The following is a 53999-nucleotide window of genomic DNA, read 5'->3' as shown; positions in this document are numbered from 1 at the left end:
CACCGCTACTTCAGGCCTCGTAGGCGGATTCGCCGTGCGAAGTCACATCCAGGCCGGTGCGTTCGGCCTCTTCGGTCACCCGCAGGCCGACCACGACCTTGACCACCAGCAGGATGACCGCGGTCACCACGGCCGACCACACCACGGTGAGACCGACACTGACCACCTGCACCCACACCTGGTGGCCGATATCCAGATCGGCCTTGGTGCCACCCAGCGACTGCGCACTGAACACGCCGGTAAGGATCGCGCCGACGATGCCGCCGACGCCATGCACACCGAACACGTCGGCGGTGTCGTCCACCTTCAGCAGGCGCTTGAGGCCGGTCACGCCCCACACGCAGACCACGCCGGCGACGAAGCCGATGACGATCGCGCCGAGCGGACCGACGGTGCCGCAGGCCGGGGTGATGCCGACCAGGCCGGCCACCGCGCCCGAGGCGGCGCCCAGTGCCGACGGCTTGCCCTTGCTGATCGCTTCCACCAGCGTCCAGCCGAGTACAGCCGCAGCCGTGGCCAGCACGGTGTTGAGGAAGGCCAGTGAAGCTACGGTATCGGCCGCGGCGGCGGAGCCGGCGTTGAAGCCGAACCAACCCACCCACAGCAGCATCGCGCCGATATAGGTGAACGGCACGTTGTGCGGCTTCAGCGCGGTCTGGCCATAGCCCAGGCGCTTGCCGACGAACCATGCGGCCACCAGGCCGGCAACGCCTGCGTTGATGTGGACCACGGTGCCACCGGCGAAATCGATCGCGCCCATCTCACCCAGGTAGCCGCCACCCCAGACGATGTGCGCCATCGGGATGTAGCTGAGGGTGAACCACAGCGCCGAGAACAGCAGCACCGCACGGAACTTGATGCGTTCGGCGAAGGCACCGACGATCAGCGCAGTGGTGATGCCCGCGAAGGTCGACTGGAAGGCGACGAACAGGTAATCCGGCAAGCCCTTGATCGGCGTATTTCCGACCGACTCCGGAGTGAAGCCCTTGAGGAAGGCGAATTCGGTGAACGAGCCGAAGAATGGGTTGCCGGCGCTGAATACCGCGCTGTAGCCGTACGCCACCCACAGCAGCAGCACCAGCGAGAACACCACCAGGATCTGGCTGAGTACCGACAGCACGTTCTTCGAACGCACCAGGCCGCCGTAGAACAGGGCAAGGCCCGGCACCACCATCAGCAGCACCAGCAGGGTGGAAGTGAGCATCCAGGCCACGTCACCGTGGTCGAACGCCGGGGCCGTTGCTTCGGCAGCGGCAGGTGCTGCGGCCACCGGGGCCTGCAACGGTTCAACCGCTACGGTTTCGCTCGGCAGCGGCGACACCTGTGCCTGGGCATGGGCACTGCCCGGCCACGCACCGGCGGCGAACGCGCTGAGCAGCATCAACAGCCACACGACATGGAACCGGGCTTGCCACCCGGCGAGAAGGCGCATCTTCATGGGGGAGTCTCCGGAAGGGGGTTACAGCGCGTCGGCACCGATTTCGCCGGTGCGGATGCGGATGACCTGTTCGACGGCGGTGACGAAGATCTTGCCGTCACCGATCTTGCCGGTGCCTGCCGACGACTGGATCGCTTCGATCACCGCGTCGGCACGCTCGTCGGTGACCACGGTTTCGATCTTGATCTTGGGCAGGAAATCGACGACGTACTCGGCGCCGCGATACAGCTCGGTGTGGCCCTTCTGGCGACCGAAGCCTTTCACTTCGGTCACGGTGATGCCCGACACGCCTGCGTCGGACAGGGCCTCGCGGACCTCGTCGAGCTTGAACGGCCGGATGATGGCGGAGATCAGTTTCATGCGCATGTCCCGATGGTGGATGGGGCCAGCGCGCAGACGCGCGTTGGCATCAGGCAACCCGCGGCCATCAGATGATGGCCGTGGCTGTTGCACCGGACACATACAGGGCCGGGACGGCCGTGCCTCTCTCCTTGCACGACCGACGCGGGAGGGAGGGCGGCCCTGGTCGCGTATCCGGTCTTTCTCTTGCCCCTGGATAAGCGGGCCAAAGGCCCGCGTTCCAATGCAGCGGACCGACAGTCCGCTCTACAACGGCGGGCCTGCGCCCGCCTTGCGGCTCCCCAGCCGCGAGAACGGAAGCGATGGCGGCGGGTGGGAGGGGAAGCCCACCGCCATCGCATCCGGTCAGCTGGCGTAGTACAGCTGGTATTCCAGCGGGTGGGTGGCCGCGCGGAACTTGGTCACTTCCTGCATCTTCAGCGCGATGTAGCCGTCGATGAAGTCATCGCTCATCACGCCACCGGCCTTCAGGAACTCGCGGTCCTTGTCCAGCGCTTCCAGCGCCTGGTCCAGGGAGGAGCAGACCTGCGGGATCAGCTTCTCTTCTTCCGGCGGCAGGTCGTACAGGTCCTTGTCGCTCGGTGCGCCCGGGTCGATCTGGTTCTTGATGCCGTCCAGGCCGGCCATCATCAGCGCGGTGAAGGTCAGGTAGCCGGACTGGATCGGATCCGGGAAGCGCATTTCGATGCGGCGCGCCTTCGGGTTGGAGACCCACGGAATGCGGCACGAGGCCGAACGGTTGCGGGCCGAGTAGGCCAGCATCACCGGCGCTTCGAAGCCCGGCACCAGGCGCTTGTAGCTGTTGGTGCCCGAGTTGGCGAAGGCATTGATGGCCTTGGCGTGCTTGAAGATGCCGCCGATGTACCACAGCGCCAGCTGGCTCAGGCCACCGTAGCCGTCACCGGAGAACAGGTTGGTGCCGCCCTTGGACAGCGACTGGTGCACGTGCATGCCGCTGCCGTTGTCGCCGACGATCGGCTTGGGCATGAAGGTGACGGTCTTGCCATTGCGGTGCGCGACGTTCTTGATGACGTACTTCATGCGCAGCAGTTCGTCGGCCTTCTGCACCAGGGTGCTGAACTTGGTGCCGATCTCGCACTGGCCTGCGGTGGCCACTTCGTGGTGCTGCACTTCCACTTCGATGCCGACCTGTTCCAGGGTCTTGCACATCTCGGCGCGCAGGTCGTGCAGGGTGTCGGTCGGCGGCACGGGGAAGTAGCCACCCTTCACGCCCGGACGGTAGCCGCTGTTGGCGCCGTCGTACTTGGCACCGCTGTTCCAGGCGGCTTCTTCGGAATCGACCTTGAAGAAGGTATTGCCCATTTCATTGGCGAAACGGACCGAGTCGAAGATGAAGAATTCCGGCTCCGGGCCGAAGAACGCGGTTTCGGCGATGCCGGAGGACTTCAGGTAAGCCTCGGCGCGCTTGGCGATGCCGCGCGGGCAACGACCATACGGCTGCATGGTGGCCGGGTCCAGGATGTCGCAGCTGATCACGATGGTCGGATCGGCGTAGAACGGGTCGACGTAGGCGCTGGCAGTATCCGGCAGCAGCACCATGTCCGACTCGTTGATGCCCTTCCAGCCGGCGATCGAGCTGCCGTCGAACATCTTGCCTTCTTCGAACAGCGACGGCTCGATGATGCTGACCGGGAAGGTCACGTGCTGCTCGACACCACGCATGTCGACAAAGCGCAGATCGACGAACTCGATCTGGTTGTCCTTGATCAGCTTCTCAACGTTTTCCACGGACATCGGTACGACCTCGGATGGGGATGAATGCCTGCTGAGGTAGAGCAACGACCGTGCCAACTTTTCGCAGGCTGCAAGTCATTGATTTCAAAAAGGGTGCCCTGGACCGGTGCAAATCGGTGCGCACCAATTGGGTGCATCCAGCACCAGACGCACCCGTTTGGTGCAGCAGGGATCGTCTATCCTCTCGACCTTCTTCCTTCCTGCCGCGCGTGCCCGCACTGTCCATGTCCGACCTGCTCTCCGCCCTGCTGCTGGGCATCCTCGAAGGCTTGACCGAATTCCTGCCGATCTCCAGCACCGGCCACCTGCTCATCGCCCAGCACTGGCTGGGTGCCCGCTCGGACTTCTTCAACATCGTCATCCAGGCCGGCGCGATCGTGGCCGTGGTGCTGGTGTTCCGCCAGCGCCTGCTGCAGCTGGCCACCGGCTTGAACCAGCGCGAGAACCGCGAGTACGTGTTCAAGCTGGGCGCGGCCTTCCTGGTCACCGCCGTCGTCGGCCTGGTGGTGCGCAAGGCCGGCTGGTCGCTGCCGGAGACGGTCAGCCCGGTGGCCTGGGCACTGATCATCGGTGGCGTCTGGATGCTGCTGGTGGAGGCCTATACCGCGCGCCTGCCCGACCGCGACCAGGTGACCTGGACAGTGGCGATCGGTGTGGGCCTGGCGCAGGTGGTGGCCGGCGTGTTCCCCGGCACCTCGCGCTCGGCCTCGGCCATCTTCCTGGCCATGCTGCTGGGCCTGAGCCGCCGCGCCGCCGCCGCCGAGTTCGTGTTCCTGGTCGGCATTCCCACCATGTTCGCCGCCAGCGCCTACACCTTCCTGGAGATGGCCAAGGCCGGGCAGCTGGGCAGCGAGAACTGGGCCGACGTGGGCGTGGCCTTCCTTGCCGCGGCCGTCACCGGCTTCGTCGTAGTGAAGTGGCTGATGGGCTACATCAAGTCGCACAGGTTCACCGCCTTCGCCATTTACCGCATCGCGCTGGGCGCGGCGCTGCTGCTGTGGTTGCCGTCCGGCAGCTGAACAGCGCCGGGGCACGGTAACCCCGATGCCGGCCCCACCCCGTTTCCCCCACGGTTCCCCAAGGAGAATCACCATGAACCGCAAGCTCACCCTGCTCCTCCCGCTGGCCCTGATGGCCGCCTGCAGCCAGACCCCGGCCCCGGCCGGCACCGGCGGCGACGACGTGGCCCCGGCCGCGGCCAAGGCAGCAGACCAGCAGACGCTGGCGCACCTGGACGCGCAGCGCCTGCAGAGCCAGCACTGGCTGCTGCAGCAGGCCACCGCCGCCGACGGCAAGCGCATCGACGCGCTGTTCGCCCGCGAAGACAAGCCGGTCACCCTGGACTTCGCTGATGGCCGCCTGTCGGTCAGCAACGCCTGCAACCACATGGGTGGCGGCTACACACTGGCCGACGGCAAGCTGACGGTCAGTGCGATGGCCTCGACCATGATGGCCTGCACCGACAAGGCGCTGATGGCGCTGGACGAGGCCGTGTCGAGCCGCCTGCAGGGCGAGCTGAAGGCCGAGCAGGATGCCGATGGCAAGCTGACCCTGACCACCGCCAAGGGCGACGTGCTGGTGTTCAACCCGGAACCGACCGCTGAAACCCGCTATGGCGGCGCCGGCGAAACCGTGTTCCTGGAAGTGGCCGCGAAGACCGAGAAGTGCTCGCACCCGCTGATCCCGGACTACCAGTGCCTGCAGGTGCGTGAGGTCAAGTTCGACGACAAGGGCCTGAAGCAGGGTGAGCCGGGCAAGTTCGAGAACTTCTACGGCAACATCGAGGGCTACACCCACGAAGACGGCGTGCGCAACGTGGTGCGCGTGAAGCGCTACGAAGTGAAGAACCCGCCGGCTGATGCGCCGTCGCAGGCGTACGTGCTGGACATGGTGGTCGAGTCGGCCATCGAGAAGAAGTAAGAAAACAGAAGGGCGGCCGCGAGGTCGCCCTTCTTCCATGGGACACCTTGAAGTCGAGCCATGCTCGGCTGGGCAGAAGGCAGTCCAGCATGGCTCGACTCTACATACCCAACCGCCAAGGAGACAGGCATGATTCTTTCCCGCATTTTCGCGCTCCTGCTGGCCACAACGCCTGCCGGCCTCGCGGCAGCCAGTGATGCCAGCGATCTGCAACGCCTACAGGCATACGAGTGGCATCTCACCCACGCAGTCGACAGCAACGGCAAGCGCCTGGATGCACTGTTCATCGCCAGTGATCCGCCCGTCGGTCTGTTGTTCCGCGGCACCAGTGCCAACGTGCTGAACCTGTGCAACGGCATGGGCGGCCCATACACGTTGAAAGACAGCCAGCTCACGTTGGGCAGCATGGAACAGAACCTGAAGGGATGCTTCGGTGCCAAAGGCGAACAGGAAACCGAAGCCAAGCGCAGGATTCTGGGGGCCTCCACACTGATCATGGGTCGCGCGGGGCCGTTGACCCTGCATACCGCACGTGGCGACACGCTGGTGTTCGCGCCGGTGCCACTGAAAAACAGATGAGAAGTGCAGCCGGTAAGGTCGAGCCGGCTCGATCGGGGCTTTATAGAGGCCAGCCATGCTCGACTGGGCGAAAAGCAGGCGAGCATGGCTACAGAAAGCAAAGTCGGGTTTGGCCCGGCCCTGCAGACGCGCTCAACCCAGCGCAGGATTCAATGTGTAGGTGCCGTGCAACGCCGCTTCGGCCAGCACGTGGCCGTGCATGGCGCGATACGCGTCTGCGGCGGTGAAGCGTGCCGGAAGCTCCAACGAGGCCACGTCCAGCGCAAACACGCGGAAGAAGTAGCGGTGCACGCGTTCGTCGTTGAACGGCGGATACGGGCCGTCGTAGCCCAGATAGTCACCGGCCATGTCCGGATTGCCGGCAAACCAGCCGGTGAAGTCGTTCAGGCCCTGGCGGCTGCCGGCCGGGCCCGCCGGTGCGGTCTTGCCCTTCACCACGAAGCCATCGCTGCAGCTGCCAGCGGCGATCTCCTGCACCGAGGCCGGAATGTCGGCCATCACCCAATGCACGAAGTCGCAGCGCGGCTGGTCGCGCGGCACGGTCATGTCGCTGCGGCCGACCATTTCCGGAACGGTCGGCACATCCGGATCCACGCACACCAGCAGGAACGAACGCGTGCCTTCCGGCGCGCCGTTCCAGGCCAGGTGAGGGTTGCGGTCCGGCGCGAAGCCTGCGGCATCGCCAGCGGCGAACTCGCGGTCGATCGGCGCGCCGTTGGTCAGGCTGTGGCTGCTCAGTTGCATCGGCTTCTCCTTACTCTTCCGGGTAACCCAGGCGCACCGCAATCGGGGTGAGCTTGGCAAAGGCGGCGCTCATCACGTCGCGATAGTTGCGCCAGTGGCCCGGCGGGAAGCGCGGTGCGCCCAGCTGTGCGGCCGGCGGCATCTGCCGCTCGAACAGGCGTCCCAGCAGCTCGGCCATCGCATGCGGATCGTTGCCGATCTGGTCGATGCGCAGCAGCACGTGCGGGTACAGATCTTCCTCGTGCAGGGTGGCAACCTGCGCCAGCGCGCGTGCCAGCCATTCGCTGGCTTCAGCCAGCGAGGTCATCGCCAGCGGTGCGGCGGCGCCGTAGGCCACCCAGTCCAGCAGCATGTCGCGCGGATCACGCAGCACCAGCACCAGGCGCCCCTGTGGCAGCTGCGGGCGCAGCGCCCACAGCAGTGCGTTGTCCCACCACAGCAGCCAGTCGATGACGGCATCACCCTGCACGCCGCGCACGGGCAGCTGCTCGCGCCAGCGCTGCACCAGGCGCTCCGGGGTCAGCACGCCGGAGGCGAGGTCCTGCAGCGTGTGGTAGTTCTGGAATGCATCATCCGGCGGATTGCTGGTGTAACGGTCGCTGCGCAGCACCGGGCTGGCGGCGGCCAGGCCGGTCGCAACCCGCTCCACGCCCGAACCCGGCGCGCCCCACAGGAAGATCGGCGCGGAGCTGGCATCAGCGTCGATCTCGCCCTTGTCCGGCCAGCTCGGCGGCGCCTTGGCCTGCGGCGGCAGCGGCAGGCGCTGCGGCGCCTGGTCGGCCTGCAGCGCCATCCACGTCTGCAACGCCTGTTCCGGCTGGCCAGCGCGATCCTGGATTTCACCCAGCCAGGTACGCAGGTCGGCGCGATGGCCGTCCGGCGCCCTGTCGATCAGCGCCTGCACGCGGGCGATCGCGGCGACCGGATCACGCTGCAACAGGCCTTCAACCAGGCGGGTTTCGCCGCTGACGCGGCCCGGTTCGAGGCTGACGATACGCTCGGCGATGGCTTCAGCCTGTTCGTGTTCGCCCACCATGTCATGCAGGCGCAGGCGCGCTTCCAGGGCCGGCAGATGACCTGGCATCGCGTCCATCCAGCGTTCCACGGTCGCGGCGGCGGTCGGGCTGCCCACTTCTTCCACGGCCAGGCGCGCCAGCCACAGGTCGTGCAGCTGCGGGTGCTGCTCCAGGGCGGCGTCCAGGCGCGCGCGCGCCTCGTCTTCGCGGCCCAGGCGCTGCCAGGACATCAGCAGCAGCTGCAGCACCTGGCGGTCGTCGGGGATCGATTCCAGCAACGGCAGCAGGTGGTCCAGCGCCCGCAGCGGCTGGCCACCGCGCAGCGACAGTTCACCGGCCAGGCGGCGCATCGACGGCGTATCCATGCCTTCCTGCTGCAGGGCGATCTGCATCGCTTCGGCAGCCGCCTCCAGGTTGCCCTGGCGCAGCGCCAGCTGCACCACCAGGCCATGCAGCGAGCTGATGGCCGGGTTCAGTTCCAGCACGCGGCGGAACGCCTGCTCGGCGAAGGCCAGCATGTCCTTGCCCAGGTAGGCGAAGCCCAGCGCGTACAGCACGCGGGTGTCGTTGGGCTGCGCCTGGTTGGCCGCCGACAGCAGCGTCAGCGCACGATCCGGATCGTCACGGCGCAGCGCGATCATGCCGTCGATGGTCAGCAGTTCCGGGTGATCCGGCTCAACGCGCGAGGCCAGCGTGGACAGGCGCTGGGCTTCATCGAAGTCGTTGCGGCCGATCGCCAGGTGCGCCTGCATCAGGTAGGCGGAGAAGGAGTTCGGGTCGAGCCCGGTGGTGCGCGCCAGCGCTTCGTCGGCGCCTTCGTACTGGCGCAGGGCCAGCAGCAGGCCAGCATGCTGCAGGTGCAGCTGGGCGTCGTCCGGTGCCAGCTGCAACGCCTGCTGCAGGGCTTCCATGGCATCTTCGGCCTTGCCCTGCTGCTGCAGCGCAAGCGCCAGCCAGCGGTGGGCGCCGGCCTGGCCGGGTTCATCACGGGTCCATGCCTGGGCCAGCTGCACGGCCTGGTCGGCCTGGTTCTGGCGCAACGCTTGGATGATCTGGTCTTGCATGGCGGTCCGGTTCAAGTGCAAACCCGCATTGTAGCGGTCCGCGCACCGGTGCCGGTTCAGCCCGCCAGCACCCGCTGCAGGCGCTGCGCCACCCAGCGCTCGGAGAAGCCGTCACCCCGCCAGTTTTCCAGGAAGCCGCAGTGGCCTCCCCAGCAGGCGGTTTCCAGGTGCGCCTGGCGCGGCAGCTGCCAATCGCTGAAGGTCGCGTACGGGATCACCGGGTCGTCCTGCGCCATCAGGATGTCGGCCGGCACCTGCAGGGTGGACAGGCGGTCACCGGCAATCGAGTAGCCATCGAAATAGGCCTGCAGCGAGCCGAAGGTGGTGTGCCGTTCGACCAGCCAGGCGGTCAGTGCACGGATGTCCAGTTTCAGCACGCGGTCGTCACAGTCGCTCAGCTCGGGGAACAGATCGCGCTTGCGGCGCAGCGAGCCGGCCCACTTGCGGCGGAAGTACCAGTCGTACATCGCCGGGCCGTTCTCGATGTTCTCCATGGTCAACGCCGGATCCAGCACCGGGCACACCGAGGCCACGCGCAGCAGCGGCACGCCGGCGGCCGGTGCACGCAGAGCCAGGCGCAGCACGAAGTTGCCACCCAGTGAATAGCCGGCGGCCACCAGCGGCAGCTGCGGCCAGCGCTGGGCGATGTCGCCTGCGGCGTGCACCACTTCATCGATGAGATTGGAGTGGAAGATGCCGGGATTGAGATGATGGGTGTTGCCGTGGTCGCGGAAGTTCAGCCGCACCACGTCGAAGCCCTGCTCGATCATGCGCGCGGCGGCCATGCGCATGTAACTGGATTCGGCACTGCCTTCCCAGCCATGCAGCAGCAGCGCGACACCCTTCGGCTCGCGGCCTTCGACATGACTGTGCCAGCCCTGCAGGCGCACGCCATCACCGCCATCGAGGATCAGCTCTTCGCTGACTGCACCGGTGGCCGCCAGCAGCAGCAGGCCGCGCTGCAGGCGCATGCGGCTGGAACTGAGCATCGACTGCAGGTGCGGATTGCGCAGCCAGCGCGGCGGCTGATAGTCAGCCGCATGCAGCGTCGGCGTACCGGCGTCCAGGACAGGTGGCGGTATCAGGGCCACCGCACCCTCACTGCGTGCTCATGGCCGCCACGATGCGCGCGCGCGAGGTTTCCGCGATGCGTCGACGGCCTTCCAGGTCCTGGGTACCGATCGGCTCCAGGAAATGCACTTCGGTATGCCGCGCCGGCTCACCCAGCAGGCGCAGGAAATTGGCGGCGAAACTCTCGCCCGGGCCGAACGCGACGATGGTCTGTGCGTCGCCCTTCATCCCGTACACCAGCGCCACCGGCTGCACCGGCACGCCGGTTTCAACCGCGGCCTGGAAGATGCGGGCATGGAACGGCCCCACTTCGTGGCCACCGCGGGTGCGCCCTTCCGGGAACACACCGACCGCCTTGCCGGCACGCAGGCGATCGGCCATCACCTGCATCACCCCACCGAGCGATTCGGTGTTGCCACGCTGATGGAAGATGGTCTGGCCGCGCGCGGCGAGCCAACCCACCAACGGCCAGCTGGCGATCTCGCGCTTGGCAACGAAGCCCATCATGCGCTGGCTGTGCAGGATGGAGATGTCGACCCAGCTGACGTGGTTGGCGACGAACAGAACGGCACCGGGCAAGGGCTGGCCCACCCGTGACAGGCGGAAGCCGAAGATCCACATCAGCCCGCCCTGCCACCAGTTCACCACCTTCGCGCCGAAGGTATCCTCGCCCACGCGCAGCTCGCCCCACGGCGGAAGCATGCCGATCAGGATCAGCGGCAGGAACACGGTGATGTGGACCAACAGCAGCGGTACGCGGTACAGGTAACGGCACACACGCGCCACGCCGCCACGGGGGGCCGGAGTGGGGGAAGTCATCCGCGCACGATACCGGAGCGCCGCGGCAGCTGCCAGCCGATTTAGGCCATAACCGCCATTGACCGGGGCAATCGGCGGGGAACGCTGGGTTCTGCCGCCGTCAACACGCCCGACGGGGGCTCAACCGTGGCCGGCGGCCACCACCGCCAGGGTCAGCCGCGAGATGCACACCAGCCGGCCCTGCCCGTCCTCGATGCGGATTTCCCACAACTGGGTACTGCGGCCCACGTGCAGCGCGCGCGCGGTGCCGGTGACAGTCCCCGAGCGCACCGCACGCACATGGTTGGCGTTGATTTCCAGGCCCACACAGATCTGCTTTGCGGTATCCACGCACAGGTTGCCGGCGCTGCTGCCCAGAGTCTCGGCCAGCACCACCGAGGCACCGCCGTGCAGGATGCCGTAGGGCTGCCGGGTGCGCTCGTCCACCGGCATGGTGGCCTGCAGCCAGTCTTCGCCCGCGGCGCTGAAGACGATGCCCAGCGACTCGATCGCCGTGTTGCGGCTGAGCGCATTGAGCTGCTCGATGGAAACAGCTTCGCGGAACACCTGGGTCATGCGGGCACCTTCAGAGAATGGGAACGAGGCCGGCACCGAATGCGGTCAGCATGCGCACCAGCAGCCACTTCGGGCCGACGTTGACTTCGGGGAAGTCGCCGACGGCAACGTAGCAGCGATGGAAATCCGGGTCCTGCCGTGGCAGCGGCTGCGGGCAGTCCGGGCCGGGCTTGAACTCGTAGTCGGTGGCATAGCGCCACGGCCAGAAGTCGAGAATCGGCAGCGCTTCGGAGGCCTTGCCGACACTGTAGTTCAGGCCCGACAGCACCGGCGGCTTGGCCCGCGGCGCCACCGTCCACGCGTTCTGCGGATGGGTATCGCGCAGGATGCTTTCGGCCAGCTGCTCGGCGAAGACCGGATCGTCGATGATCACCGCGCCTTCGGTGTTGTAGTTCTCGCTGCGCGGATCGAAGTTGTGGGTGCCGACCACGCCGATGCGGCGGTCGACCACCAGCGACTTGGCGTGCAGGCCCATGCGGGCACCCTTGCGGGTGACCGGCAGCGGCTTGTTGACCGCCTTGCTGCCCAGGAACGACGGACGCGTCTCGGTACGCAGCAGGCGCGTTTCCACTTCGCTGCCAGCGGCACGACGGCGTTCGCGGGCGTTCTGGTAGGCGCTGCCGGTACGCGGATGGTTCACCGGTACCTGCCTGCGGGTCGCGGCCAGATCCCCATCGCTGCCACCGCCGGCATTGCTGCCAGCGGCGCTGCCGCCAATCAGCGGATTGCGCCCGCCGTTGTCGTCGCCCGCGGGCGCGGCGATCGGATCAGGCAGCAGGTTGCGGTAGTCGACCGGTGCATCCAGCGGGAACGGCTTGTATTCGAAGATGTTGAAGCCCAGTTCGCGCATGTTGCGCCGCTTGTACTTGTACGACAGCGCATACACGATCGGGTTGTCGGTGGCCGCCAGGCTGTTGCTCGACACCACCACGCGCGGTGGCTGCGGGCGCTTGCGCAGCTCGCGGAACAGCTTCTGCGCCGGCTTGGACAGCACCAGGTACGGGGTCTGCAGGATCACTTCCTTCTGCGCACCGGCAATGAGTGCATCCAGCTGTGGCTCGGTCACGTGCTGGCCGGCCAGCGGGGCATCGGCTTTCTCGCGGCGGTGCTTGCGCGGCAGGTCGGCGACGTAGCGCACCGAGGCCACCGGCAGCGCGGTATCCACGAAGGAACGGGTGACGAAGTCCATGTCATTGGCTTCGGCGCTGACCCGCTGCACCCGCTCGGGGCGGCGGAAGGTGGCCGGTGGCAGCACCGGCACGCCCTCGCGCAGCAGGGTGCGGCCCACGTCATTCAGGCGCTCGGCCGGCACGCTGCGGTGGGCGCGCCAGAACGCATCGAAGTTGGCCGCCATCGCGCGCGCTTCCGGGCCGGCGATCATGACGTCGCGGTCGCGGAAGTTGTACTCGCGGTCCCAGTCGTAATAGTCGTCCTGGTAGTTGCGGCCGCCGACCACGCCGATCGCATCGTCGATCACCAGCAGCTTGTTGTGCATGCGCTGGTTGAACCGGCGGAAGCAGCACAGCACGCTGCCGGCGTAGTCGAAGTAGTTCAGCCGGGCCTTGCCGAAGGTCGGGTTGTAGACCCGCAGCTGGAAGTTCTGGTGGGCACCGGACAACGCGCCGAGGATCTGCAGGTCGGAAATCGCCGAGAGCTGGTCGATCAGCACCCGCACCTTCACCCCGCGCCGCGACGCGGCCAGCAGTTCGTCGATGACCAGCCGCGCGCTGTCGTCCTTGTCGAAGATGTAGGTCTGCAGGTCGATGCTGCGGGTGGCACTGCGCAGCAGGTTCAGGCGCGCCACCAGGGCGCCCTCCCCCTCGTCCAGCAGGGTGGCGTAGTGGCGCGGCTGCTCCGGGGTGGATTCGGTGAACGCCCGGCCGGCCAGCGCACGCAGCGGCGAGTCCTGCGCGCAGCGGTCGGCGCGCTGGCAGTCGACCTGGGTCGATCGCGCCTGCACGGCGATCGCTTCGGCACGGTCGCGCTCGGCAGTGGACAGCGATGCACAACCGCTGCCCAGCAACACGGTTGCCAGCGCCAGTACACGCAGCAGGAGGTTCACGGTTTCGGCGCCTCGCTCAGGCGCGCTCGCAATACGAAGGTCACTCGGTCACTCAAGGCAAGCTGCCAGCTGTCCATTCCATACCGGCCTCGCTGCACGGTACCGCGGCTGACGACGTCGCAATCATAGCCGGGTCGGGCGCACTCCGCCTTCTCGACCTTCAGTGTCTCGGGGTGGCTGATCCCGCGCAGGGTCAGCCGCCCGTTGATGTCGCCCCCGTCTTCCACGGTCTCCGGCCAGTACGGCAGCGAGTCGAACTCGACCACCGGGTGGCGGCCCGCGTCGAAGAACTCCTCGCCGCGCATCCAGCCGGTGTAGCGCGCCTTGCCGGGGATTTCGACCGAGCGCGTGAACATCTTCAGGTGCACCTGGTGGCGGCCATCGGAGAGGACCTCGATGCGACCTTCGAAGTGCGGGAACAGGCCTTCGATGCGCTGCCCGAAGCGGGTGCGCACCTCGAAACCGATCTGCGAGCGTTGGGTATCCAGGCGCAGGACCCGGTGCGCCTCGGCGACCACCGGCGGCAGGGGCGTTGGCGGTGGCGCGGCAGCCCAGGCCGCGCCGGAAACCAGCAGCACGGGCAGCAGAAAGCGGCTGCGCCGCGCCAGGCTCATTGGATCACGGCCACCAGAACGCGTTCAGGCTGGCCACGCCCGGCTCGATCGAGGCCTCGCGCGGGAACCCGAGCACGGCAATGCCAGCCGGCGGCATGCCGCGGTAGTCGCTGCTGGTGCCTTCCGTCATCAACGCCACCAGGCGCTCCAGGCCGGGGTTATGGCCGACGATCAGCACCCGGTCGAGGTCACGGCGGTCGTCCACCAGCGCCGCAAGGGTGCCGGGGGTGGCCTCGTAGATACGGTCTTCCAGGCGCTTCTCGACGTAGCCGATGGTGCCGAGCACGGCTTCCAGGGTTTCCCGGGTGCGCCGCGCCGGTGAGCACAGCACGCAGTCCGGCAGCAGGTTTTTCTCCTTCAGCCACTTGCCGGCGGCTTCGGCTTCGGCGAGCCCCACCGGCGACAACGGCCGGTCGAGGTCGGCCTGGCCGGGGGTCGCCGGTTCGGCATGGGCATGGCGCAGCAGGATCAATTCACGCATCGCGGGTTTCCATGAAGAAGAGGATGCAGCAGAAAGAGTGATGCAGGCATCAAAGCTTGAGCCAGGACAGCAGCGGCTCCCAGTCGGCCTGGTGCTCGCGCACCTGGGCCGAGCGGTAGTCGAACAGGCTGCGGCCAAGGCCGGTCATGACCACGTAGCTCTGGCTGTCGCGCAGCTGCGCGACCACCGGGTACGGCCATTCACCCAGCATCTGCAGCGCCTGCTGCGAGGTCTGGGTCCATGGCTTGGTACGGTTGAGCACCAGCCCCACCGGCAGCTTGCGGCTGTGCACGCGCGGGTTCTGGGCCAGGCTGTTGAGGAAGCCGACGATCGCTTCGATGTCCAGCGCCGAGGGCAGCACCGGTACCACCACCGCGTCGGCAGCGTCGAGGAAATGGGGAATATCGTCAGCCAGGGCACCGGCCGGCGCGTCGATGATGACGGTGTCGGTGCCATCGGGCAGCTTCTGCGCCCACTGCTTCTTCCGATACACATCGATCGGCAGCACCGCACTTTCCAGCCCGGCACGGCGTTGTGCCCAGCGGGTGCTGGAGCCCTGCGGGTCGGCATCGGCAATCACCGTGGCCTTGCCCTGCAATGCCGCGTACGCGGCCAGGTGGGTGGCGACGGTGGTCTTGCCCACCCCGCCCTTGGAACCGGCCACCAGGATCGTCTTCATGCCAGCCTCGCTTCCGGGTACGTGCCCCGAGCGTACACCGGCGATGGTGACGGGAGGTAGCGTCGTGCTGAACCAGCGGCCATCGCCTTTGCTATCGTGGCGCCCCCGAAGGATCGAACCGGCATGAGCGAACTGCAGGATCTGAGCGCGTTGATCCGCGCCAACACCCCACTGATCGTCATCGAGACCCAGGACGAGGGTCGCATCGTCGAGCTGTTCCGGCAGACGCTGATGCACGTATGGCGGGCGCTGCACCGCTGGTCGATCACCGAGGGCCTGCGCCGGATCGACCTGGACAGCGAAGACCCGCCGGTCGGGCCGCCCGACGCCAGCGCGGCCCTGCAGATGATCCGCCAGGCGGAGCAGCGCGGGGTCTACCTGCTGCTCGATTTCCATCCCTACCTGGGCTATGCCAGTCACCAGCGCGCCCTGCGCGACCTGATCCAGCGCCGCCACAGCGAGCCGCATGTGCTGGTACTGATTGGTGCCAAGGTGGAGCTGCCGGCCGAGCTGGAAGCACTGGCGGTGCGCTTCAACCCGCGCCTGCCCGATGCCAACGCCCTGTTGAAGATGCTGCGCGAAGAGGCCGACGCCTATGCGCGTGAGCATGGCGGCCGCCGGGTTGAAGTCGACAGCGAGGCGGTGAAGAAGATCCTGAAGAACCTGCAGGGCCTGAGCCTGGTCGATGCCCGGCGCATCGCCCGCCAGCTGATCTACGCCGATGGCGCGCTGCGCGACGACGACCTGCCACAGCTGGCACGGCTGAAGTTCGAGCTGCTCAACCGCAGCGGCCACCTGTTCTTCGAGCACGACAGCGCGCGCTTCGGCGATGTGGCCGGTGCCAACCGGCTCAAGCGCTGGATCAACCAGCGCCGCGTGGCCTTCATTGCCGGTTCGGCCCCGGCCGGGCTGGACCCGCCGCGCGGCATGCTGCTGCTGGGCGTACAGGGCTGCGGCAAGTCGATGCTGGCCAAGGCCACCGCCGCCGGCTTCGGCGTACCACTGCTGCGCCTGGACGTGGGCGCGCTGTACAACAAGTACCACGGCGAGACCGAGGCCAACCTGCGCCAGGCGCTGGCCTCGGCCGAGCAGCTGGCGCCCTGCGTGCTGTGGATGGACGAGATCGAGAAGGGCCTGGCCAGCGGTGGCGAGGACGGCGGCGTGTCACGCCGCGTGCTCGGTTACCTGCTGACCTGGATGGCCGAGCGCAAGGCGCCGGTGTTCATCGTCGCCACTGCCAACCAGGTGCACGAGCTGCCTGCCGAACTGCTGCGCAAGGGCCGCTTCGACGAGATCTTCTTCGTCGACCTGCCCTCGCCTGACGTGCGCGTGGAACTGCTGCGGCTGCACCTGGGCCGGCGCCAGCTCAACGCCGACGACTTCGCACTGCCCGCGCTGGCGGCGGCCGCCAATGGGTTCTCCGGCGCCGAGATCGAGCAGGCGATCGTCGCCGGCCTGTATGCGGCGCATGCCGAGGGCCGGCCGCTGGACACCGAGCTGCTGATGAACGAGATCCGTGCGACGCGGCCGCTGTCGGTGCTGATGGCCGAGCAGGTGGAGGCATTGCGGGCGTGGGCGTCGGGGCGGACAGTTTCCGCGGACGATTGAGTTTCCAGCGAACGGCGCAGCCCCTCGTGGTTGTTCGCTGAAGGCGAATGCCGGGTGGGGCCGGGCGGGCAGGCCGCGCAGGGGACGCTGCAAGTACGTCCATGTAAGCTCGATCGCCGCATCCATGCGGCTCACGCCCCTGCGCAGCCTGCCCGCCCGGCCTCTGACAGTTTCCGTTGGCGATCAGCCACGTAGAAGAAAGAAGAAGAGCAAAAGCAAAAGCGCTTGGCCGGCCGCTCTTTGTAGAGCCGAGCCCACGCTCGGCTGCTCTTCGATCAGATATCGAATAGTCGATTCCGATACAGATTCATCCACGCATGACGTGGATCTACCGTGTCGACCAAGGTCGACACCTACCCACAGCTGCGAAAATCTGTCGAAGGCGGGGCACTGTGGGTTTGCGGGGTGTGAGCCGCATGGATGCGGCGACCAAGCCCCCATGGATGGGTTTACGGCGTCCCCGCAAACCCACAGTGCCCCGCCATCCCACCGGAAGACCGCTGTTGCTGTTGCTGTTGCTGTTGCTGTTGCTTTGGCTTTGGCTGTTGCCTCTGCGGGTGCCGGGTGCAACCCGGCCGAACCCCTCCCTCAGGGCCAGGCAGGCGGCGCGGCAACCCACGCCTGCTGCACCTCGGCCAGCGACGCACGCTCGTCCTCCCGCCACTGCGGCAGCAGCTGCCCATAGTTGGCCGTGGTATTCCACTGCGTCGGCTCGGTGCGTACCGCAGCCGCATACCACTGCACCGCTTCCTGTTTCTTCCCCATCCGCCACAGCGCCAGCGCATAGGTCGGCGGTACCCAGCTGGGCTTGCTGCGCGCATTGCCGGCCGAAGCCAGCCACTGTTCCAGCGCTGCCTCCGGCTTGCCCTGGCGCAGCAGGTCCCAGCCGTAGTTCCAGCGCACGCTGCGGCCACTGCTGCTCTGCGCCGGGGCCTCTTTCAGAGCTTCGCCGTACAGCTGCTCGGCCAGTTCACCGCGACCCTGCGCCCCGGCCACCGATGCCAGCTGTACCGTCGCCTCGACCGCGCGGCGGCCGCGTTCACGCAGCTTGACCAGCTGGGCCACCAGGTCATCGCCCTCGCCGTGCACCGCCACCATCGGCGTGGCCGCCGGGTCGTTGTCGAAGTAGAACTCCTGTGGTGCCGGCACGACCGGCGCGGCCCACGCAGTGACCACTCCCGAGGCCAGCAGCATGCTGGCCAGGATCTTTCCTGGAACTGACATCCCTTCTCCCCAGGCCGCAACTGCAGCCTCCCTCTCTCTTCCCGATCCTAACCCCAGCACCGCCACGGGCGCGAGTGCCGGGGCCTGCGCGGCCCCGCTGCTACAATTCGCGCCTTTCCCGCCGCGTGCCTGCACGCGGCCGGTGCCAGCCGATCCTACCGGGCCAGCCATGACCAGTACCGCGCAACTCACTTCGCCCTCTTCCGCCGACCTGATCGACCGTGACTACACGCTCGACCACAAGTACACCCGCAACAAGGGGCGGATCTACCTGAGTGGCGTGCAGGCGCTGGTACGGCTGCCCTTGATGCAGCGCCTGCGCGACGCCGCCGAAGGCATCGACAGTGCCGGCTTCGTCAGCGGCTACCGCGGCAGCCCCCTGGGTGGCTTCGATCTGGAGCTGTGGCGCGCGCGCAAGCATCTTGAGGCCGCCAAGGTGAAGTTCACCCCCGGCCTGAACGAGGACCTGGGCGCCACCATGGTGTGGGGCACGCAGCAGACCAACCTGTTCCCCGGCGCCAACGTGCAGGGCGTGTTCGGCATGTGGTACGGCAAGGGCCCGGGCGTGGACCGCTGCGGCGACGTGTTCAAGCATGCCAATGCTGCGGGTACCTCGCGCTACGGCGGCGTGCTGGCGCTGGCCGCCGATGACCATGCCTGCCGCAGCTCGACCCTGCCGCACGGCAGCGAAGACGAATTCGTCAGCGCGATGATGCCGGTGCTGAACCCGGCCGGCGTGCAGGACATCCTGGACATGGGCCTGCTGGGCTGGGCGATGAGCCGCTATACCGGGCGCTGGGTCGGCTTCAAGACGATCGCCGAGACCGTGGAATCGTCGGCGTCGGTGGAGGTCGATCCGCTGGCACGCCGCATCGTGCTGCCGGAAGACTTCGAGATGCCCTCGGGCGGCCTCAACATCCGCTGGCCGGACCCGCCGCTGGACCAGGAAATGCGCCTGCACCGCTATGCGGTGAAGGCCGCGCAGGCCTTCGCCCGCGCCAACGCCGTCGACAAGGTGGTGATGGACGCGCCGCGTGCGCGGCTGGGCATCGTCACCACCGGCAAGAGCTACCTGGACGTGCTGCAGGCGCTGGAATACCTGGGCCTGGATGAAGCCGCATGCGCTGACATCGGCATCCGCGTGTACAAGGTCGGCATGACCTGGCCGCTGGAGCCGGAAGGCATCGCCCGCTTCGCGCAGGGCCTGGAAGACATCATCGTGGTGGAGGAGAAGCGTGCCTTCATCGAGCGCCAGATGAAGGAACAGTTCTTCAACTGGCCGGCCAGCTGGGGCCAGCGCCCGTCCATCGTTGGCAAGTACGACGAGAGCGGCGAATGGATCCTGCCGTCCACCGGTGAACTTACGCCGGCCACCATCGCCGGCGTGATCGGCCGCCGCATCCAGAAGTTCTTCAACAACGAATCGATCGAGCAGCGCCTGCAGTGGATGCAGGAGAAGGAAGCCGAGCTTGCGCTGCCGCGCGCCAGCTTCCCGCGCGTACCGCATTACTGCTCGGGCTGCCCGCACAACACCTCCACCCAGGTGCCGGAAGGCTCGCGGGCGCTGGCCGGCATCGGTTGCCATTACATGGTGACCTGGATGGACCGCAGCACCGATACCTTCACCCACATGGGTGGCGAAGGCGTGACCTGGGCCGGGCAGGCTCCGTTCACCGACACCCCGCATGTGTTCCAGAACCTGGGCGACGGTACCTACTTCCACAGCGGTTCGCTGGCGATCCGCCAGGCGGTCGCCGCCGGCGTCAACATCACCTACAAGATCCTCTACAACGATGCGGTGGCGATGACCGGCGGCCAGCCGGTGGACGGCCCGCTGAGCGTGCCGGACATCGCAAAGCAGATGCGCGCCGAAGGCATCCACACCATCGTGGTGCTCTCGGACAACATCGGCAAGTGGACCGGCCAGCGCGAGCACTTCCCCAGCGATGTCGAGTTCCACGACCGCAGCGAACTGGACGAAGTGCAGAAGCGCCTGCGTGAAGTGAAGGGTGTTTCGATCCTGATCTACGAACAGACCTGCGCCACCGAGAAGCGCCGCCGCCGCAAGCGCGGCAAGCTGGAAGACCCGCAGAAGCGCGTGCTGATCAACTCGCTGGTCTGCGAAGGCTGCGGCGACTGCGGCAAGAAGAGCTTCTGCGTGTCGGTACTGCCGAAGGAAACCGAGTTCGGACGCAAGCGCGAGATCGACCAGTCCAACTGCAACAAGGACTATTCCTGCGTGAACGGGTTCTGCCCGAGCTTCGTCACCGTGCACGGCGGCCAGCCGCGCAAGGGCAGCAAGCGTGATGCCTCCACCCTGCTGGACAACCTGCCGGCGCCGACCATCCGCAGCACCCTGGAACAGCCCTGGAACATCCTGATCACCGGCGTGGGCGGTACCGGCGTGGTGACTATCGGCGCGCTGCTGGGCATGGCCGGCCACCTGGAAGGCAAGGGCGCGACCGTGCTCGACCAGACCGGCCTGGCGCAGAAGGGTGGCGCGGTGACCACGCACATCCGCATCGCCCGCCGACCGGACGACATCCACGCCGTGCGCATCGCCGCCGGTGAAGCCGACCTGGTGCTGGGCTGCGACATGGTGGTGGTCAACGACTACTGGGCGCTGTCGAAGGTGCGTGCCGGCCGTTCGCAGGTGGTGCTGAACACCTACGAAGCGATGCCGGGCACCTTCACCACCCGCCCGGACATGCAGTTCCCCGCCGCCGACATCGTGGCCGGTGTGCGCGTGGCGCTGGGGGGCGAGGAACCGCTGCTGCTCGATGCCACCCAATTGGCCACCGCGCTGCTGGGCGACGCCATCGCCGCCAATCTGTTCATCCTCGGCTACGCGTGGCAGCAGGGCCTGGTACCGTTGTCGTTCGAGTCGCTGATGCGCGCCATCGAACTCAACTGCGCCGCCGTGGCGATGAACCAGCAGGCCTTCGCCTGGGGTCGCCTGGCCGTGGTCGACCCGCAGGCCGTGCAGCAGGCGGCCGGCCTGGTGCGCAACCGCCACACCGATACCGAATCCACCCCGGGCCCGCTGCACCCGCTGCCGCCGGGCGAGTGGGAAGGCAACGAATGGGGTGCCACCGCCGCACCGCGCAACACCGGCGACGAACGCGAACTGCGTGGCCTGCCCTCGCATGGTGGCGACGTGGCGTTCCTGCCGCTGGACGACGCGCGCCTGTCGCGTTCGCTGGACGAAATGATCGAGCGTCGCGCCGCCTTCCTGGTCGAGTACCAGGATGCCGCCTATGCCAACCGCTACCGCAGCCTGGTCGAGCGCGTGCGCGCCGCCGAAGCCGACCGCATCGGTGGCTCCACCGCGCTGACCGAAACCGTGGCCCGCTACCTGTTCAAGCTGATGGCCTACAAGGACGAGTACGAAGTGGCCCGCCTGTACACCAGCGGCGACTTCCAGCGCCGCCTGCAGCAGCAGTTCGAGGGCGACTACCAGCTGCGTTTCCACCTGGCACCGCCGCTGTTCGCCAAGAAGGACGAGCAGGGCCGGTTGCTGAAGAAGGAATACGGCCCGTGGATGTTCAAGGCCTTCGGCCTGCTGGCGAAGCTGAAGTTCCTGCGTGGCGGCCGACTCGACGTGTTCGGCCGCACCGAGGAACGCCGCATGGAGCGCAAACTGATCGGGGATTACGAGGCGACCGTGCAGCTGCTGCTGGATGGCCTCGATGACGACCGCCTGGCGCTGGCGGTGGAGATCGCCAGCGTGCCCGAGCACATCCGCGGCTTCGGCCACGTCAAGGAAGCGCATTTCGCGCAGGCCAAGGCACGGGAAGCGGCGCTGCTGGCGCAGTGGCGCAATCCGAAGGCGCTGCATATCGTGCAGGTGGCTTGAAGGTAGTGCTGGCCGCTGGCCGGCATTGCCCTGCAGCACGCTTCCCTCGGCGACAGTGCCAACGAACGTTGACATTCCGAGTTTAGTCAGCGTTCGTTGACATTTTCCAAAATGCCAACGAACGCTGATATTTTGCTTAAATGTCGGCGAGCGCATACATTTGTGAAATGAGCGTTCTCCGAACTTCCCGAGACTTGGGCGCGGTCATCCGCCAACGTCGCAAGGCACTGCGCTGGGACCAGGCGCAGCTGGCCGAGCGCGTGGGAGTGAGCCGGCAGTGGGTCATCGAAATGGAGAAGGGCAAGCCCCGGGCCGAACTGCAACTTGTGCTGCGGACGGTGAATGTCCTCGGCCTGGTACTGGGCGTTGGTAACGTCGAGGGCGAGGCATCCGTTGCTGATTCGTCGGAAATGCCTCTAGCGCTGCCCGATATCGACACTATCGTGGATAGCAACCGACTGTACCCGGATGAACGTCGCAAGGCAGTTCTGCCGGTCGATCGTCGTAACCGCAGCAAGGATCTCTGAAAGCCTCTTCTCCCTGGACACCGCGCTTCCGGCATGGACCTCAACGTACTCCTTTCCAACAGAGTGGCTGGATACCTGGGGCAGGATGCACATGGGCATCCAACGTTCCGTTACGCGGACAGTTGGCGCCAGACGCCGGGGGCCTATCCCTTGTCTCTCGCACTTCCGTTGGCGCAGGACAGTGCTCCCAGCGCGACGCTTTCCGCAGTGCTGTGGGGATTGCTTCCGGACAACGAAGCACTGCTGCAACGATGGGCCTCGCGATTCCATGTATCAGCCCGCAATCCGATCGCACTGCTGTCCCGCGTGGGTGAGGACTGCGCGGGAGCCGTCCAGTTTGTGAGAAGTGAACGGCTAGCGGCCGTCATTTCAGGCGAGAGCGACAGGCAGGAGCCACTGTCCACGCATGAAATCGCCCAGCGCCTGCAGCGTGTACAGGTGGACCAAGCCGCAGCACGGCGACTCGATGATGTCGGCCAGTTCAGCCTAGCCGGGGCGCAAGCCAAGATCGCCCTGTTACAGCGCGACGATGGGGGCTGGGAGATTCCCGCCGGCCGTGTTCCAACGACCCATATCCTCAAGCCACCCAGCGGCGACTACGACGGATTCGTTGAAAATGAGGTGTTCTGCCTACGTCTGGCCAGACAACTTGGCATGTCGGCCGCGTTTGCTGAAATGATCTGCGTGGAAGACGCACAGGCAATTTCCGTAAGGCGATACGACCGCATACGTACGGCGACTGGATGGCAGCGTGTGCACCAGGAAGACTTTTGCCAAGCTCTGGGCGTGATGCCCCACATCAAGTACCAGAATCAGGGCGGACCTGGTCCTGCCGATCTCGCACGAGTGCTATGGGACCACTCCAGTCAACCGCGGTCGGATGTCGAGGCACTGCTACAGGCACTGCAGTTCAACTACCTCATCGGCGGCACGGATGCGCACGCGAAGAATTATTCGCTGCTGATAGGCGCCCAGGGAAGGGCCCGCCTTGCCCCTCTGTACGACATATCGAGCGCATTGCCCTACGCCGAACTTCAGCGCCGCAAGATCAAGATGGCAATGAGGATCGGCAGCCATTACCGCTGGTGGGACATCCGCTTGATGGATTGGCGGTCTACCGCTGAGGCAATGAGACTTGACGCAGACAAGGCACTGTCTGGATTGTTCGACATGGCCACCCAACTTCCCGCGCTCGCGCGGAAGTCGCATGCGGACCTCCACGCGGAGGGACTTCGTCACCCGGTACTGAACCGCTTGCTTGATGCCATCGATATGAGCTGTCAGCGCTGCCTGCGGCAGTTTGAACAACCCGCAACCTGATCACCCTAACCGCCACAGCAGCAGGCGGTTGTTGGCCGGCATTGCTAGATCACCCAAGCGGGTGAATCCATTATCCGCCGCCAGCGCCTGCACCGCTTCGCTATCGCGGATGCCGCTGCGCGGATCACGCGCCTTCAGCCAGGCATCGAACTGCGCGTTGCTGTCACTGGTGTAGCGGCCGCCGTAGTTGAACGGGCCATACACCGCCAGCAGCGCACCGTGACGCAGCATCGTCGGCAGCGCGCCGAACAGTGCCTGCACGTGTTCCCAGCTCATGATGTGCAGCGTGTTGGCGCTGAATGCGGCGTCGAAGGCGCTGCCCTGTGGCAGGCTGAGCCCCGGCGCCGGCGGCAGTTGTACCTGCAGCGCCAACGGCGGCAGCAGATTCAGCAATGCCGCTTCGGCACGCCATGCTTCGATGCCAGGGAGAAAATCCGGGTGATCACTGGGCTGCCAGCGCAGCCAGGGCCAGCGCTCGGCGAAGAACGCCGCGTGCTGACCGGTGCCACTGCCGATTTCCAGCAGCCGATGACGGTCGCCCATCCACGGGTCGAGCGCGGCGGCGATCGGTTCGCGGTTGCGTTCGCAGGCTGCTGAATACGGCTTGCTCGACATCAGGGACGGTGTCCAGGCGGGGTCGGCCCCATTGTGCACGAGGGGGTGTTGCTCGGCAGGGCGGCGCCCTGCACCCGCCGAAGCAACGGCAACAGCAACAGCGGGCTTCCTGTGGGATTGCGGAGTGGGTCCGGTTGCGGGGGACGCCGTAAATCCGTCCATGGAGGCTCGGTCGCCGCATCCATGCGGCTCACGCCCCCGCAACCGGACCCACCCCGCCTTCGACGGTTTCCTGCGGTCTGTTGGAACGGCTCTTGGGGTCAGATCCGTTTTCCACAGGAAAACGGATCTGACCCCAAAAGTATTTCCGACAGATCGCGGACCCACCCCGCCATCCCACGGAATGCAGGCCTTTGACCTTGACGTTGCCCTGGCCTCTGCGGGTGCAGGGCGCAGCCCTGCCGGCACCTATCCCCATTCAGACAGGTAAGTGCAGGTCACAGGATAAGCAGACGCCTTGTTGCCTCCGCCAATCGGGTCCACATTCCTGTGCAGGAGACGGGCCACCGCCCGTCGTCGAGACACCAGGAGACCTGCATGTCCGCTGCCCCCAGTACCGCCATTTCCCGCGATCCGGCCACCGGCCAGCAGATCGCCAGCCACCCTTTCGCTACCGACGCCGAACTGGACGCCATCCTCGATCGCGGCCAGGTTGGCTTCGCCGCCTGGAGCACGAGGAGCCTCGAACAGCGTGCAGACGTATTGCGTGCGATGGCCGCGGTACTGCGCCGCGACCGTGAAAAGCTGGCTGCGCTGGCTACTGCCGAAATGGGCAAGGTCCAGGCCGAATCCCTGGCCGAAATCGAGAAGTGCGCCGTGCTGTGCGACTGGTATGCCGACCACGGTGCGCAGTTCCTGCGCGACGAGCCGACCCAGGTGCCTGACGACAAGGCTTACGTGTCCTACCTGCCGCTGGGCGTGGTGCTGGGCATCATGCCGTGGAACTTCCCTTACTGGCAGGTGATGCGCGCGGCGGTGCCGATCCTGATGGGCGGCAACGGCTTCCTGCTGAAGCCGGCCGAGAACATCGTCGGTACCGCGCAGCTGCTCGATGCCGCCTGGCGCGACGCTGGGTTGCCGGAAGGCACCTTCATCGCCGCCAACATCAGCCGCGACGGCACCAGCCGCGCGATCGCCGATGACCGCATCGCGGCGGTGACCCTGACCGGCAGTGTGGCCGCCGGCCGCAGCATTGCTGCCCAGGCCGGGCAGGCGCTGAAGAAGGTGGTGCTGGAACTGGGCGGCTCGGACCCGTTCATCGTGCTGGCCGACGCCGATCTGGACGCTGCCGTCGATGCGGCGGTGGCCTCACGCTTCCAGAACACCGGGCAGGTCTGCATCGCCGGCAAGCGCATCATCGTTGAAGACGCGGTATACGACCGTTTCGTGGCGCAGTTCTGCCAGAAGGTGCAGGCGCTGACCATCGGCGATGGTCGTGAAGCGGGTAATCGCATTGGTCCGATGGCACGCCAGGACCTGCTGGAACAGCTGGATGCGCAGGTACGCGCCTCGGTGGACGCGGGCGCGAAGCTGCTGGTCGGTGGCCATCAGCTGGATCGCCCGGGCGCGTTCTACGCACCCACCGTGCTGGCCGACGTGGAGCCGGGCATGCAGGCCTTCGATACCGAGACCTTCGGTCCGGTGGCCTCGATCAGCCGCGCTCGTGATGCCGACCATGCGGTGGAGCTGGCCAACCAGAGCGAGTTCGGTCTCAGCGGCAACCTGTGGACCGGCGACCGTGCCCGTGCGATGCAGCTTGCGCGCCGGCTGCAGACCGGCGGCGTGTTCGTCAACGGATTCTCTGCTTCGGACCCGCGCGTGCCGATCGGGGGCGTGAAGAAGAGCGGCTTCGGCCGCGAGCTCTCCCACTTCGGCATCCGCGAGTTCGTCAACGCGCAGACGGTCTGGTTCGACAAGCGTTGACGCGCAGCTTCCATCCTTCCTGCAACGATCCATCATCAGTCCAGCGAAAAGGACGGCATTCCAATGTCCAAGGGTTCAGATCTGCTTGTCGCCGCACTTGAGAACGAAGGCGTCGAGCGCATTTTCGGTATCCCCGGCGAAGAGAATCTCGACGTGGTCGAGTCGCTACGCCATTCCAGCATCGAGCTGGTCATCACCCGCCACGAGCAGGCAGCGGTATTCATGGCGGCCACCTATGGCCGCCTGACCGGCAAGCCCGGGGTGTGCCTGGCCACGCTGGGGCCGGGCGCGCTGAACTTCACCACCGGCGCCGCCTACGCGCTGCTCGGTGCGTGGCCGGTCATCATGATCACTGGCCAGAAGGGCATCGTGGCCAGCAAGCAGGCACGCTTCCAGATCGTCGACATCGTCAGCACGATGAAGCCACTGACCAAGCAGGCGCGGCAGATCGTCTCGGCGCGCACCATCCCGACGATCGTGCGCGAGGCATTCCGCACCGCGCTGGAAGAGCGCCCGGGCCCGGTGCTGCTGGAGCTGCCCGAAGACATCGCGGCCGATGAGGTCGGGGACGTGGCGCTGATTCCGCCGCACGCGGTGGATCGTCCCATCGCCAGTCCGGAAGCACTGGACCGTGCGGCGGCGATCATCCGCAATGCCAAGCGACCGTTGCTGATGATCGCTTCGGCGGCGTCGCGGCCGCAGTCCAGCGAGGCGCTGTCGGCGTTCGTGCTGCGTGCCGGCATCCCGTTTTTCACCACGCAGATGGGCAAGGGCGCGGTGGCCGGTGGTTCGGGCCTGTACATGGGCACCGCGGCGCTGACCGAGCGCGACTACGTGCACATGGCCATCGACCAGGCCGATGTGATCGTGACCATCGGCCATGAGGTCACCGAGAAGCCGCCGTTCGTGATGCGTCCGGGTGGGCCGACCGTGATCCATATCGGCTATTCGCAGGCGGCGGTGGAGCAGGTGTACTTCCCGCAGGTGGAAGTGATCGGCGATATCGGCCGCTCGCTGACCCAGCTGGCCGACCGCATCGAAGGCGCGGTGCCGAACGCCGATGCGCTGCTGCCGTTGCGCGCGACCATCCTGGAGCACCTGGCCGCCCGTGCCGAGGAGGACGGCTTCACTCCTCAGCGGCTGGTGCATGACGTGCGCCAGGTGATGCCGCCGGACGGCATCGTGGCGCTGGACAACGGCATGTACAAGATCTGGTTTGCGCGTAACTACCGCACTCAGGTGGCCAACACGCTGCTGCTGGACAACGCGCTGGCGACCATGGGTGCGGGTCTGCCGTCGGCGATCATGGCTTCGATCCTGCATCCGCAGCGGCGGGTGCTGGCGGTGTGCGGTGATGGCGGCTTCATGATGAACAGCCAGGAGCTGGAGACCGCGCGCCGGCTGGGCCTGAACCTGGTGGTGCTGATCCTCAACGACGGCGCCTACGGGATGATCCGCTGGAAGCAGGCGGTGGATGGCTTCACCGACTACGGCATGACCTTCAGCAATCCCGATTTCGTGAAGTACGCGCAGGCCTATGGCTGCAAGGGTCATGAGGTGACCGCCATCGAGCAGTTCATTCCGACCCTGGACGCGGCGTTCAACGAGGGCGGGGTGCACCTGGTATCGGTGCCGGTGGATTACTCGGAAAACCAGCGGGTGCTGGTGGACGAGCTGCGGCAGGCCTTCCCGGGGAACGGCTGAGGTAGCGCCGGGCCACGCCCGGCGGATTCGTGCGCCGACCGACCGCCGGGCATGGCCCGGCGCTACCGGGCGCTGCCGGGGCCGGGGCGGGGCGGTTTTGGTATGCTGTCCAACCGGCTTTGCCGGCGCAGCATCCCCCCTCACTACACGATTCCCGCAGATCCATGAGCGAAGCTACCGATACCCCCCCCGTCGACGAAAACAAGTTGATTGCCGAGCGCCGTGAGAAACTCAAAGCGCTGCGTGGGCAGGGCATCGCGTACCCGAACGATTTCCGTCGCCAGGACTTCGCCGGGCGCCTGCAGGATGAGTTCGCCGATGCCGAGCAGTGGACCGCCGAAGCGCTGGAAGCCGCCGGCCGCACGGTGAAGATGGCCGGCCGCCTGATGGCCAAGCGCATCATGGGCAAGGCCAGTTTCGCGCAGATCCAGGACGAGTCCGGTCGCATCCAGCTGTTCCTGCAGGGCACGGTGCTGGGCGATGCCTATACCGCCTTCAAGGGCTGGGACGTGGGCGACATCATCGCCGTCGAAGGCGGCCTGACCCGGACCAAGACCGGCGAGCTGTCGGTCAAGACCGAATCGATCCGCCTGCTGACCAAGTCGCTGCGCCCGCTGCCGGACAAGTGGCATGGCCTGGCCGACGTCGAGCAGCGCTATCGCCAGCGCTACGTCGACCTGATCGTGACCCCGGAATCGCGCGCGGTGTTCATCAAGCGCTCGAAGATCATCCGCGCCATGCGCGCGTGGCTGGACAACCGCGACTTCCTGGAAGTCGAGACGCCGATGATGCATTACATCCCCGGCGGCGCGGCGGCCAAGCCGTTCACCACCCACCACAACGCGCTGGACCTGGACCTGTACCTGCGCGTGGCGCCGGAGCTGTACCTCAAGCGCCTGACCGTGGGTGGCCTGGAGCGCGTGTACGAGATCAACCGCAACTTCCGCAACGAAGGCGTCAGCACCCGCCACAATCCGGAATTCACCATGATGGAGCTGTACGAGGCCTATGCCACGTACAACGAGATCATGGACCTGACCGAAGGCGTGATCCGTGACGTGGCCCAGGCGGTCAACGGCGGCACCGAGGTGGAGTGGGACGGTGCGAAGATCGACCTGGGCCCGGCGTTCCGCCGCTGGCGCATGGACGAGGCGGTGCGTCACCACAACCCGGAAATCTCTGCGGCCGACTGCACCGACCGCGACGCGCTGCTGCGCCATTGCGAGCGCTTGAAGATCCGAGTCAAGCCGTCCTACGGCTGGGGCAAGCTGCTGCTGGAGATCTTCGAGGCCACTGTCGAGCACACCCTGATCCAGCCGACCTTCATCACCGACCACCCGGTGGAAGTCTCGCCGCTGGCCCGCGCCAACGATAACGATCCGGGCTACACCGACCGCTTCGAGCTGTTCGTCAACGGCAAGGAGCTGGCCAACGGCTTCTCCGAGTTGAACGACCCGGAAGACCAGGCCCAGCGCTTCCAGGCCCAGGTAGCGGCGAAGGAGGGTGGCGACGACGAGGCCATGCATTACGACGCCGACTACATCCGTGCGCTGGAGTACGGCATGGCCCCGACCGGCGGCCTCGGCATCGGCGTCGATCGCCTGGTAATGCTGCTGACCGGCAGCAGCTCGATCCGCGACGTGCTGCTGTTCCCGTACATGCGTCCGGAGCAGTAAGTCGTCTTTTTGACTCCTGTTTGTGCGCGCCGTCGCGAAATGAGACGGCGCGATTGACGCCTCCCGCACTCGGCGTATCGTTAATGCACTACCTTGACGTCTGTTATGGCTTGATCGGCGCCAGGGGGAGTGCGCATTGTGGAGAGTCCGCTTCACAATGTGATGACGATCATGAACCGGGACGCATGACACGGGAGTCAGGCCGATGCAGGGTGCGAGCGTTCGCAGCGGCAGGGTATCCTCGCCTGCTGATGATCCAGCATGGTCGAGAAACCAGGCAGAGTACGCGTTGAACATCGTCATTGTTGACGACCAGACGTCCGCCCGGACGATGCTGCGTCACGTCATCGAGGACATCGCGCCCGAACTGAGCGTGTATGACTTCGGTGATCCGCTGACCGCATTGGCCTGGTGCGAGGCGCATCCGGTCGACCTGCTGCTGCTCGATTACCGCATGCCGGAGATGGACGGGCTGGAGTTCGCCCGCCGTTTCCGCCGCCTGCCCAAGCATCGCGACATTCCGGTGATCCTGATCACCGTGGTCGGCGACGAGCCGATTCGTCAGGCGGCGCTGGAAGCGGGGGTCATCGACTTCCTGGTCAAGCCGATCCGCCCGCGCGAATTGCGCGCGCGCTGCTACAACCTGCTGCAGCTGCGCCAGCAGACCGAGAACGTGAAGCAACGCGCGTTGTCGCTGGAGCAGCGCTTGCTGGCAAGCATGCACGAGGTCGAGGAACGCGAACGCGAGACCCTGTCGCGATTGGCGCGGGCGATCGAGTTCCGTGATGCCGGCACCAGTGCCTACCTCGAGCGCATGGCGCGCGTAGCGGGGTTGATTGCCGAACAGCTGGGCCTGCCCGAAGACGACGTGCGCCTGATCGAGATGGCGGCGCCGCTGCATGACATGGGCAAGATCGCCATTCCCGATGCCGTGCTGCTCAAGCAGGGCAAGCTCAACGACGAGGAGCTGGCGATCATGCGCCGTCACCCGCGCATCGGCCATGAACTGCTCAGCGGCAGCCAGAACCGCTTCATCCAGGTCGGCGCATTGATCGCGCTGCGCCACCACGAACGTTACGACGGCAGCGGCTACCCGGATGGGCTGGTCGGAGAGGCGATTCCGCTGGAAGCGCGCATCGTCGCCGTGGCCGATGTCTTCGATGCACTCATCTCACCCCGTCCGTACAAGGAAGCATGGACCATGGAAGCCACACTGGCTTATCTGTACGCCCAGCGTGGCCGATTGTTCGACCCGCGCTGCGTGGATGCGCTGATGCGCGGTCACCAGCAGTTGATGGATATCTGCGCCCAGCACTCGACGGCATCGACGCGACCGGGTGGGTGACATGCAGGACCTGTTCGCACGCGTGAGGCGTCGGCTGGCGCAGCGTCCGGATTCGGAACATGGCCAGGCGATCGTGCGGGTGGTGCTGATCTCGCTGATCCTGGTCTATGTACTGTTGTCCGGTGCCCGCCTGCACCGGCTGGACCAGTACCAGGGCGTGCTGGCAACGGTGCTGACCGGGCTGGGCCTGTCGTTGCTGCTATGCGGTTGGCTGCTGTGGAAGCCTGAGCGCTCGGACCCGCGGCGCGTGGCCGGGATGCTGGCCGATTACGGCCTGATCGCGGTCGGCATGATCCAGATGGGCGAGCCGCTGGCGTGGGTGTATGCGGTGGTGATGTGGGTCACGGTGGGCAACGGCCTGCGCTTCGGGCCGCGCTACCTGGCCGCTGCCATCGTGCTGGCGATGGTCAGTTTCGGCACCACCGTGCTGTTGACCCCTTACTGGCAGGCCAACCTGGGCCTGGCCATTTCCCTGTGGTTGGGGTTGCTGGCAGTACCGTTGTGCTGCTCCTCCCTGCTGCGCCGAAGGATGCGACATCCGACCATGGATACGACGCCCGCCGCTGGCTCCGACAAGCGCTCGCTGCTGGCCCGCTTCAAGCAGCGGCTGTCCGGGCGCGAGGACAGCGAGCACGCGCAGAACCTGATCCGCATCATCATCACGGCGCTGTTCATCAGCTATCTCGGCTGGCGTTCGCTGAGCGGTGGCGGTGAAGCGCTGACGACGACGTGGCTGATCCTCGCCTTCGAGCTGACCATTTCCGCCGGCCTGCTGACCGCGATCCTGGTCAATCCGGGCGTGTCGCATGTGCGCCGGGTGATCGGCATGCTGACCGACTACACCTGCATGGCCTGGATCATGACGATCCAGGGCGAGCCGGCGGCACCGCTGTATGCGGTGATGCTGTGGGTCACGATCGGCAACGGCATGCGCTACGGCAGCACCTACCTGCGCGTGGCTACTGCCATGGGCTGCCTGGCCTTCCTGTGCACGGTGATGCTGTCGCCATACTGGCGCGGCCACGACTATCTGGGCTGGGGCCTGCTGCTGGGCCTGGGCGCGATTCCGCTGTACTTCGATTCGCTGCTGCATGCCTTGACCCGGGCGGTGGCCGAGGCGCGCCAGGCCAATGAAGCCAAGAGCCGCTTCCTGGCCAACATGAGCCATGAATTCCGCACGCCGTTGAACGGGCTGGCAGGCATGACCGAGGTGCTGGCCACCACCCGCCTGGACGATGAGCAGCGCGAGTGCCTGAACACCATCCAGGCCTCGACCCGCAGCCTGCTGGCGCTGGTGGAAGAGGTGCTGGACATCTCCGCGATCGAAGCCGGCAAGGTGCGCGTGGAGTGGCACGAGTTCGCGCTGGCCGATGTGCTGCAGGCGATCAATCTGATCCTGACCCCGCAGACCCGCTCCAAATCGCTGGACTATCGCGTGCAGGTGGACGACAACGTGCCGCCGCGCCTGCTGGGTGATGCCGGGCATCTGCAGCAGATCCTGCTGAACCTGATGGGCAACGCGGTCAAGTTCACCGACAGCGGCTACGTGCATCTGCGCGTGTCCAGCCCCGATGCCCTGGGCAGCGAGCGGATGCGCCTGCGCTTCGAGATCGTCGATACCGGCATCGGCGTGCCGGTGGCGTTGCGCGGGCGCCTGTTCAATGCCTTCGAGCAGGGCGATGTCGGCCTGGCCCGTCGCCATGAAGGCACCGGTCTGGGCACGGCCATTGCCAAGGGCCTGGTCGAGTCGATGGGCGGGCAGGTCGGCTATGCGCCGAACAGCCCGCGCGGCAGCGTGTTCTGGGTCGAGATCACGCTGGACGTCGCAGACACCTCATCAGCCACGGCGGTTCCCTCCGAGGTGGCTGAAGCTGGGAATGTCATCGCGTTTTCCAATCCCTTCCTGCGCCATCGTGCACGGGTGCGCAGCCTGCGGGTCCTGGTGGCCGACGACCACGAAGCCAACCGCATGGTGCTGCAGCGGTTGCTGGAGAAGGCCGGCCACAAGGTCACCTGCGTCAATGGCGGCGCCGAAGTACTGGATGCGTTGGAGCAGGCCAGTTACGACGCAGCGATCGTCGACCTGCACATGCCCGGCATGAGCGGACTGGACCTGCTCAAGCAGTTGCGGGTGATGCAGGCCAGTGGCATGCCTTACGTTCCCGTCATGGTGCTGAGCGCGGACGTCACCCCCGAGTCCATCCTGCGTTGCGAGCAGGCCGGTGCCCGCGCCTTCCTTGCCAAGCCCGTGGTGGCCACCCGCCTGCTTGAAGTGCTGGCCGATGTCGCCGCCAACACCCGCGCCGAGTCCGGCATCCAGTCGGTGCCGGCATTGCCGGTCGGCGATGGCGTGCTCGATACCGCAGTACTGGACGAGCTGGCGTCGCTGGGCATGGGCGATGGCTTCGAACGCAAGTTCATCGACCAATGCCTGGCGGACGTCGACGCGAGCATGGGCCAGCTGCAGGGCTGCGGCGAGCGCCAGGCCTGGGAGGATTTCCGCGAGCACGCACACGCGCTGCGCGGTGTGGCGAGCAACCTGGGGCTTGTCCAGGTTGCCGCCTCCAGTGGCGAAATCATGCGCATGGCGGACTGGCAGCTGAAGGGTGAATGGAGCGCCCGCCTCGGCAGCCTGGCGACCGCCCTGCGCAACGGCAGGAATGCGTTGGCTGCCCGTAGCGCGGGGGCACCGCACCGCGACGACAGCGAGCGCAGCCCGTCCTGACCCGCCAGACGCTCAGGCCGGGTCGCCATTGCGCCGGGCCTGCGCCCGTACCAGCCGATCCATGGTGCGCAGGGACTTCTCGCCGAGCTGCATGGCGGTGTCCACCCAGATCTCGGTGATCCGCATCATTTCATGCAGCGGCACCATGGTGGCGATCTCGTTGACCTCACGCATCGCTGCCCATGCGTGCGGAATGCGTCGGCTTTCCTTGATCACCTGTTCGACCGCGGCAACACCTTCGCCCACCGGCACCACGATGTCGACCAGGCCCATCTCCTTCAGCTGGCTGGCGGTGTAGAGGTTGCCTTCCAGCATGATCTTCTCGGCCAGGCGCGGGCTGATCCGCTGGCACAGGAAGGAGTAGGCGCCCATGCCCGGGAACAGGTCGAACAGCACCTCGGGCAGGCCCATCAGCACGCCTTCCTCGGCGACGATGGTGTGGCAGCTGAGTGCGGCCTCGAAGCCGCCACCCAGTGCATTGCCCTGGACCAGGGCGATGCTGTGGGCACGGGTGCCCAGGCCGGCATGGAAGGCATGCACGCCGCGCACGCAGCGCTGGGCATAGTCGAGCAGGCGGGCGCGGTCGCCTTCGCGGATCAGGCGGCAGAACAGTTCGAGGTCGCCCCCCAGGTTGAACACGTCGCTGTCCGAGGCAAGAACGACATGGGGTGACAGGGCGTGCGAGGCGCTGAGGCGGTCGCCCAGGTCGCGCTGGTAGTCGACGATGTCATCGACCAGGCGCGAGGCGAAGCACGGCCGGCCTGGCTGGTTGACCAGGTTGGCGTGCATGTGGATCCAGTAGACATCCCGCTCGGGCTCCTCGGTGATACGCAGGGTAGGGTGCTGCGAGGGGCGGGTGATGATGGGGCGTACTGCGGACATGGGAGTTCTCCGTGTGACCGTCCGGCCAACCGCAGAGCGGACGGAGAGGAGTGAGGGGGCGGGCTGAACGTGCGGCGGCGACTGATTCTATGCACCCGTCGTGAACCGCCCGCAAGCGCTGTACCGGCCATGTTCCGGTAACAGAAAGACCCCGCCGTCTCCGGCGGGGTCCCTGTATTGTCCCGTTGCCCGGAAACCCTTACTGGGCGGGCGTATCACGCAGCTCGCGACGGAGAATCTTGCCGACATTGGTCTTCGGCAGCTCTTTTCGGAATTCTACGATTCTGGGGTGCTTGTAACCGGTCAGGTTTGCCCGCGCATGTTCCTTGACCATTTCCGCGGTCAGGTTCGGGTCCTTCTTCACGATCACGACCTTGACCACTTCGCCGGACTTCTCGTCCGGGACACCGACGGCGGCGACTTCCAGCACGCCCGGCATCATCGCGATGACGTCTTCGACCTCATTCGGGTACACGTTGAAGCCGGACACCAGGATCATGTCCTTCTTGCGGTCCACGATGTAGAAGAAGCCCTTTTCGTCCATCTTCGCCATGTCGCCGGTGTGCAGCCAGCCGTCGGCGTCGATGGCGGTGGCGGTTTCTTCCGGCCGCTGCCAGTAGCCCTTCATCACCTGCGGGCCCTTGATGCACAGCTCGCCCACTTCGCCCAGCGCCAGGATATTGCCGTTGTCGTCCTTGATGCAGGCATCGGTGGACGGGATCGGCAGGCCAATGGCGCCGTTGTACTCGGGCAGGGTGAGCGGGTTGATGCAGGCTGCCGGTGAGGTCTCGGTCAGGCCGTAGGCTTCGACCAGGGTCACGCCGGTGACCTTCTTCCAGCGTTCGGCCACGGCACGTTGCACCGCCATGCCGCCGCCCAGAGTGAACTTGACCGAAGAGAAGTCGATCTCGTCGAAGCCCGGGGTGTTGAGCAGGCCGTTGAACAGCGTGTTGACGCCGGTGATGGCAGTGAAGCGGGTGCCCTTGAGCTCCTTGACGAAGCCCTTCATGTCGCGCGGGTTGGTGATCAGGTGATTGCAGCCACCGAACTTCATGAAGACCAGGCCGTTCGCGGTCAGCGCGAAGATGTGGTACAGCGGCAGGGCAGTGATGATCACTTCCTTGCCCGGCTCGATGCCCGAGGTGGACAGCCACGCCGACGCCTGCTGCATGTTGGCGATCAGGTTGCGGTTGGTCAGCATCGCACCCTTGGCCACGCCGGTGGTACCACCGGTGTACTGCAGGAAGGCGATGTCGTCGTGGTCGATCTCGACCGGCGGAAGCGCGTGGCGGCTGCCCAGCTTGAGCGCCTGCTTGAAGCGGACGGCGCCCTTGATGTGGTAGTTGGGCACCATCTTCTTGACGTACTTCAGCACGAAGTTGACGATCGCGCCCTTGGCGCCGAGCAGGTCGCCCAGGCCGGTGGTGACCACGTGCCTGACCGGCGTGTCGGCGATGACCTGCTCGACGGTGTCGCCGAAGTTGTCGACCACCACCAGCGCACTGACGCCCGCGTCGACCAGCTGGTGCTTGAGTTCGCGCGCGGTGTACAGCGGGTTGACGTTGACCACGGTCAGTCCGGCGCGCAGCACGCCGAAGGTGGCCACCGGGTACTGCAGGCAGTTGGGCATCATCAGGGCGACGCGGTCACCCTTCTTGAGCTTGAGCTCACCCAGCAGGTAGGCGGCGAACTGGGTGACCAGCGCATCCGTCTCACCATAGGTGAGGACCTTGCCGAAGCTGGAGTAGGCGGGACGGTCGCGGAATTTCGCGACGGAAGCGTCGAAGACCGAGGCGACCGAATGGAATTCGTTGACGTCGATTTCGGCGGGAACGCCTTTCGGATAGCTCTGCAGCCAGGGACGATCCAGACTCATATTCCCCCTCCAGGAATCGTGATGTATTAGGTTCGGCCCTGAGCGTAGCGACAATGGCCGTTCATTGCAGCATACCCCGCCGTAGGGAAAACGCGAAGAGGCCCCGAAGGGCCTCTTTGCTGGGTAGTGCCGGCATCTGCGCTCGATCGGGCCGCTTGCGTCAGCCCTGCTTGCGCACCGGTGCGCCGTTGGCCTTGTAGTACGGCGCGGTGCTGCGGGCCAGCGGGGTGCGGCCGCGGATCACGTCGGCCAGCTTCTCGGCCATCATGATGGTCGGCGCGTTGAGGTTGCCGGTCACCACCTGCGGCATGATCGAGGCATCGACGATGCGCAGGCCTTCCAGGCCGTGCACGCGGCCCTGGCCATCGACCACCGCCATCGGGTCATCGGCATGGCCCATCTTGTTCGAGCACGACGGGTGGTAGGCGGTCTCGGCATGCTCGCGCACGAATGCGTCGATCTGCGCGTCGGTCTGCAGCGCGCTGCCCGGCGAGATCTCGCGGCCGCTGTACGGTGCCAGCGCCGGCTGCGCGAAGATCTCGCGGGTGATGCGGATCGCCGCGCGGAACTCACGCCAGTCCTGCTCGTGCGACATGTAGTTGAACAGGATGCTCGGATGTTCGCGCGGATCCTTCGAACGCACATGGATGCGGCCGCGGCTGGGCGAGCGCATCGAACCGACGTGCATCTGGAAGCTGTGCGCCTTGATCGGGTTGGAGCCGTTGTAATTGATCGCCACCGGCAGGAAGTGGTACTGCAGGTTCGGCCAGTCGAATTCGGCATCGCTGCGGATGAAGCCACCGGCCTCGAACTGGTTGCTGGCGCCGATGCCGGTACCCAGGAACAGCCACTCGGCACCGATCGCCGGCTGGTTGTACAGCTTCAGTGCCGGCGCCAGCGACACCGGCTTCTTGCATTCGTACTGCAGGTACATCTCCAGGTGATCCTGCAGGTTGGCGCCGACGCCTGGCAGGTGGTGCACCAGGTCGATGTCCAGGCTGCGCAGCAGGTCGGCCGGGCCGACGCCCGAGCGCTGCAGGATCTGCGGCGAGGCGATGGCTCCACCGCACAGCAGCACTTCGCGGCGCGCAGTGGCACGCTGCGGCTGGTCGTTGTGCAGCCACTGCACGCCCACCGCACGCTTGCCCGAGAACAGGATGCGGTCGGTCAGTGCGTGGGTGACGATGGTCAGGTTCGGACGCGGCTTGGCCAGGTCCAGGTAGCCACGGGCAGTGCTGGAGCGACGACCCTTCGGGGTCACCGTGCGGTCCATCGGGCCGAAGCCTTCCTGCTGGTAGCCGTTGAGGTCGTCGGTGCGCGGATAGCCAGCCTGCACGCCGGCTTCGACCATCGCCGCGAACAGCTCGTTGTTGCCGGCCTTCGGCGTGGTCACGCGCAGCGGGCCGTCGCCACCGTGGTAGTCATTGGGGCCGATGTCGCGGGTTTCGGCCTTGCGGAAGTACGGCAGGCAGTCCAGGTAGGTCCAGTCTTCCAGGCCCGGCATGCTGGCCCAGTTGTCGTAGTCCATCGCGTTGCCGCGGATGTAGCACATGCCGTTGATCAGCGACGAGCCGCCCAGGCCCTTGCCGCGGCCGCAGTCCATGCGGCGGTTGTTCATGAAGGGCTCGGGATCGGTCTTGTACGCCCAGTTGTAGCGCTTGCCCTGCAGCGGGAAGGCCAGTGCCGCCGGCATCTGGGTACGGAAGTCGAGCCGGTAGTCCGGGCCACCGGCTTCCAGCAGCAGCACGCTGACATCGGCATCTTCGGTGAGGCGGGTCGCCAGCACGTTGCCGGCCGAACCGGCGCCGATGATGATGTAGTCGTACTCGTTATGGGTGCTCATGGGTGTCTCCTGCAGGCCGGGGCGCGCTGCATGCAGGCGTCCCGGCGGAATGTCGGATCGGCGCGGTGGCCGGACGAGAGGGCGTGCTCGGGGCGCGCCGGTCAGAACACGCTGGCGTAGTCGCCCAGCTCGACCTGCACCGACTTGATGCGGGTGTAGTGGCCGAGGGTGGAGATGCCGTTCTCGCGGCCGACGCCGGATTCCTTGTAGCCGCCGACCGGCATTTCGGCCGGCGATTCGCCCCAGGTGTTGATCCAGCAGATGCCGGCTTCCAGGCGGTGGATGATGCGGTGGGCGCGGCTGACGTCCTTGCTGACCACGCCGGCGGCCAGGCCGAAGGTGGTGTCGTTGGCGCGGCGCACCACTTCGTCCTCGTCGTCGTAGGCGAGGATGCTCATCACCGGCCCGAAGATCTCTTCCTTGACGATGGTCATGTCATCGCGGCAGTCGGAGAACACGGTCGGCAGCACGTAGGCGCCATTGGCCAGCGCGCCTTCGGTGGCGCGGCCGCCGCCGGTCAGCAGGCGGGCGCCTTCGGTCTTGCCGCTTTCGATGTAGCGCAGCACGTTTTCCATGTGCGGGAAGCTGGTCAGCGGGCCGAAGTTGGTCTCGGCGGCCATCGGGTCGCCGATGCGGATGCGCTTGACGCGCTCGACAACAGCGGCTTCGAACGCGGCCAGCATGCTGCGCGGCACGAACACGCGGGTACCGTTGGTGCAGACCTGGCCGGAGCTGAAGAAGTTGGCCATCACCGCGATGTCGGCGGCGCGGTCGAGGTCGGCGTCATCGCAGATCACCAGCGGCGACTTGCCGCCCAGTTCCATGGTCACTTCCTTCAGCGACGAGGACGCGGCGCTGGCCATGACCTTCTTGCCGGTGGCGACGCCGCCGGTGAAGGAGATCTTCTCGATCACCGGGTGCTCGGTCAGCCACTGGCCGATCTCGCGGCCCGGGCCCTGCACCACGTTGAACACGCCGGCGGGCACGCCGGCTTCGGTGTAGATCTCGGCCAGCCGGATCGCGGTCAGCGGGGTCACTTCGGACGGCTTGAACACCATCGCGTTGCCCGCGGCCAGCGCCGGGGCCGACTTCCACATGGCGATCTGGATCGGGTAGTTCCAGGCACCGATGCCGGCGACCACGCCCAGCGGTTCGCGTCGGGTATAGAAGAAGCTCGATTCGCGCAGCGGCAGCTGGATACCTTCGATGGCGGTGGCCAGGCCGGCGTAGTACTCGACCACGTCGGCGCCGGTGACGATGTCCACGGTGGTGGTTTCGGCCAGCGCCTTGCCGGTGTCCAGGGTTTCCAGGTGGGCCAGTTCGTCGTTGCGCTCGCGCAGGAGCTCGACGGCACGGCGCAGGATGCGCGAACGCTCCATGGCCGTCATCGCGGCCCACACCTTCTGGCCTTCGGCTGCGCTCTGCACGGCACGCTCGACGTCGGCCTGGCTGGCGACCTGCACTTCAGCGATCACCTCGCCGGTGGCCGGGTTGATGGTCTTGAAGGTCTTGCCGCTGGTGGCATCGACGCGCTGGCCGTGGATGTAGAGCTGTTGGACGGGCAGGGTGGTCATGGGGCGTACTCCTTGGAAGGGGGCGGGTGCTGAAGCGCTTATAGCGCGACAGCCTGCAACTGGAAGTCGATATAGCCGTAAGCGATGCGCCGGGACTTCTCGGCATTGAACTGGCCGCCGACCAGGCTGCCGCGCAGCCACAGGCCGTCAATCATCGCGGCCAGGCCGCGGGCGGCCAGGCGGGCCTGCGGGTGGGGCAGCAGGCGGTTGAACTGGTGGCACAGGTTCGAGAACAGGCGCTGGTCGTTGGCGCGCTGCAGCCGGGCCAGTTCCGGCTGGTGCATGCTGGCGGCCCAGAAGGTGAGCCAGACGCGCATGGCGGTGCCGTTGATCTGGCTGTCGTCGAAGTTGCCATCGACGATGGCGCGCAGCTGCTCGCGCGGGTCGTCGCTGGCGTCGGCGCGGTAGCGGGCGACCGCGTCCTTCAGTTCGCGCAGGATCTGCCGCATTGCAGCATTGAGCAGGCCGTCCTTGTCGCCGAAGTAGTGGGCGACGATGCCGCTGGACAGCCCGGCCTTCTTCGCGATGGTGGCGACGGTCGCATCGGCCATGCCGATCTCGTCGATGGTCTGGAAAGTGGCCCGGATCAGCTGCTCGCGCCGTACCGGTTCCACGCCTTTCTTCGGCATTGTCTCTCCACGGATTGCGACCCGAAGGATCGGGCTGCCCGCCATTATGCTTTTTATTGATTGAACGTTCAATCAATAAACCCTAGGATGCGCTCGCGCCCCACGCCATGGGCCCGGTTTACCGGTCCGGCCCCGCCCATGTGCTCCCTCGGACTTGATGAGACGACCCCATGTCTTCCCTGGCTCATCCCAAGCGTTCGCCCCTGCGCTTGAACCGTTTTGTGTTCTTCAGTTCCTCGGTGTCGATCGGCATCCTCGGGCTGCTCACCGTTCTCTATCCCGAAGGCAGCGAGCACTGGCTGCAATGGGCGCAGGCCGAAGTGTCGGCCGCGTTCGGCTGGTGGTACATGCTGCTGATCGTGCTGTGCCTCGGCTTCGTGCTGTGGCTGGCGTTCTCGCCGTATGGCCGCATCCGCCTGGGCCACAACGAGGAATCACCGGCCTTCGGCTACGTCGCATGGGTGTCGATGCTGTTCTCGGCCGGCATCGGCATCGCGCTGCTGTACTACGGTGCCTACGAACCGCTGGACCATTTCCTCAATCCGCCCGGGCAGCCCGGCGGCACCGTGGCCGCCGGCCGCGAGGCGATGGTGCTGACCTTCCTGCACTGGGGCCTGCACGGCTGGGCGCTGTACGCGCTGGTCGGCGTGGCGCTGGGCTACTTCGCCTACCGCCGCGACCTGCCGCTGGCGTTGCGCTCGGCGCTGTACCCGATCTTCGGTGAGCGCATCCATGGCCGCATCGGCGACATGGTGGATGGCTTCGGTATCCTGGCTACGCTGATCTCGATGGTGACCAACCTCGGCATCGGTGCGCTGGTGGTGCAGTCCGGCCTGGTCTACCTGTTCCACATCCCGGATACGCCGCAGGTGCTGGTGGCGATCGTGCTGGTGATGATGGTGGTGGCCACCATCGGTGTGGTGGCTGGCGTGGAAAAGGGCATTGCCTGGCTCTCCAACCTCAACGTGCGCCTGCTGTGCGGCCTGCTGCTGTTCGTGCTGGTCACCGGCCCGACCCTGCACCTGTTCGACGGCCTGATCCAGAACACCGGCGATTACCTCGGCGCGTTCGTGCGCAAGAGCTTCGACATGTACCTCAACGACCCGAAGGGCCGTGAGTGGATGGGCTCGTGGACGCTGTTCTACTGGGCCTGGTGGATCGCCTGGGCGCCGTTCGTCGGCCTCTTCGTGGCACGCATCTCGCGTGGCCGCACCATCCGAGAAGTGATCATGGGCGTGTTGCTGATCCCGCTCGGCTTCACCCTGGCCTGGCTGTCGATCTTCGGCAACACCGCCATCGACCTGGTGCTCAACCATGGCCAGGCGATCCTGGGTGAGGTGGCCCAGCACGATGCGGCGATGACGCTGTTCAAGCTGCTGGAATACCTGCCCGCCGCGCCGTATGTAGCCGGTGCCGCGGTGGTGATCGGTTTCGTGCTGTTCCTGACCCCGGTCGATTCGGGCACGCTGATGATCGCCAATCTGTGCACCCGTCGTGTCGATGACGGCGTCGAGGACGGTCACGACGCACCGATCTGGCTGCGCGTGTTCTGGGCGGCCGGCATCACCGTGGCCAGCGTCGGCCTGCTGCTGGCCGGCAACTTCAGTGCGATGCAGACCGCAGTGGTGCTGTGCGGCCTGCCGTTCTCGTTCACCCTGGCGTTCTACATGTGGGGCCTGCTGAAGGCGCTGCGTACCGACCCGGACGCGCCACGCCGGTGAGCGCTTCTGTAGAGCCGAGCCCATGCTCGGCTGCTGTTGGCGCAGAACCAGCAGAGCCCATGCTCGGCTCTACAGGGGGGCATCGCAAACGCAAAGGGCCGGATCCGCAAGGATCCGGCCCTTTCCTCAATCGGGCGCAGCCGCGCCGTTACTTGCTGGCCAGCTGGCGCAGCACGTACTGCAGCAGGCCGCCGTGGCGGAAGTACTCGACTTCCTTCGGGGTCAGCAGCATCACCGACACCTCGAAGGTCTTCTTCGTGCCGTCGGCCTTGGTGGCGGTGACCGTGGCGCGCTTGCTGGCGCCGTCCTGCAGGCCGGTGATGTCGATCACTTCCGAGCCGTCCAGGCCCAGCGACTGCGCGTTTTCGCCGTTGCGGAACTGCAGCGGCAGCACGCCCATGCCGACCAGGTTGGAGCGGTGAATGCGCTCGAAGCTTTCGGCGATGACCGCCTTCACCCCCAGCAGCAGGGTGCCCTTGGCCGCCCAGTCGCGCGACGAGCCGGTGCCGTATTCCTTGCCGGCCAGCACCACCAGCGGCACCTTGTCAGCCTTGTACTTCATGGCCGCATCGTAGATCGCCAGCTTTTCCGGCTGGCCACCACCGGCCGGGTAGTACAGGGTGTTGCCGCCTTCCTCGCCACCGAACATCAGGTTCTTGATGCGGATGTTGGCGAAGGTGCCGCGGACCATCACGTCATCGTTGCCGCGACGGCTGCCGTAGCTGTTGAAGTCGGCCGGCTGCACGCCGCGCTCCTGCAGGAAGCGGCCTGCCGGCGAGTCCTTCTTGATGTTGCCGGCCGGGGAAATGTGGTCGGTGGTGATCGAGTCGCCGAACAGGCCCATCACGCGTGCGCCGTGCACGTCGTCGATGCTGCCGGTCTGCATGGTCATGCCATCGAAGTAGGGCGGGTTCTTGATGTAGGTGGAGGCGTCGCTCCACGCGTACAGGTTGCCGTCCGGCGAGGCGATGGTGTTCCAGCGGGTGTCACCCTTGAACACGTCGGCGTAGTTCTGCTTGAACATCTCCGGGCCGATGGTGGCGGCGATGACATCGCCGATTTCCTTGTTGCTCGGCCAGATGTCGCGTAGGAACACCGGCTGGCCATCGCTGCCGGTCCCCAGCGGCTGGGTGGTCAGGTCGATGTCGGTGGTGCCGGCGATGGCGTAGGCCACCACCAGCGGCGGGCTGGCCAGGTAGTTCATCTTCACTTCGGGGTGCACGCGGCCCTCGAAGTTGCGGTTGCCCGACAGCACCGAGGTGACCACCAGATCGCCGGTGGCGATGCCGGCGCTGACTTCGGTCGGCAGCGGGCCGGAGTTGCCGATGCAGGTGGTGCAGCCGTAGCCGACCACGTAGAAGCCGATCTTCTCCAGCTCCTTCAGTACGCCAGCCTTTTCCAGGTAGTCGGTGACCACGCGCGAGCCTGGGCCGAGCGAGGTCTTGACCCACGGCTGGCGGTTCAGGCCCTTGGCGGCCGCGTTGCGGGCCAGCAGGCCGGCACCGATCATCACCGCCGGGTTGGAGGTGTTGGTGCAGGAGGTGATGGCCGCGATCACCACCGCGCCATCCTTCAGCCGGACCTTGCGGCCTTCGGTTTCGATATCGGCGTAGCCCTTGGCCAGCTGCTCGTTGCCGACCGCAGCGCCGCCGCCTTCATTGACGAAGGAGGAGACGTCGTCGCTGCGCTTGTCACGGTTGGCGGTCATGCCGACCAGCGCTTCGCGGTAGTTCTTCTGCACGTCTTCCAGCAGCACGCGGTCCTGCGGGCGCTTGGGGCCGGCCAGCGACGGCTTCACCGTGCCCATGTCCAGTTCCAGCGTGGTGCTGTACTGCGCATGTGCACTGTTGGCGTCGTGCCACAGACCCTGCGCCTTGGCGTAGGCTTCGACCAGATCGATCTGCTCTTCGCTGCGGCCGGACAGGCGCAGGTAGTTCAGCGATTCGGCGTCGATCGGGAAGATACCGCAGGTGGCGCCGTATTCCGGGGCCATGTTGCCGATGGTGGCACGGTCGGCCAGTGGCAGGTGCTGCAGGCCGTCACCGTAGAACTCCACGAACTTGCCGACCACGCCGAGCTTGCGCAGCATCTGGGTAACGGTCAGCACCAGGTCGGTGGCGGTGGCGCCCTCGGGCAGCTTGCCGGTCAGCTTGAAGCCGACCACCTGCGGAATCAGCATCGACGACGGCTGGCCCAGCATGGCGGCTTCGGCCTCGATGCCGCCCACGCCCCAGCCCAGTACGCCGATACCGTTGATCATCGTGGTATGGCTGTCGGTGCCGAACACGGTGTCGGGATAGGCAATCTCCTTGCCATCTTTCTGCGCGGTCATCACCACGCGCGCCAGGTTCTCCAGGTTCACCTGGTGGACGATGCCGGTGTTCGGCGGCACCACCTTGAAGTTGTCGAAGGCCTTCTGGCCCCAGCGCAGGAAGCCGTAGCGTTCCTGGTTGCGCTGGAATTCGATCTTGCCGTTGAGGTCCAGCGCGTCGGGCTTGCCGAACACATCGACCTGCACCGAGTGGTCGATGACCAGTTCGGAGGGAATCTGCGGGTTGATCTGCTCCGGCTTGCCGCCGAGCTTGACCACCGCATCGCGCATCGCGGCCAGGTCGACCACGCAGGGCACGCCGGTGAAGTCCTGCAGGACCACGCGCGCCGGCATGAAGGCGATCTCGGTGTCCGGCTCGGCCGCCGGGTTCCAGCGGGCCACTGCTTCGATGTGGTCCTTGCCGACGGTGATGCCGCCGTCCTCGTGCCGGAGCAGGTTCTCCAGCAGGATCTTCATCGAGTAGGGCAGGTGGGAGATGTCGAAGCGCTGGCCCAGCGTGGGCAGGCTGAAGTAGTCGTAGGTCTTGCCGCCGACGTTCAGCTGGCTGCGGGTGGAGAACGAATCGCTCATGCGGGGTAACTCCTTCTTGCGGATGGCTTGCAGTGGCCCGCGCATGGGCGGACCTGCTTGCGGTCGCCGCGGGCCTGGTGGCCCCGGAGGTTCCAGTATGAACCCGAAACTGAATGGATTCACCCGGGCCGGGTCCGGCCTGCGGCATCGGTTCCAGACTACAGGGGAAGGTGTATGGCGTATGTCACGTTTGTGGCCGATCCTTTGCGAGGCAAGGGCTGGCGGGTCGCCGGTCCTGTTCAGGGTGGAAGTATGCCCGGGGAAGTATGTATAATTTGTGCATACTCTGGAGGGCCTACCGATGGAAGCCACTGTTGCAGAACGCGGACAGATCACCCTGCCCAAGGCGGTGCGTGATGCCCTCGGCCTGACCAAGGGCACGCTGCTGAAGGTCGAGCTGGACGGCAGCCGCATCATCCTGCGCAAGAGTGTTGACGATGCCATTTCACGGGCGCGCGGCAAGTTCGCGCTGGACGGCTTCGAGTCGTCCGATGCGGCAGTACGCGCGGTGCGCGACGAGGAATAAGCCGTGATGATCGCCGTCGATTCACCGGTACTGGTCGAGCTGCTCAGCAATGGCCCGCAGGCCGATGCCGTGGAAGCCATCCTCCGGCAGAGCCTGGTCGGCGGCCGCGTGGTGGTCTGCGGCGCGACCCTGGCCGAGGTCTGCGCATCGCTGCGCGGCGGCGCCGAGGTGCTCGAAGCGCTGGAAGAAATGGGCGTGCACTTCAACCCGATGGAAGCCAAGTCGGCGTTGCGCGCCGGCGAGATGCACCGTCGCCACCGCCAGCGCAGCGGCAGCCGCCGCAGCCTGGACGAATTCATGGTCGGCGCCCACGCACTGCTGCAGTGCGATGGCCTGATCACCTGGAACGATACGTTTTACCGCGACTACTTCAAGGGCCTGAAGCTGATCGTGCCGCACGCCTGAGCCCACTTTTTTTCAACCTACGCATTACCCGGGAGTTGTCATGTTGGAAGCCTACCGCCACCACGTCGCCGAGCGCGCTGCGCTTGGCATCCCGCCGCTGCCGCTGAGCGCGCAGCAGACGGCCGATGTCATCGAACTGCTGAAGAACCCGCCGCAGGGCGAGGCCGAGTTCCTGCTCGACCTGCTGACCCACCGCGTGCCGGCCGGCGTCGATGACGCAGCCAAGGTCAAGGCCTCGTACCTGGCCGCGATCGCGCTGGGCAGCGAGCAGAACCCGCTGATCAGCCGCGAGCGCGCCACCGAACTGCTGGGCACCATGCTCGGCGGTTACAACGTCGCTCCGCTGGTGCAGCTGCTGGATGACGCCAGCGTCGGCACCATCGCCGCCAACGGCCTGAAGAAGACCCTGCTGGTGTTCGACGCCTTCCACGACGTGCAGGAAAAGGCCAAGGCCGGCAACGCCAACGCCCAGGCCGTGCTGCAGAGCTGGGCCGATGCCGAGTGGTTCACTGGCAACCCGGAAGTGCCGCAGAGCCTGACCGTCACCGTGTTCAAGGTGCCGGGCGAGACCAACACCGACGACCTGTCGCCGGCGCCGGACGCGACCACCCGCCCGGACATCCCGATGCACGCCCTGGCGATGCTGAAGAACAAGCGCGACGACGCGCCGTTCACCCCGGAAGAAGACGGCAAGCGCGGCCCGATCCAGCAGATCCTCGACCTGAAGGACAAGGGCCACCTGGTTGCCTACGTCGGCGACGTGGTCGGCACCGGCTCCTCGCGCAAGTCGGCCACCAACAGCGTGCTGTGGTGGACCGGCGATGACATTCCGTACATCCCGAACAAGCGCGCCGGTGGCGTGTGCCTGGGCGGCAAGATCGCGCCGATCTTCTACAACACCATGGAAGATGCCGGTGCGCTGCCGATCGAGCTGGACGTGTCGAAGATGGAGCACGGCGACGTCATCGAGCTGCGCCCGTACGAAGGCAAGGCGCTGAAGAACGGCGAGGTGATCGCCGAATTCCAGGTCAAGTCCGACGTGCTGTTCGACGAAGTGCGTGCCGGTGGCCGCATCCCGCTGATCATCGGCCGTGGCCTGACCGGCAAGGCGCGCGAGGCGCTGGGCCTGGCCCCGACCGACCTGTTCCGCCTGCCGGTGCAGCCGGCCGATACCGGCAAGGGCTTCTCGCTGGCGCAGAAGATGGTCGGCCGCGCCTGTGGCCTGCCGGAAGGCCAGGGCATGCGCCCGGGCACGTACTGCGAACCGAAGATGACCTCGGTCGGCTCGCAGGACACCACCGGCCCGATGACCCGCGACGAGCTGAAGGACCTGGCGTGCCTGGGCTTCTCGGCCGACCTGGTGATGCAGTCGTTCTGCCACACCGCCGCCTACCCGAAGCCGGTGGACGTGAAGACCCACCACACCCTGCCGGAGTTCATCTCCACTCGTGGCGGCGTTTCGCTGCGCCCGGGCGACGGCGTGATCCACAGCTGGCTCAACCGCATGCTGCTGCCGGATACCGTTGGCACCGGTGGTGACTCGCACACCCGTTTCCCGGTGGGCATTTCGTTCCCGGCCGGTTCGGGCCTGGTCGCCTTCGCCGCGGCCACCGGCGTGATGCCGCTGGACATGCCGGAGTCGGTGCTGGTGCGCTTCAAGGGCAAGATGCAGCCGGGCGTGACCCTGCGTGACCTGGTCAACGCGATCCCGCTGTACGCGATCAAGTCCGGCCTGCTGACCGTGGCCAAGGCTGGCAAGAAGAACATCTTCTCCGGCCGTATCCTGGAAATCGAAGGCCTGCCGGAGCTGAAGGTCGAGCAGGCGTTCGAACTGTCCGACGCCTCGGCCGAGCGTTCGGCCGCCGGCTGCTCGGTGCGCCTGAACAAGGAGCCGATCATCGAGTACCTGACCAGCAACATCACGCTGCTGAAGTGGATGATTGCCGAGGGTTACCAGGATCCGCGTTCGTTGCAGCGCCGTATCGAGAAGATGGAAGCGTGGCTGGCCAACCCGGAGCTGCTGGAGCCGGATGCCGATGCCGAATACGCTGCCGTCATCGAGATCGACCTGGCCGACATCCACGAGCCGATCGTGGCCTGCCCGAACGATCCGGACGACGTGAAGACCCTGTCCGAAGTCGCTGGTGCCAAGATCGACGAAGTGTTCATCGGTTCGTGCATGACCAACATCGGTCACTTCCGTGCCGCTGCGAAGCTGCTGGAAGGCAAGCGTGACCTGCCGACCCGCCTGTGGGTGGCCCCGCCGACCAAGATGGATGCCTCGGAGCTGACCAAGGAAGGCGTGTACGGCACCTTCGGTGCCACCGGCGCACGCATGGAAATGCCGGGCTGCTCGCTGTGCATGGGCAACCAGGCGCAGATCCGCGAAGGCTCCACCGCGATGTCGACCTCGACCCGCAACTTCCCGAACCGCCTGGGCCGCAACACCAACGTGTACCTGGGTTCGGCGGAACTGGCCGCGATCTGCTCGCGCCTGGGCCGCATCCCGACCAAGGAAGAGTACATGGCCGATGTGGGCGTGATCGCCGCCAGCGGCGCGGAGATCTACCGCTACATGAACTTCGACCAGATCGAGGAATACCAGGACGTGGCCAAGACGGTCGCTGCCTGATGCGGTAACTGAAAACCCCCGGCTCGCGCCGGGGGTTCTTGTTTGCGGGATGCCCTGTGGCGCCGAATCCATGCCCGGCTGCTGTTCGCGCGATGCGCGATGAGTCGAGCGTGGCTCGACTCTACAAAGGCATCCACGCATGGCGTGGATCCACTTCGCGTCAGCTGCGGGCGAGGGCGAGCAGGCGTTCCGCTATGCGTTCCAGTGGTACCTGTTCGTCCGCGGCGCCGAGCTTGAACGCTGCACCGGGCATGCCCCAGACCACACTGGTGGCCTCGTCCTGCACCAGTGTCGGCGCGCCGGCCTGGCGCATCTCCAGCAGGCCGCGTGCGCCGTCATCGCCCATCCCGGTGAGTATGGCACCGATGGCGTTGCTGCCGGCGTTCTGCGCGACCGAACGGAACAGCACGTCCACCGCGGGCTTGTGCCGGTTCACTGCCGGGCCGTCATCGACGCGGCAGCGCCAGCGCGCACCGTCGCGGATGATGCGCAGGTGCTTGCCGCCGGGTGGGAGGTAGGCGTGGCCGGGCAGCACCGCTTCGCCGTCGCTGGCCTCGCGCACGGCCATCGCCGAGTGTCGGTCCAGGCGTTCGGCAAAGGCGCTGCTGAAGCTGGCCGGCAGGTGCTGGGTCATCACCACGGCGGGCGCGTCGGCGGGCATGCCTTCCAGCACCACGCGCAGCGCTTCGGTGCCACCGGCTGACGAGCCGATCGCGATCAGGCGATCGGTGGTACGGAACTGCGGTGAGGCGGGGCGCATCGAGGGGGCTGCGTCCAGCATGAGTTTCGGGACTGCAGCGCGCACCAGCGGGCGCACCCGCGAGCGCGCCGCCATCTTGACCTTGGCGATGATCTCGTCGGCGTAGCCCTGCAGGCCGCGGGCCACGTCCAGCTTGGGCTTGGAAACGAAATCCACCGCGCCCAGCGCCAGTGCCTGCAGCGTGGTGTCGGCGCCTCGCTCGGTCAGCGAGGAAATCATCACCACCGGCAGCGGATGCAGGCGCATCAGGTTTTCCAGGAACGCCAGCCCGTCCATGCGCGGCATTTCCACGTCCAGGGTGATCACGTCCGGGGCCAGGCGCTTGATCTTCTCGCGCGCCAGCAACGGGTCGGCGGCGGTGCCGACCACGTCGATGGACGGATCGCTGGACAGGATCTCGGTGAGCATCTGGCGCACGACGGCGGAGTCGTCGACGATCAGGACCCGGCAGGGGGCGTTGCCGGTCAGGGTCATTCGAACAGCTCCACGCCGCCGGTGACCGGGGCCTTGGACAGGCGTGCACGCACCGCCGATTCGGTCGCGGCCACCTCGGCTTCATGGGCGTGCGGCAGGCGCTGCACCACCACGCGGCCGGTATCGGCGAAGAACCAGATCTTGCGCGGATGGATGCCGCACAGGTCCTCGGCGATGATCGGAATATGCTCGGCCTGCAGGTACTGGCGCACGAACTCGGCGTTGCGCGTGCCGACCGGATTGCTGGTGAAGCCCTTGAGCACGTTGGCGCCGCCGAACACCTTGGCTTCGATGCGCTTGCGGTGGGCGCCGCGCTTGAGCATGTCGTTGATCAGCAGTTCCATCGCGTAGCTGCCGTAACGCGCGGGCGCGCCGTCGCCGGCATTGCCCTCGGGCAGCAGGAAGTGGTTCATGCCGCCGATCTTCAGTACCGGGTCGCGCAGGCACGCGGCCACGCAGGAACCCAGCGTGGTGGTCAGCGCGGTGGTGTCGTCCACCACCAGGTACTGGGTCGGCAGCAGCTTGGCCGCGATGGTCTGGAAGCGCGCATCCTGGTAGCGCATCACATCGTCGGTACGCAGCGAGGCGTTCATGCGCCGGCCTTTGCCGCACGGCGATACAGCGTACGGCCGCAGGGCTGGATCAGGTCGGCGGCGTGCAGGTAGTTCTCCGAGTGCCCGGTGTAAAGCAGGCCGTCATCGGCCAGGTGCTGCACCAGGCGGCCGAGGATGGCACGCTGGGTCGGCTTGTCGAAATAGATCATCACATTGCGGCAGAACAGCGCGTCGAATGGTCCGCCGACGTCGTAGCGCGGGGCGAGCAGATTCAATGGGCGGAACTCGATCAGCTCGCGTAGTGCCGGCAGCACGCGGCACTGGCCCTCATTGGGGCCGCTGCCACGCTGGAAATAGCGCCGGCGCAGATCCGGGTCGAGATTGGTGACCCGGTCGATGTTGTAGACGCCACGGCCGGCGGTGGCCAGTACCTGGGTATCGACATCGGTGGCGACGATGCGCACCGGCGGCTTCAGCGTACCGAAGGCCTCACAGGCGGTGATCGCCATCGAATAGGGTTCTTCACCGGTGGACGCCGCGCATGACCACAGCAGCAGCGGCGTGCGGCTGGAGCGCTGCTGCAGTTCCTCGCGCAGCTTGTCGAAGTGGTGCGGCTCGCGGAAGAACGAGGTCAGGTTGGTGGTCAGCGCGTTGGTGAACGCCTGCCACTCGTCACCGTCTTCCTGCTCCAGATGGTCCAGATACTGCTGGAAGCTGCGCATGCCCAGCGTGCGCAAGCGGCGCGATAGGCGGCCATAGACCATGTCGCGCTTTGCCGGTGCAAGGGCGATGCCCACGCGCTGGTAGATCAGATCGCAGACGCGGCGGAAATCACGGTCGGCGAACTCGAATTCGCGCGGGCCGGTGACGATGGGAGTAGGACTTTGCACGGGGGACGTGTCCATCGGCAGAGGCGGCGGCCGAAGCCGCCGCGGGTGGGTCTCAGAATTCCTGCCAGTCGCTGTCGCTGGCGACGAAGGTGCTGGCGTTGCTGCCGGTGCGGCGGACCGGTGCCGGCGTTGGAACCGGCTGCGGGCGCGCCACGGCGGTGGCAACACGCACCGGTTCGACACGCGCGGCCACCGCCTTCATTGCGGCGGAGACCTGGTTGTCCAGGCGGAAGATCGCCACGGCGTCGGCCAGCTGGCCAGCCTGTTCTTCCATCGCGCGCGCGGCAGCGGTAGCTTCCTCCACCAGCGCGGCGTTCTGCTGGGTGGTCTCGTCCATCTGCACCACGGTCTGGTTGACCTGCTCGATGCCGGCGCTCTGTTCCTGCGAGGCGGCGGAGATCTCGGCCATGATGTCGGTCACGCGCTGCACCGAGGCGACGATCTCGCCCATGGTGCTGCCGGCCTGGTGGACCAGGCTGGAGCCTTCGGCAACCTTGCCGACCGAATCATCGATCAGGCCCTTGATCTCCTTGGCGGCGGCGGCCGAGCGCTGGGCAAGGGTGCGCACCTCGCTGGCGACCACGGCGAAGCCGCGGCCCTGTTCACCGGCACGTGCGGCTTCCACTGCAGCATTCAGCGCCAGAATGTTGGTCTGGAAGGCGATGCCGTCGATGACGCTGATGATCTCGGCGATCTTCTTCGACGAGGCTTCGATGGCCGACATGGTGTTGACCACCTGGCCGACCACGCTGCCGCCTTGAGACGCAACACCCTGCGCGCCGATCGCCAGCTGATTGGCCTGGCGGGCATGTTCGGCGTTCTGGCGCACGGTGGAGGTCAGCTCCTCCATCGACGCGGCGGTTTCTTCCAGGTTCGCAGCCTGCTGCTCGGTGCGACGCGACAGGTCGCTGTTGCCCGAAGCAATCTCACCGGCGGCCAGGGTGATGCTGGAAGCACTGGCCTGGATCTGGCCGACGATCTGGGTCAGCTGCGCGACGGTTGTGTTGGCGTCGTCACGCATGCGGGCGAACACGCCCTGGTAGTCACCCTGCATGCGCGCGGTCAGATCACCTTCGGCGATGGCCGACAGCAGCTGCGAGAGCTTGCCGAGGTTGTCATCGCTGACCGCCATCATCGCGTTGAGGTTTTCCAGCATCAGGCGAAAATCGTGATCGAAGCGCTGCGCATCGCCACGGCGGCTGAAGTCGCCGGCAGCGGCGGCACTGGCCAGCTGCTTGATTTCGGCGTTGATGCGGCCGAGATTGGCCTTGACGGTGTCGACGGTGGTGGTCATCGCCGCCTTTTCGCCGGGGTAGCGGGCGATGTCGCGGCTCAGGTCGCCGACCGCGTACTGCTGTACCACGTCCAGCACGTTATGCAGGGTCTGCACGTGGCCGCCTACCAGGGCGTTGGTTTCCTGCACCATCAGCCCGTACTCGCCGGGGAAGGCACTGGCGTCGATGCGATAGCTCAGTTCGCCGGCATCGTGGCGGCGGGCCATTTCGCGCTGGCCGCCGATCACTGCGTGCAGCTGCTGCTGCATGCCGGACATGGCGTCCAGCAGGCGACCGGGTTCGTCATGCGCCTGCGGACCGATGTGGCTGTCCAGCTTGCCGCGGGCGATACCCTCGGCGACGGCCGTTGCCTGCTTCAGCGGCACGGCGATGCGGTTGCCGATGAGCCAGCTCAGGGCCAGCACGATCAGTACCAGCACGCCACCGGAGACGGCCATGATGGCGGTGAACACCAGCGCCTGCTTCTGCACGTCGTCCATGTAGACGCCGCTGCTGACCACCCAGTTCCAGGGCGCGAACAGGCCGGCGTAGGCGACCTTCTCGACCTCGCCCTTGCTGCCGGGCTTGGCCCAGCGGTAGTTGACGAAGCCGCCACCGGCCTTGGCTGCTTCGACCTGGTCGTAGTAGATGCGCACGCCGTCGTCGGTGCGGAAGTCCTTCATGTCCTTGCCGACCAGATCCTTGCGGAACGGGTGCATCAGCAGGCGGTAGCCGGTGTCGTAGATGTTGAAGTAGTAGGCATCGTTCTCGGCGCGCATCACTTCCAGCGCCTGCAATGCCGCGCTCTTGGCAGCGTCCTCGCTGAGCTCGCCGGTACCGGCCAGCCGGTGATAATGCTGGAGGATGCCGTAGCTGAGTTCGACCTGGGTCTTCAGCGCGGTCTTGCGGGTCTCGGTGAGGTCCAGGTACTGCATGCGGGCGGCGATCACCGAGAGCGCGATCACGCCGAGCGCGATGAGCAGCGTCAGCAGGTTGAGCTTGCGCCGGACGGAGAGGTTGCTGAAGTAGTGTTGCCAGCGATGCAGGAGATTCATCGAGCAGGACCAGGTCGAAGCGGGCGGGCGGCGCCGAGCCGGTCAGCGGCGGGACAAGCCGTGACAACCCCGTTATCGGCCGATGGGGCGGGGGATTGAGGCGCAGTGTCCGAACGTATTCAGGTTTCCTTGCAGCGGCGGCTGCGGCGCTGCCTGCGGCAGGCTGGTTTTGAAGCAACAGCAACAGCAACAGCGGCTGGTCGGCGCTGGATTGTCAGTAAGTGGCTGGGCCGGGGTGGGCAGGCAGGACACGCCATAAACCTGTGGTGGTCTAATCAACTTGGACACTCGATAGGATCAATTTCAAGCATCGAGGTAGACC

The 53999-nt window shown here is 66.4% G+C and carries 41 protein-coding genes; 17 read left to right on the top strand and 24 right to left on the bottom strand.

Features of this window, described 5'->3' with window-relative positions:
* Nucleotides 1-10: 10 nt before the first annotated feature.
* The 3 genes from amt to glnA form a co-directional block, all read right to left on the bottom strand.
* On the bottom strand, nucleotides 11-1438 hold the full coding sequence (amt, locus tag N5D45_RS17340; protein ID WP_057503442.1) for an ammonium transporter: 1428 nt from the start codon (nucleotides 1436-1438) through the stop codon (nucleotides 11-13).
* Nucleotides 1439-1459: 21 nt separating this feature from the next.
* Nucleotides 1460-1798 carry a P-II family nitrogen regulator gene (locus N5D45_RS17335; protein ID WP_004134334.1) on the bottom strand — a complete coding sequence of 113 codons (339 nt, stop codon included), beginning with the start codon at nucleotides 1796-1798 and terminating at the stop codon, nucleotides 1460-1462.
* Nucleotides 1799-2143: 345 nt separating this feature from the next.
* Nucleotides 2144-3553 carry a type I glutamate--ammonia ligase gene (gene glnA, locus N5D45_RS17330; RefSeq protein WP_010487206.1) on the bottom strand — a complete coding sequence of 470 codons (1410 nt, stop codon included), beginning with the start codon at nucleotides 3551-3553 and terminating at the stop codon, nucleotides 2144-2146.
* Nucleotides 3554-3777: 224 nt separating this feature from the next.
* On the opposite strand from glnA, the gene N5D45_RS17325 reads away from it, so the two are divergent.
* The 3 genes from N5D45_RS17325 (at nucleotide 3778) to N5D45_RS17315 (ending at nucleotide 6052) form a co-directional block, all read left to right on the top strand.
* Nucleotides 3778-4572 carry an undecaprenyl-diphosphate phosphatase gene (locus N5D45_RS17325; protein WP_010487209.1) on the top strand — a complete coding sequence of 265 codons (795 nt, stop codon included), beginning with the start codon at nucleotides 3778-3780 and terminating at the stop codon, nucleotides 4570-4572.
* 73 nt (nucleotides 4573-4645) lie between these two features.
* The gene (locus N5D45_RS17320) at nucleotides 4646-5473 is read left to right on the top strand and encodes an META and DUF4377 domain-containing protein (RefSeq protein ID WP_010487212.1); all 828 of its coding nucleotides are present in this window, start codon (nucleotides 4646-4648) and stop codon (nucleotides 5471-5473) included.
* Nucleotides 5474-5533: 60 nt separating this feature from the next.
* Nucleotides 5534-6052, top strand: a complete 519-nt coding sequence (locus tag N5D45_RS17315) for an META domain-containing protein (RefSeq protein WP_279939355.1) — start codon at nucleotides 5534-5536, stop codon at nucleotides 6050-6052.
* Nucleotides 6053-6184: 132 nt separating this feature from the next.
* On the opposite strand, the gene N5D45_RS17310 is transcribed toward N5D45_RS17315, so the two are convergent.
* The 9 genes from N5D45_RS17310 to N5D45_RS17270 all read right to left on the bottom strand — a co-directional run bounded on the left by N5D45_RS17310 (nucleotide 6185) and on the right by N5D45_RS17270 (nucleotide 15157).
* Nucleotides 6185-6796, bottom strand: coding sequence for a YbhB/YbcL family Raf kinase inhibitor-like protein (locus N5D45_RS17310; protein ID WP_109814513.1), 612 nt, complete (start codon nucleotides 6794-6796; stop codon nucleotides 6185-6187).
* Nucleotides 6797-6806: 10 nt separating this feature from the next.
* The gene (locus N5D45_RS17305; protein ID WP_049480443.1) at nucleotides 6807-8876 is read right to left on the bottom strand and encodes a tetratricopeptide repeat protein; all 2070 of its coding nucleotides are present in this window, start codon (nucleotides 8874-8876) and stop codon (nucleotides 6807-6809) included.
* 56 nt (nucleotides 8877-8932) lie between these two features.
* Nucleotides 8933-9922 (bottom strand): alpha/beta fold hydrolase, encoded by a 990-nt coding sequence (locus N5D45_RS17300; RefSeq protein ID WP_029380138.1) that lies wholly within the window; start codon nucleotides 9920-9922, stop codon nucleotides 8933-8935.
* A 52-nt stretch (nucleotides 9923-9974) separates the two neighbouring features.
* Nucleotides 9975-10766 carry a lysophospholipid acyltransferase family protein gene (locus N5D45_RS17295; RefSeq protein WP_019337597.1) on the bottom strand — a complete coding sequence of 264 codons (792 nt, stop codon included), beginning with the start codon at nucleotides 10764-10766 and terminating at the stop codon, nucleotides 9975-9977.
* A gap of 120 nt (nucleotides 10767-10886) precedes the next feature.
* Nucleotides 10887-11321 carry a hotdog fold thioesterase gene (locus tag N5D45_RS17290; protein WP_279939353.1) on the bottom strand — a complete coding sequence of 145 codons (435 nt, stop codon included), beginning with the start codon at nucleotides 11319-11321 and terminating at the stop codon, nucleotides 10887-10889.
* A gap of 10 nt (nucleotides 11322-11331) precedes the next feature.
* A complete protein-coding gene (locus tag N5D45_RS17285) occupies nucleotides 11332-13383 on the bottom strand; it encodes a phospholipase D family protein (RefSeq protein ID WP_279939351.1) in 2052 nt (683 codons plus the stop codon).
* Entirely contained in the window at nucleotides 13380-13997 is a 618-nt protein-coding gene (locus N5D45_RS17280; RefSeq protein WP_043400783.1) for a YceI family protein, read from the bottom strand. The genes N5D45_RS17285 and N5D45_RS17280 overlap by 4 nt, the downstream gene beginning before the upstream one ends.
* Before the next feature lie 4 nt (nucleotides 13998-14001).
* Nucleotides 14002-14478 (bottom strand): histidine phosphatase family protein, encoded by a 477-nt coding sequence (locus N5D45_RS17275; protein WP_019337594.1) that lies wholly within the window; start codon nucleotides 14476-14478, stop codon nucleotides 14002-14004.
* A 49-nt stretch (nucleotides 14479-14527) separates the two neighbouring features.
* The gene (locus N5D45_RS17270) at nucleotides 14528-15157 is read right to left on the bottom strand and encodes a ParA family protein (protein ID WP_010487235.1); all 630 of its coding nucleotides are present in this window, start codon (nucleotides 15155-15157) and stop codon (nucleotides 14528-14530) included.
* A gap of 123 nt (nucleotides 15158-15280) precedes the next feature.
* Here N5D45_RS17270 and N5D45_RS17265 point away from each other — a divergent pair, with 123 nt between their 5' ends.
* Nucleotides 15281-16765 (top strand): AAA family ATPase, encoded by a 1485-nt coding sequence (locus N5D45_RS17265; RefSeq protein WP_010487236.1) that lies wholly within the window; start codon nucleotides 15281-15283, stop codon nucleotides 16763-16765.
* A gap of 588 nt (nucleotides 16766-17353) precedes the next feature.
* On the opposite strand, the gene N5D45_RS17260 is transcribed toward N5D45_RS17265, so the two are convergent.
* The gene (locus tag N5D45_RS17260; protein ID WP_279939349.1) at nucleotides 17354-17989 is read right to left on the bottom strand and encodes a tetratricopeptide repeat protein; all 636 of its coding nucleotides are present in this window, start codon (nucleotides 17987-17989) and stop codon (nucleotides 17354-17356) included.
* Nucleotides 17990-18158: 169 nt separating this feature from the next.
* Here N5D45_RS17260 and N5D45_RS17255 point away from each other — a divergent pair, with 169 nt between their 5' ends.
* The 3 genes from N5D45_RS17255 to N5D45_RS17245 all read left to right on the top strand — a co-directional run bounded on the left by N5D45_RS17255 (nucleotide 18159) and on the right by N5D45_RS17245 (nucleotide 23692).
* Nucleotides 18159-21845 carry an indolepyruvate ferredoxin oxidoreductase family protein gene (locus N5D45_RS17255; protein ID WP_279939348.1) on the top strand — a complete coding sequence of 1229 codons (3687 nt, stop codon included), beginning with the start codon at nucleotides 18159-18161 and terminating at the stop codon, nucleotides 21843-21845.
* Nucleotides 21846-22012: 167 nt separating this feature from the next.
* On the top strand, nucleotides 22013-22372 hold the full coding sequence (locus tag N5D45_RS17250; RefSeq protein ID WP_197657444.1) for a helix-turn-helix transcriptional regulator: 360 nt from the start codon (nucleotides 22013-22015) through the stop codon (nucleotides 22370-22372).
* Nucleotides 22373-22405: 33 nt separating this feature from the next.
* Nucleotides 22406-23692: a type II toxin-antitoxin system HipA family toxin gene (locus tag N5D45_RS17245; protein ID WP_197657443.1), complete on the top strand. Its 1287-nt coding sequence runs from the start codon at nucleotides 22406-22408 to the stop codon at nucleotides 23690-23692.
* Here N5D45_RS17245 and N5D45_RS17240 read toward each other — a convergent pair whose 3' ends face one another.
* Nucleotides 23693-24307: a DUF938 domain-containing protein gene (locus N5D45_RS17240; RefSeq protein WP_197657442.1), complete on the bottom strand. Its 615-nt coding sequence runs from the start codon at nucleotides 24305-24307 to the stop codon at nucleotides 23693-23695.
* A 537-nt stretch (nucleotides 24308-24844) separates the two neighbouring features.
* Between N5D45_RS17240 and N5D45_RS17235 the strand changes: the two genes are divergently transcribed.
* The 5 genes from N5D45_RS17235 to N5D45_RS17215 all read left to right on the top strand — a co-directional run bounded on the left by N5D45_RS17235 (nucleotide 24845) and on the right by N5D45_RS17215 (nucleotide 33680).
* Nucleotides 24845-26230 (top strand): NAD-dependent succinate-semialdehyde dehydrogenase, encoded by a 1386-nt coding sequence (locus N5D45_RS17235; protein ID WP_057502334.1) that lies wholly within the window; start codon nucleotides 24845-24847, stop codon nucleotides 26228-26230.
* Nucleotides 26231-26293: 63 nt separating this feature from the next.
* Complete coding sequence (locus N5D45_RS17230) at nucleotides 26294-27934, top strand: acetolactate synthase large subunit (protein WP_279939344.1); 1641 nt, start codon at nucleotides 26294-26296, stop codon at nucleotides 27932-27934.
* Nucleotides 27935-28098: 164 nt separating this feature from the next.
* A complete protein-coding gene (gene lysS, locus N5D45_RS17225; protein ID WP_057502336.1) occupies nucleotides 28099-29610 on the top strand; it encodes a lysine--tRNA ligase in 1512 nt (503 codons plus the stop codon).
* A 205-nt stretch (nucleotides 29611-29815) separates the two neighbouring features.
* A complete protein-coding gene (locus tag N5D45_RS17220) occupies nucleotides 29816-30955 on the top strand; it encodes a two-component system response regulator (RefSeq protein WP_006364528.1) in 1140 nt (379 codons plus the stop codon).
* A gap of 1 nt (nucleotide 30956) precedes the next feature.
* On the top strand, nucleotides 30957-33680 hold the full coding sequence (locus tag N5D45_RS17215) for a response regulator (protein WP_082587797.1): 2724 nt from the start codon (nucleotides 30957-30959) through the stop codon (nucleotides 33678-33680).
* A 12-nt stretch (nucleotides 33681-33692) separates the two neighbouring features.
* Here the strand turns inward: N5D45_RS17215 and N5D45_RS17210 are convergent, their stop codons facing one another.
* The 5 genes from N5D45_RS17210 to betI form a co-directional block, all read right to left on the bottom strand.
* On the bottom strand, nucleotides 33693-34562 hold the full coding sequence (locus tag N5D45_RS17210; protein WP_049413283.1) for a crotonase/enoyl-CoA hydratase family protein: 870 nt from the start codon (nucleotides 34560-34562) through the stop codon (nucleotides 33693-33695).
* A gap of 199 nt (nucleotides 34563-34761) precedes the next feature.
* Complete coding sequence (locus N5D45_RS17205; RefSeq protein WP_010482498.1) at nucleotides 34762-36438, bottom strand: long-chain fatty acid--CoA ligase; 1677 nt, start codon at nucleotides 36436-36438, stop codon at nucleotides 34762-34764.
* 160 nt (nucleotides 36439-36598) lie between these two features.
* Complete coding sequence (gene betA, locus N5D45_RS17200) at nucleotides 36599-38281, bottom strand: choline dehydrogenase (protein ID WP_010482497.1); 1683 nt, start codon at nucleotides 38279-38281, stop codon at nucleotides 36599-36601.
* Nucleotides 38282-38382: 101 nt separating this feature from the next.
* On the bottom strand, nucleotides 38383-39855 hold the full coding sequence (gene betB, locus N5D45_RS17195; protein WP_049413280.1) for a betaine-aldehyde dehydrogenase: 1473 nt from the start codon (nucleotides 39853-39855) through the stop codon (nucleotides 38383-38385).
* 38 nt (nucleotides 39856-39893) lie between these two features.
* Nucleotides 39894-40484 (bottom strand): transcriptional regulator BetI, encoded by a 591-nt coding sequence (gene betI, locus N5D45_RS17190; RefSeq protein ID WP_005409501.1) that lies wholly within the window; start codon nucleotides 40482-40484, stop codon nucleotides 39894-39896.
* A gap of 170 nt (nucleotides 40485-40654) precedes the next feature.
* On the opposite strand from betI, the gene N5D45_RS17185 reads away from it, so the two are divergent.
* Complete coding sequence (locus N5D45_RS17185; RefSeq protein WP_049453529.1) at nucleotides 40655-42205, top strand: BCCT family transporter; 1551 nt, start codon at nucleotides 40655-40657, stop codon at nucleotides 42203-42205.
* A gap of 148 nt (nucleotides 42206-42353) precedes the next feature.
* On the opposite strand, the gene acnA is transcribed toward N5D45_RS17185, so the two are convergent.
* Nucleotides 42354-45107: an aconitate hydratase AcnA gene (acnA, locus tag N5D45_RS17180; RefSeq protein ID WP_164194126.1), complete on the bottom strand. Its 2754-nt coding sequence runs from the start codon at nucleotides 45105-45107 to the stop codon at nucleotides 42354-42356.
* Nucleotides 45108-45408: 301 nt separating this feature from the next.
* Between acnA and N5D45_RS17175 the strand changes: the two genes are divergently transcribed.
* From N5D45_RS17175 to acnB, 3 genes are read left to right on the top strand one after another with little or no spacing between them, the layout of a single operon-like run.
* Nucleotides 45409-45633, top strand: coding sequence for an AbrB/MazE/SpoVT family DNA-binding domain-containing protein (locus N5D45_RS17175; protein WP_005409505.1), 225 nt, complete (start codon nucleotides 45409-45411; stop codon nucleotides 45631-45633).
* Between the two features lie 6 nt (nucleotides 45634-45639).
* Nucleotides 45640-46038 (top strand): type II toxin-antitoxin system VapC family toxin, encoded by a 399-nt coding sequence (locus N5D45_RS17170; RefSeq protein WP_010482492.1) that lies wholly within the window; start codon nucleotides 45640-45642, stop codon nucleotides 46036-46038.
* Nucleotides 46039-46078: 40 nt separating this feature from the next.
* Complete coding sequence (acnB, locus tag N5D45_RS17165) at nucleotides 46079-48670, top strand: bifunctional aconitate hydratase 2/2-methylisocitrate dehydratase (RefSeq protein WP_057502341.1); 2592 nt, start codon at nucleotides 46079-46081, stop codon at nucleotides 48668-48670.
* Between the two features lie 160 nt (nucleotides 48671-48830).
* On the opposite strand, the gene N5D45_RS17160 is transcribed toward acnB, so the two are convergent.
* From N5D45_RS17160 to N5D45_RS17145, 4 genes are read right to left on the bottom strand one after another with little or no spacing between them, the layout of a single operon-like run.
* The gene (locus tag N5D45_RS17160) at nucleotides 48831-49904 is read right to left on the bottom strand and encodes a chemotaxis response regulator protein-glutamate methylesterase (protein WP_139042355.1); all 1074 of its coding nucleotides are present in this window, start codon (nucleotides 49902-49904) and stop codon (nucleotides 48831-48833) included.
* The gene (gene cheD, locus N5D45_RS17155) at nucleotides 49901-50497 is read right to left on the bottom strand and encodes a chemoreceptor glutamine deamidase CheD (RefSeq protein ID WP_014037083.1); all 597 of its coding nucleotides are present in this window, start codon (nucleotides 50495-50497) and stop codon (nucleotides 49901-49903) included. The genes N5D45_RS17160 and cheD overlap by 4 nt, the downstream gene beginning before the upstream one ends.
* Entirely contained in the window at nucleotides 50494-51363 is an 870-nt protein-coding gene (locus tag N5D45_RS17150; RefSeq protein ID WP_019338555.1) for a CheR family methyltransferase, read from the bottom strand. Before N5D45_RS17150 ends, cheD begins: the two co-directional genes overlap by 4 nt.
* Nucleotides 51364-51400: 37 nt before the next feature.
* Nucleotides 51401-53677, bottom strand: a complete 2277-nt coding sequence (locus N5D45_RS17145; RefSeq protein ID WP_057502342.1) for a methyl-accepting chemotaxis protein — start codon at nucleotides 53675-53677, stop codon at nucleotides 51401-51403.
* Between the two features lie 105 nt (nucleotides 53678-53782).
* Between N5D45_RS17145 and N5D45_RS17140 the strand changes: the two genes are divergently transcribed.
* Nucleotides 53783-53999 (top strand): hypothetical protein (locus tag N5D45_RS17140; protein ID WP_279939338.1); only part of this gene is annotated, 217 nt, incomplete at its 3' end.

This window comes from Stenotrophomonas sp. GD03819 (assembly GCF_029841665.1).
In the GTDB taxonomy this organism is placed as follows: Bacteria; Pseudomonadota; Gammaproteobacteria; order Xanthomonadales; family Xanthomonadaceae; genus Stenotrophomonas; species Stenotrophomonas geniculata.
The sequence above is the reverse complement of the archived record's forward strand: the minus strand, read 5'-3'. Positions and strand labels throughout refer to the sequence as shown.

Coding starts and splice junctions, on each gene's coding strand:
- N5D45_RS17275 (WP_019337594.1), bottom strand. CDS start 14,478: ATGCGTGAATTGATCCTGCTGCGCCATGCCCATGCCGAACCGGCGACC.
- acnA (WP_164194126.1), bottom strand. CDS start 45,107: ATGAGCGATTCGTTCTCCACCCGCAGCCAGCTGAACGTCGGCGGCAAG.
- N5D45_RS17250 (WP_197657444.1), top strand. CDS start 22,013: ATGAGCGTTCTCCGAACTTCCCGAGACTTGGGCGCGGTCATCCGCCAA.
- N5D45_RS17235 (WP_057502334.1), top strand. CDS start 24,845: ATGTCCGCTGCCCCCAGTACCGCCATTTCCCGCGATCCGGCCACCGGC.
- N5D45_RS17185 (WP_049453529.1), top strand. CDS start 40,655: ATGTCTTCCCTGGCTCATCCCAAGCGTTCGCCCCTGCGCTTGAACCGT.
- N5D45_RS17290 (WP_279939353.1), bottom strand. CDS start 11,321: ATGACCCAGGTGTTCCGCGAAGCTGTTTCCATCGAGCAGCTCAATGCG.
- N5D45_RS17320 (WP_010487212.1), top strand. CDS start 4,646: ATGAACCGCAAGCTCACCCTGCTCCTCCCGCTGGCCCTGATGGCCGCC.
- acnB (WP_057502341.1), top strand. CDS start 46,079: ATGTTGGAAGCCTACCGCCACCACGTCGCCGAGCGCGCTGCGCTTGGC.
- lysS (WP_057502336.1), top strand. CDS start 28,099: ATGAGCGAAGCTACCGATACCCCCCCCGTCGACGAAAACAAGTTGATT.
- betA (WP_010482497.1), bottom strand. CDS start 38,281: ATGAGCACCCATAACGAGTACGACTACATCATCATCGGCGCCGGTTCG.
- N5D45_RS17265 (WP_010487236.1), top strand. CDS start 15,281: ATGAGCGAACTGCAGGATCTGAGCGCGTTGATCCGCGCCAACACCCCA.
- N5D45_RS17305 (WP_049480443.1), bottom strand. CDS start 8,876: ATGCAAGACCAGATCATCCAAGCGTTGCGCCAGAACCAGGCCGACCAG.
- N5D45_RS17150 (WP_019338555.1), bottom strand. CDS start 51,363: ATGGACACGTCCCCCGTGCAAAGTCCTACTCCCATCGTCACCGGCCCG.
- amt (WP_057503442.1), bottom strand. CDS start 1,438: ATGAAGATGCGCCTTCTCGCCGGGTGGCAAGCCCGGTTCCATGTCGTG.
- N5D45_RS17295 (WP_019337597.1), bottom strand. CDS start 10,766: ATGACTTCCCCCACTCCGGCCCCCCGTGGCGGCGTGGCGCGTGTGTGC.
- N5D45_RS17175 (WP_005409505.1), top strand. CDS start 45,409: ATGGAAGCCACTGTTGCAGAACGCGGACAGATCACCCTGCCCAAGGCG.
- N5D45_RS17310 (WP_109814513.1), bottom strand. CDS start 6,796: ATGCAACTGAGCAGCCACAGCCTGACCAACGGCGCGCCGATCGACCGC.
- N5D45_RS17255 (WP_279939348.1), top strand. CDS start 18,159: ATGACCAGTACCGCGCAACTCACTTCGCCCTCTTCCGCCGACCTGATC.
- N5D45_RS17325 (WP_010487209.1), top strand. CDS start 3,778: ATGTCCGACCTGCTCTCCGCCCTGCTGCTGGGCATCCTCGAAGGCTTG.
- N5D45_RS17210 (WP_049413283.1), bottom strand. CDS start 34,562: ATGTCCGCAGTACGCCCCATCATCACCCGCCCCTCGCAGCACCCTACC.
- N5D45_RS17245 (WP_197657443.1), top strand. CDS start 22,406: ATGGACCTCAACGTACTCCTTTCCAACAGAGTGGCTGGATACCTGGGG.
- N5D45_RS17335 (WP_004134334.1), bottom strand. CDS start 1,798: ATGAAACTGATCTCCGCCATCATCCGGCCGTTCAAGCTCGACGAGGTC.
- N5D45_RS17240 (WP_197657442.1), bottom strand. CDS start 24,307: ATGTCGAGCAAGCCGTATTCAGCAGCCTGCGAACGCAACCGCGAACCG.
- N5D45_RS17170 (WP_010482492.1), top strand. CDS start 45,640: ATGATCGCCGTCGATTCACCGGTACTGGTCGAGCTGCTCAGCAATGGC.
- N5D45_RS17160 (WP_139042355.1), bottom strand. CDS start 49,904: ATGACCCTGACCGGCAACGCCCCCTGCCGGGTCCTGATCGTCGACGAC.
- glnA (WP_010487206.1), bottom strand. CDS start 3,553: ATGTCCGTGGAAAACGTTGAGAAGCTGATCAAGGACAACCAGATCGAG.
- N5D45_RS17280 (WP_043400783.1), bottom strand. CDS start 13,997: ATGAGCCTGGCGCGGCGCAGCCGCTTTCTGCTGCCCGTGCTGCTGGTT.
- betI (WP_005409501.1), bottom strand. CDS start 40,484: ATGCCGAAGAAAGGCGTGGAACCGGTACGGCGCGAGCAGCTGATCCGG.
- N5D45_RS17315 (WP_279939355.1), top strand. CDS start 5,534: ATGCTCGGCTGGGCAGAAGGCAGTCCAGCATGGCTCGACTCTACATAC.
- N5D45_RS17215 (WP_082587797.1), top strand. CDS start 30,957: ATGCAGGACCTGTTCGCACGCGTGAGGCGTCGGCTGGCGCAGCGTCCG.
- N5D45_RS17270 (WP_010487235.1), bottom strand. CDS start 15,157: ATGAAGACGATCCTGGTGGCCGGTTCCAAGGGCGGGGTGGGCAAGACC.
- N5D45_RS17260 (WP_279939349.1), bottom strand. CDS start 17,989: ATGTCAGTTCCAGGAAAGATCCTGGCCAGCATGCTGCTGGCCTCGGGA.
- N5D45_RS17205 (WP_010482498.1), bottom strand. CDS start 36,438: ATGAGTCTGGATCGTCCCTGGCTGCAGAGCTATCCGAAAGGCGTTCCC.
- N5D45_RS17220 (WP_006364528.1), top strand. CDS start 29,816: ATGCAGGGTGCGAGCGTTCGCAGCGGCAGGGTATCCTCGCCTGCTGAT.
- betB (WP_049413280.1), bottom strand. CDS start 39,855: ATGACCACCCTGCCCGTCCAACAGCTCTACATCCACGGCCAGCGCGTC.
- cheD (WP_014037083.1), bottom strand. CDS start 50,497: ATGAACGCCTCGCTGCGTACCGACGATGTGATGCGCTACCAGGATGCG.
- N5D45_RS17230 (WP_279939344.1), top strand. CDS start 26,294: ATGTCCAAGGGTTCAGATCTGCTTGTCGCCGCACTTGAGAACGAAGGC.
- N5D45_RS17145 (WP_057502342.1), bottom strand. CDS start 53,677: ATGAATCTCCTGCATCGCTGGCAACACTACTTCAGCAACCTCTCCGTC.